The sequence below is a fragment of the Hydrogenophaga sp. IBVHS1 genome (assembly GCF_002127265.1).
Taxonomy (GTDB): Bacteria; Pseudomonadota; Gammaproteobacteria; order Burkholderiales; family Burkholderiaceae_C; genus Hydrogenophaga.
In genome coordinates this window covers 1,692,119-1,748,506 of the sequence record NZ_NFUU01000001.1, presented here as the reverse complement: position 1 = coordinate 1,748,506, position 56,388 = coordinate 1,692,119, and the positions used below count along the sequence as shown (strand labels likewise).

General features: G+C 63.4%; 53 protein-coding genes and 1 tRNA gene (2 of these 54 only partly in view). 32 read left to right on the top strand and 22 right to left on the bottom strand.

The annotated features are described in order from the left end of the window. A protein-coding gene (locus CAP37_RS08350; protein ID WP_373271063.1) for an IS3 family transposase occupies positions 1–883 on the top strand; the annotation gives its coding sequence in 2 pieces (ribosomal slippage) (positions 1–24 and positions 24–883; 1,110 coding nt in all) (it extends 226 nt beyond the left edge of the window). A 40-nt stretch (positions 884–923) separates the two neighbouring features. On the opposite strand, the gene CAP37_RS08345 is transcribed toward CAP37_RS08350, so the two are convergent. From CAP37_RS08345 to CAP37_RS08310, 7 genes are all read right to left on the bottom strand, one after another. Next, complete coding sequence (locus CAP37_RS08345; RefSeq protein ID WP_086123754.1) at positions 924–2,168, bottom strand: glycosyltransferase family 4 protein; 1,245 nt, start codon at positions 2,166–2,168, stop codon at positions 924–926. Between the two features lie 245 nt (positions 2,169–2,413). Then, positions 2,414–3,555 (bottom strand): IS3 family transposase gene (locus CAP37_RS08340; RefSeq protein ID WP_143435903.1). Its coding sequence is split into 2 segments (ribosomal slippage): positions 2,414–3,306 and positions 3,306–3,555, totalling 1,143 coding nucleotides; the frame shifts between segments, so codons are not numbered across the junction. A gap of 334 nt (positions 3,556–3,889) precedes the next feature. Beyond that, entirely contained in the window at positions 3,890–4,600 is a 711-nt protein-coding gene (locus CAP37_RS08330) for a DUF4145 domain-containing protein (protein ID WP_086123752.1), read from the bottom strand. Between the two features lie 76 nt (positions 4,601–4,676). Further along, positions 4,677–4,766: transfer RNA gene (locus tag CAP37_RS08325), tRNA-Ser, on the bottom strand. A 34-nt stretch (positions 4,767–4,800) separates the two neighbouring features. After that, complete coding sequence (locus tag CAP37_RS08320) at positions 4,801–5,193, bottom strand: DUF2237 family protein (protein ID WP_086123751.1); 393 nt, start codon at positions 5,191–5,193, stop codon at positions 4,801–4,803. Positions 5,194–5,215: 22 nt separating this feature from the next. Continuing rightward, positions 5,216–6,130: an SPFH domain-containing protein gene (locus tag CAP37_RS08315; protein ID WP_086123750.1), complete on the bottom strand. Its 915-nt coding sequence runs from the start codon at positions 6,128–6,130 to the stop codon at positions 5,216–5,218. Positions 6,131–6,197: 67 nt separating this feature from the next. Further along, positions 6,198–6,623, bottom strand: coding sequence for an NfeD family protein (locus CAP37_RS08310; protein ID WP_086123749.1), 426 nt, complete (start codon positions 6,621–6,623; stop codon positions 6,198–6,200). 235 nt (positions 6,624–6,858) lie between these two features. Between CAP37_RS08310 and CAP37_RS08305 the strand changes: the two genes are divergently transcribed. After that, positions 6,859–9,132 carry an arginine/lysine/ornithine decarboxylase gene (locus CAP37_RS08305; protein WP_086123748.1) on the top strand — a complete coding sequence of 758 codons (2,274 nt, stop codon included), beginning with the start codon at positions 6,859–6,861 and terminating at the stop codon, positions 9,130–9,132. Positions 9,133–9,153: 21 nt separating this feature from the next. Here the strand turns inward: CAP37_RS08305 and CAP37_RS08300 are convergent, their stop codons facing one another. After that, a complete protein-coding gene (locus tag CAP37_RS08300) occupies positions 9,154–10,020 on the bottom strand; it encodes a DNA ligase (RefSeq protein WP_086123747.1) in 867 nt (288 codons plus the stop codon). Positions 10,021–10,028: 8 nt separating this feature from the next. Continuing rightward, positions 10,029–10,826 (bottom strand): enoyl-ACP reductase FabI, encoded by a 798-nt coding sequence (gene fabI, locus CAP37_RS08295; RefSeq protein WP_086123746.1) that lies wholly within the window; start codon positions 10,824–10,826, stop codon positions 10,029–10,031. A gap of 39 nt (positions 10,827–10,865) precedes the next feature. Between fabI and CAP37_RS08290 the strand changes: the two genes are divergently transcribed. From CAP37_RS08290 to CAP37_RS08220, 15 genes are all read left to right on the top strand, one after another. Next, positions 10,866–12,731 (top strand): extracellular solute-binding protein, encoded by a 1,866-nt coding sequence (locus CAP37_RS08290; RefSeq protein ID WP_086123745.1) that lies wholly within the window; start codon positions 10,866–10,868, stop codon positions 12,729–12,731. Between the two features lie 5 nt (positions 12,732–12,736). Then, complete coding sequence (locus CAP37_RS08285) at positions 12,737–13,765, top strand: microcin C ABC transporter permease YejB (protein ID WP_086123744.1); 1,029 nt, start codon at positions 12,737–12,739, stop codon at positions 13,763–13,765. Continuing rightward, on the top strand, positions 13,758–14,801 hold the full coding sequence (locus CAP37_RS08280) for an ABC transporter permease (RefSeq protein ID WP_373271087.1): 1,044 nt from the start codon (positions 13,758–13,760) through the stop codon (positions 14,799–14,801). Before CAP37_RS08285 ends, CAP37_RS08280 begins: the two co-directional genes overlap by 8 nt. After that, positions 14,798–16,405, top strand: coding sequence for an ABC transporter ATP-binding protein (locus tag CAP37_RS08275; RefSeq protein ID WP_086123742.1), 1,608 nt, complete (start codon positions 14,798–14,800; stop codon positions 16,403–16,405). Before CAP37_RS08280 ends, CAP37_RS08275 begins: the two co-directional genes overlap by 4 nt. A 63-nt stretch (positions 16,406–16,468) precedes the next feature. Beyond that, positions 16,469–17,224, top strand: a complete 756-nt coding sequence (locus CAP37_RS08270; RefSeq protein ID WP_086123741.1) for a DUF2189 domain-containing protein — start codon at positions 16,469–16,471, stop codon at positions 17,222–17,224. Between the two features lie 3 nt (positions 17,225–17,227). Further along, positions 17,228–17,449 (top strand): DUF2788 domain-containing protein, encoded by a 222-nt coding sequence (locus CAP37_RS08265; protein WP_086123740.1) that lies wholly within the window; start codon positions 17,228–17,230, stop codon positions 17,447–17,449. A 153-nt stretch (positions 17,450–17,602) separates the two neighbouring features. Then, positions 17,603–18,208 carry a ribosome maturation factor RimP gene (gene rimP / locus CAP37_RS08260; RefSeq protein ID WP_086123739.1) on the top strand — a complete coding sequence of 202 codons (606 nt, stop codon included), beginning with the start codon at positions 17,603–17,605 and terminating at the stop codon, positions 18,206–18,208. Between the two features lie 50 nt (positions 18,209–18,258). Continuing rightward, a complete protein-coding gene (gene nusA, locus CAP37_RS08255) occupies positions 18,259–19,758 on the top strand; it encodes a transcription termination factor NusA (RefSeq protein ID WP_086123738.1) in 1,500 nt (499 codons plus the stop codon). 31 nt (positions 19,759–19,789) lie between these two features. Continuing rightward, positions 19,790–22,654, top strand: coding sequence for a translation initiation factor IF-2 (gene infB / locus CAP37_RS08250; RefSeq protein WP_086123737.1), 2,865 nt, complete (start codon positions 19,790–19,792; stop codon positions 22,652–22,654). A gap of 3 nt (positions 22,655–22,657) precedes the next feature. Beyond that, entirely contained in the window at positions 22,658–23,029 is a 372-nt protein-coding gene (gene rbfA, locus CAP37_RS08245) for a 30S ribosome-binding factor RbfA (RefSeq protein WP_086123736.1), read from the top strand. A gap of 2 nt (positions 23,030–23,031) precedes the next feature. Beyond that, positions 23,032–24,003 (top strand): tRNA pseudouridine(55) synthase TruB, encoded by a 972-nt coding sequence (gene truB / locus CAP37_RS08240; RefSeq protein WP_086124883.1) that lies wholly within the window; start codon positions 23,032–23,034, stop codon positions 24,001–24,003. Beyond that, the gene (typA, locus tag CAP37_RS08235; RefSeq protein WP_086123735.1) at positions 24,000–25,826 is read left to right on the top strand and encodes a translational GTPase TypA; all 1,827 of its coding nucleotides are present in this window, start codon (positions 24,000–24,002) and stop codon (positions 25,824–25,826) included. The genes truB and typA overlap by 4 nt, the downstream gene beginning before the upstream one ends. Before the next feature lie 40 nt (positions 25,827–25,866). Next, on the top strand, positions 25,867–26,874 hold the full coding sequence (locus CAP37_RS08230) for a DMT family transporter (RefSeq protein WP_086123734.1): 1,008 nt from the start codon (positions 25,867–25,869) through the stop codon (positions 26,872–26,874). 30 nt (positions 26,875–26,904) lie between these two features. Then, positions 26,905–28,005, top strand: a complete 1,101-nt coding sequence (locus CAP37_RS08225) for an enoyl-CoA hydratase/isomerase family protein (protein ID WP_086123733.1) — start codon at positions 26,905–26,907, stop codon at positions 28,003–28,005. Between the two features lie 196 nt (positions 28,006–28,201). Beyond that, the gene (locus CAP37_RS08220) at positions 28,202–29,194 is read left to right on the top strand and encodes an alpha/beta hydrolase fold domain-containing protein (protein ID WP_086123732.1); all 993 of its coding nucleotides are present in this window, start codon (positions 28,202–28,204) and stop codon (positions 29,192–29,194) included. A gap of 45 nt (positions 29,195–29,239) precedes the next feature. Here CAP37_RS08220 and smpB read toward each other — a convergent pair whose 3' ends face one another. Continuing rightward, a complete protein-coding gene (gene smpB / locus CAP37_RS08215; RefSeq protein ID WP_086123731.1) occupies positions 29,240–29,737 on the bottom strand; it encodes an SsrA-binding protein SmpB in 498 nt (165 codons plus the stop codon). Positions 29,738–29,785: 48 nt separating this feature from the next. Between smpB and CAP37_RS08210 the strand changes: the two genes are divergently transcribed. Both CAP37_RS08210 and CAP37_RS08205 read left to right on the top strand, forming a co-directional pair. Further along, entirely contained in the window at positions 29,786–30,232 is a 447-nt protein-coding gene (locus CAP37_RS08210; RefSeq protein ID WP_086123730.1) for a type II toxin-antitoxin system RatA family toxin, read from the top strand. Position 30,233: 1 nt separating this feature from the next. Next, complete coding sequence (locus CAP37_RS08205) at positions 30,234–30,563, top strand: RnfH family protein (protein WP_086123729.1); 330 nt, start codon at positions 30,234–30,236, stop codon at positions 30,561–30,563. On the opposite strand, the gene CAP37_RS08200 is transcribed toward CAP37_RS08205, so the two are convergent. After that, positions 30,557–31,120, bottom strand: coding sequence for a DUF4124 domain-containing protein (locus CAP37_RS08200; RefSeq protein WP_256926913.1), 564 nt, complete (start codon positions 31,118–31,120; stop codon positions 30,557–30,559). The genes CAP37_RS08205 and CAP37_RS08200 overlap by 7 nt on opposite strands. Positions 31,121–31,292: 172 nt before the next feature. On the opposite strand from CAP37_RS08200, the gene guaB reads away from it, so the two are divergent. From guaB to CAP37_RS08185, 3 genes are all read left to right on the top strand, one after another. Beyond that, positions 31,293–32,762, top strand: coding sequence for an IMP dehydrogenase (gene guaB / locus CAP37_RS08195; protein ID WP_086123727.1), 1,470 nt, complete (start codon positions 31,293–31,295; stop codon positions 32,760–32,762). A gap of 70 nt (positions 32,763–32,832) precedes the next feature. Continuing rightward, positions 32,833–34,452 carry a glutamine-hydrolyzing GMP synthase gene (gene guaA, locus CAP37_RS08190; protein ID WP_086123726.1) on the top strand — a complete coding sequence of 540 codons (1,620 nt, stop codon included), beginning with the start codon at positions 32,833–32,835 and terminating at the stop codon, positions 34,450–34,452. A gap of 269 nt (positions 34,453–34,721) precedes the next feature. Next, on the top strand, positions 34,722–35,747 hold the full coding sequence (locus CAP37_RS08185) for a glycosyltransferase family 2 protein (protein ID WP_086123725.1): 1,026 nt from the start codon (positions 34,722–34,724) through the stop codon (positions 35,745–35,747). A gap of 32 nt (positions 35,748–35,779) precedes the next feature. Here the strand turns inward: CAP37_RS08185 and CAP37_RS08180 are convergent, their stop codons facing one another. The 4 genes from CAP37_RS08180 to CAP37_RS08165 all read right to left on the bottom strand — a co-directional run bounded on the left by CAP37_RS08180 (position 35,780) and on the right by CAP37_RS08165 (position 39,714). Further along, entirely contained in the window at positions 35,780–36,487 is a 708-nt protein-coding gene (locus CAP37_RS08180; RefSeq protein ID WP_086123724.1) for a polysaccharide deacetylase family protein, read from the bottom strand. 129 nt (positions 36,488–36,616) lie between these two features. After that, a complete protein-coding gene (locus CAP37_RS08175; RefSeq protein WP_086123723.1) occupies positions 36,617–38,335 on the bottom strand; it encodes a hypothetical protein in 1,719 nt (572 codons plus the stop codon). Continuing rightward, positions 38,332–38,931 carry a YceI family protein gene (locus tag CAP37_RS08170; protein WP_086123722.1) on the bottom strand — a complete coding sequence of 200 codons (600 nt, stop codon included), beginning with the start codon at positions 38,929–38,931 and terminating at the stop codon, positions 38,332–38,334. The genes CAP37_RS08175 and CAP37_RS08170 overlap by 4 nt, the downstream gene beginning before the upstream one ends. 3 nt (positions 38,932–38,934) lie before the next feature. Further along, the gene (locus CAP37_RS08165; protein WP_086123721.1) at positions 38,935–39,714 is read right to left on the bottom strand and encodes a CDP-alcohol phosphatidyltransferase family protein; all 780 of its coding nucleotides are present in this window, start codon (positions 39,712–39,714) and stop codon (positions 38,935–38,937) included. Between the two features lie 89 nt (positions 39,715–39,803). Between CAP37_RS08165 and CAP37_RS08160 the strand changes: the two genes are divergently transcribed. From CAP37_RS08160 to CAP37_RS08145, 4 genes are read left to right on the top strand one after another with little or no spacing between them, the layout of a single operon-like run. Continuing rightward, a complete protein-coding gene (locus CAP37_RS08160; RefSeq protein ID WP_086123720.1) occupies positions 39,804–40,805 on the top strand; it encodes a zinc-binding alcohol dehydrogenase in 1,002 nt (333 codons plus the stop codon). Between the two features lie 16 nt (positions 40,806–40,821). After that, on the top strand, positions 40,822–41,253 hold the full coding sequence (locus CAP37_RS08155) for a 6-carboxytetrahydropterin synthase (RefSeq protein ID WP_086123719.1): 432 nt from the start codon (positions 40,822–40,824) through the stop codon (positions 41,251–41,253). Beyond that, entirely contained in the window at positions 41,250–42,296 is a 1,047-nt protein-coding gene (locus CAP37_RS08150) for a glycosyltransferase family 4 protein (RefSeq protein ID WP_086123718.1), read from the top strand. Before CAP37_RS08155 ends, CAP37_RS08150 begins: the two co-directional genes overlap by 4 nt. Then, positions 42,293–43,117 carry a hypothetical protein gene (locus CAP37_RS08145; RefSeq protein ID WP_086123717.1) on the top strand — a complete coding sequence of 275 codons (825 nt, stop codon included), beginning with the start codon at positions 42,293–42,295 and terminating at the stop codon, positions 43,115–43,117. The genes CAP37_RS08150 and CAP37_RS08145 overlap by 4 nt, the downstream gene beginning before the upstream one ends. On the opposite strand, the gene CAP37_RS08140 is transcribed toward CAP37_RS08145, so the two are convergent. Further along, positions 43,114–44,037 carry a RibD family protein gene (locus CAP37_RS08140; RefSeq protein WP_086123716.1) on the bottom strand — a complete coding sequence of 308 codons (924 nt, stop codon included), beginning with the start codon at positions 44,035–44,037 and terminating at the stop codon, positions 43,114–43,116. The two genes, CAP37_RS08145 and CAP37_RS08140, sit on opposite strands and share 4 nt — an antisense overlap. Positions 44,038–44,115: 78 nt before the next feature. Continuing rightward, positions 44,116–44,676, bottom strand: coding sequence for a hypothetical protein (locus CAP37_RS08135; RefSeq protein ID WP_143435902.1), 561 nt, complete (start codon positions 44,674–44,676; stop codon positions 44,116–44,118). A gap of 92 nt (positions 44,677–44,768) precedes the next feature. Between CAP37_RS08135 and CAP37_RS08130 the strand changes: the two genes are divergently transcribed. After that, positions 44,769–45,398: an FMN-binding negative transcriptional regulator gene (locus CAP37_RS08130; RefSeq protein WP_086123714.1), complete on the top strand. Its 630-nt coding sequence runs from the start codon at positions 44,769–44,771 to the stop codon at positions 45,396–45,398. A 61-nt stretch (positions 45,399–45,459) separates the two neighbouring features. Beyond that, the gene (locus CAP37_RS08125) at positions 45,460–46,182 is read left to right on the top strand and encodes an SGNH/GDSL hydrolase family protein (RefSeq protein ID WP_086123713.1); all 723 of its coding nucleotides are present in this window, start codon (positions 45,460–45,462) and stop codon (positions 46,180–46,182) included. On the opposite strand, the gene opgC (CAP37_RS08120) is transcribed toward CAP37_RS08125, so the two are convergent. Next, the gene (gene opgC, locus CAP37_RS08120) at positions 46,124–47,335 is read right to left on the bottom strand and encodes an OpgC domain-containing protein (RefSeq protein WP_086123712.1); all 1,212 of its coding nucleotides are present in this window, start codon (positions 47,333–47,335) and stop codon (positions 46,124–46,126) included. The two genes, CAP37_RS08125 and opgC (CAP37_RS08120), sit on opposite strands and share 59 nt — an antisense overlap. A gap of 21 nt (positions 47,336–47,356) precedes the next feature. After that, positions 47,357–48,505, bottom strand: a complete 1,149-nt coding sequence (gene opgC, locus CAP37_RS08115) for an OpgC domain-containing protein (protein WP_086123711.1) — start codon at positions 48,503–48,505, stop codon at positions 47,357–47,359. Between the two features lie 84 nt (positions 48,506–48,589). On the opposite strand from opgC (CAP37_RS08115), the gene tadA reads away from it, so the two are divergent. Together tadA and CAP37_RS08105 are read left to right on the top strand one after the other, a co-directional pair. Beyond that, positions 48,590–49,969, top strand: a complete 1,380-nt coding sequence (gene tadA / locus CAP37_RS08110; RefSeq protein ID WP_179190164.1) for a tRNA adenosine(34) deaminase TadA — start codon at positions 48,590–48,592, stop codon at positions 49,967–49,969. 24 nt (positions 49,970–49,993) lie between these two features. Further along, positions 49,994–50,902, top strand: coding sequence for an LD-carboxypeptidase (locus CAP37_RS08105; RefSeq protein WP_086123710.1), 909 nt, complete (start codon positions 49,994–49,996; stop codon positions 50,900–50,902). Between the two features lie 39 nt (positions 50,903–50,941). On the opposite strand, the gene CAP37_RS08100 is transcribed toward CAP37_RS08105, so the two are convergent. Next, positions 50,942–51,277, bottom strand: a complete 336-nt coding sequence (locus tag CAP37_RS08100; protein ID WP_086123709.1) for a hypothetical protein — start codon at positions 51,275–51,277, stop codon at positions 50,942–50,944. A gap of 327 nt (positions 51,278–51,604) precedes the next feature. Between CAP37_RS08100 and CAP37_RS08095 the strand changes: the two genes are divergently transcribed. Further along, the gene (locus CAP37_RS08095) at positions 51,605–52,549 is read left to right on the top strand and encodes an adenylate/guanylate cyclase domain-containing protein (protein WP_086123708.1); all 945 of its coding nucleotides are present in this window, start codon (positions 51,605–51,607) and stop codon (positions 52,547–52,549) included. 69 nt (positions 52,550–52,618) lie between these two features. After that, a complete protein-coding gene (locus tag CAP37_RS08090; RefSeq protein ID WP_086123707.1) occupies positions 52,619–55,123 on the top strand; it encodes a penicillin acylase family protein in 2,505 nt (834 codons plus the stop codon). 3 nt (positions 55,124–55,126) lie between these two features. Here the strand turns inward: CAP37_RS08090 and CAP37_RS08085 are convergent, their stop codons facing one another. Both CAP37_RS08085 and CAP37_RS08080 read right to left on the bottom strand, forming a co-directional pair. Next, the gene (locus CAP37_RS08085) at positions 55,127–55,927 is read right to left on the bottom strand and encodes an ABC transporter ATP-binding protein (protein WP_086123706.1); all 801 of its coding nucleotides are present in this window, start codon (positions 55,925–55,927) and stop codon (positions 55,127–55,129) included. A gap of 25 nt (positions 55,928–55,952) precedes the next feature. Next, positions 55,953–56,388: the final stretch of a succinylglutamate desuccinylase/aspartoacylase family protein gene (locus tag CAP37_RS08080; protein WP_256926912.1), read on the bottom strand. The gene runs 647 nt beyond the window's last position; the window shows 436 of its 1,083 coding nt (coding positions 648–1,083); the start codon falls outside the window, past its right edge; it ends in the stop codon at positions 55,953–55,955.

Below are 56,388 nucleotides of genomic sequence, written 5' to 3'. Positions count from 1 at the left end.
TCGAGGTCCTCAAGGAGATCAACGCAAAAAAGTGGTGAGCCCGCAGGCCCGACGCGAACAGGTCGAGCTCGCTTGCGAGCGGGGCCTGTCAGAGCGGCGGGCCTGCGGGCTCATCGGCCTGGCCCGCTCCAGCCTGAGCTACACGCTGCGCCTGCCAGTCAAGGACGCTCCTGTCATTGCTGCGATGAAATTGCTGTCTGCGCAGTACCCGCGCTACGGCTACCGGCGCATCCGCATCTTCCTGCGCCGCCAGGGCCTGGAGCTGAGCTGGTCGCGCACGCACCGCATCTGGCGCCAGGCTGGCCTGCTTTTGCCCAAGAAGCGCCCACGAAGACGCATCGCCAGCAACCGGCCCAGGGCCTACACACCCTTCAAGGCCAACGCCGTGTGGGCGTACGACTTCGTGTTCGACACCACCGCCGAAGGCCAGCAGATCAAGTGCCTGACTGTCATCGACGAATACACGCGCGAGTGCCTGGCAATCGACGTGGCCGGCTCCATCCGCTCACGCCGCGTGGTGGAGGTGCTCGCACGGTTGGTCAGCATCCACGGCGCTCCGCTGTTCATGCGCTCGGACAACGGACCGGAGTTCGTCAGCCACGCCATCCTCGAATGGATCTCCCAGGCTGGCATCGCAACCGCCCTGAGCGATCCTGGCAAGCCTTGGCAGAACGGGGCCGACGAAAGCTTCAATGGCAAGCTGCGCGACGAGTGTCTGTCGCTGGAGTGGTTCAGGTCCCGAAAGGAGGCCGCAGTGGTTATTGAAGCCTGGCGGCACCACTACAACACGGTGCGTCCCCACAGTAGCCTGGACTACCTCACACCCCACGAATTCAAGCAGCACAATCAACCTATTCCCAACCGGGCCGTCTTACAGGAATGAATGGCTCGAAAAAGCCGGGCAGGTCAGACTGTCGGATCGCTCAGGCGAGAAGTGCCCTATATAGTTGCGTTCCCCAAGATAGTGATCGATCTAAGAACTGCGAACGTTGCGCGAGCGCAGCATCCGAAAGGGCGCGCAGCGAATCATTATTACTTGCGAGGGCCCTTAGAACTTCCGTCAAAGCGGCTACGTCATTGGCAGGAAAAACTTCACAAGCACCATTTAGAAGATCTTTGGCCGGTACGATTGATGACACTACGGAGGGTACGCCGTGTACGCCAGCCTCGATTACTACGAGCGCCAGCCCCTCGCCTGACTCCAATCGCGTTGGACAAATCAGCAAATCGCTCGTGTCCAGCAGAGCATGTACTGCGTTAGCATCCAAAAGCCCGTGAAAACGGATCCGATTTGGGGCGTGCGCTCGGGATATCGCGGCACGCACTTGTTCATTCGCCGAACCAGTTCCCGCAATGTCAAGACTAAGACCCGGAAAAATATCGGCAATAGCGCTGAAAGCTTCAATCAGGTCAAGGACACCTTTGTTCGCTTCTATCCGTCCCAAATAAAGAAGCCTGTTGCAGTGGCTGCGTGGCAACGCTTGTGGGAAGAATCCGGGCAAGATCTGCGGTGTCTCGACAAACATTCGGCTATGTTCACACCCCAAGGCAACGATCTGATTCGCGCACTCCTGCGAGGTGCAGACAGCCGAGCGAACACGTCGCAACGCGCGCGCAAGTCGCCACAGTCTCGCCCGCTTAACGAGGCCGGAGGGCCGTGTACCCATCGGCCAATAGACATTGTGAGCGGTCAGAATAATCCGCGATGCGCGGGGTAATTGCGAGATCAGTGCGGCCGGCGCATCGGTCCCCACAACGATAGCGTCGGCTGGCCAAGCTGACAACGCTTCTAGGACATTGCGAGTAAATGTTGCCTCATCAAGATGGTAAGCCAGACCTCCTCGACCGCGCGGGTGAGGCGTGTAAACGAAACGAAATCGTGCTTCTTTGTCGATTTCAGGTTGACGACTCTGTTCAACCAGCATCAATGCCTCTGCGTCGAGCGCCTCGATCAACGAGTAAAACATGGCCGAGTAGGCAATTACGGGGGTGCGCGGGTCGTGTCTTCCTTGGGCCCAGTGTTCGAAAGTTCCGACAGCATCACCGGGGCCGCAAATATACGCTATCCGAACTCGGGTGTGGCTCTGCAATCCAAGTGCTACTCTTGCGATTGTTGGCGCGTTGTCAGGTAACACAACGCAATCCTTGACGAGGGCTTCATTTGACATTGGCGATTCCTACATTCAGCGAGTCGGGGCTGTGCGATGCGCCTTTCGAAACGCTTCGAACGCATGAGAAGTTAGTCAGATAACGATTGAGACGCTCAATCGCGCGTGTTAAGTATCGTACTGGAGTTTGATTGCTACCTGAACCGCCCCGGGTCTGAACTGACCCCCAGAAGTTCGACGGTCGCGATCCCGCCAATCAGGCAGTGTTTCTCAGCCGGTACTCCACCGGTGACCCTGTACCCGATTCAGTACCGCTCGAAAGTAGAGATTTCCGGCTCCTTTGATATCGCCGTTGCTGGCTGCAGCCAGCAACGGCGGGCGAATTCGGCGGGGGTGGCCCAGTCTAGCGCGGAGTGGGGTCGGCTCTCGTTGTAGTACCGCCGCCATGCCTCGATCTTGCCCCGCGCGTCGTCCAATGACATGAACCAAGTGGCGTTGAGACACTCCTGCCGCAGGCGCCCGTTGAAGCTCTCGACGTTGGCGTTGTCGGTTGGCTTGCCCGGGCGGCTGAAGTCGAGTTCGACACCGCGCTCGTAGGCCCACTTGTCCATCACCTTGGAGATGAACTCGCTGCCGTTGTCTGACTTGATCGTGCACGGCAGTCCTCTCGCCTCTGTGATGGCAGTGAGCACACGCGCTACGTCCTCCCCCTTGAGGCTTTGCCCGACATCGATGGCCAGGCACTCGCGCGTGAACAGATCGACCACCGTGAGCATGCGCAGCTTGCGGCCATCGAACAAGGCATCGGCCACGAAGTCCATGCTCCAGATCTGATTGATCGCGTGCGCGAGCTGCTTGGGCTGCCTGCGCTGCACGGCCTTGTTGCGCCTGGGGCGTTTCAGGCGCAACGATAGGCCCTCCTCGCGATAGAGGCGGTAGACGCGTTTGACGTTATCCATGTGGCCCTCCCGGCGCAGCATCACGTGCACCCGGCGGTAGCCGTAGTGCACTCGCGTGTCGGTGATCTCCTTGATGCGCGACTTCAGCAATCCCTCGTCCTTGCGCTGAGAGACGTACAGGTAGGTCGAGGCTGACATGCGCACCACCCGCAGCGCCTGGCGCTGGCTGCAGCCAAAGCGCTGCATCAACTCGGGCACCAACTCGCGTCGCTGGGAGGGCCTCAGGCCTTTTTTGCGACTACCGCCTGCAGCATCGCCTTGTCCAGGCTCAGATCGGCCACGATCTGCTTGAGCTTGCGGTTCTCCTCCTCGAGCTGGCGCAACCGGCGCAGCTCGGACGGGCCGACGCCGCCATAGCGCTTCTTCCAGACATAGAAGGTCGCATCGCTGATGCCCATCTTGCGACAGACATCTTCAACACGCGTACCCAGCTCGGCTTGTTTGAGGGCAAAGGCAATTTGCTCCTCGGTGAACTTGCTTTTCTTCACGACATGCTCCTGCCCACTTGGGGCGTTCATCATGCCGGGCCTCTCTGTAACAGAACGGTTCGAAATCCTGGGACAGGGTCACATATGAAAACGCCACCGCTTTGCAGAACCATGTAAGCGACCTTGAGGATCGGCTGTCGCATTCCTTGCGGTCGGAAAAGGACGCACGGCACGAGCAAGTAGAGGAAGTCAAGAGGCTGATGAAGGCGGCAACCGTTGGCTCGCCGATGGTCGCGCTGCTAGGTCTGTACTGGATCGGCCCGGGGTTGGTCATGGCCACCGTTCCGCAGGAATTGCTCTGCTGGTGCATGAATCCGTAGAGGCCGACCAGGCGTCAATCTTTCTTGGCGTCGTCGCGACGCTTTTCCCGGCGCTGCTTGGCCGCAACGAGTCGCGCTGGCTCGGAGTACAAGCGATCCAATAGCTCGAAGCAGAAGTCCTGCAGATCTTGGGCGTCCTGCTTGGTGACGTTGCCACGATGTGCGCCATCGTTGCCATCCTCACGTACGCAATCCGAAAGCTCGCGAAGCTCTCTCGGGAGGTGGCCGCCATCGAACATCCATCCCAACCTCAACCCAAGGTCACGCCGTACGCGCTGCGGCGGCGAGTCCGGGGATTCTGCGGGTGGAAGTCGTGGAACGGTAGCTAGATCGAGCGCAAGTCGAAACATCGCGGCCGCAGCGTTGTTGCAGCCCGTCGCCACACACTTGGCGGCCTCTTCGAAAGCAATGCGAACCTGATCTGGCAGATCCGCGGGAGGAGGGGTGGCCAGACGGTCCTTTTGAGAGATGAAACCATCTACCTTGAACGCGTGGTTGAGAGAAATGCTGCGCTGCCAAAATCCGGCGACCTCAATCTCTTTTCGGAAGTTGTAGTCGTCCAGAGACAGGATGAAGATCGTCGCCTTTAAGCAGGCCCGACACACACAGAACACCTCATGGATCGTTTGCCAGTTGTAACGCTCTTCTATGAAGTTTTGAGCCCGGAAGTCGAAGGTGATATTTTGGGCGTTGCACCTCGGGCAGTTCGTCACTAGCTCAGACATAGCGCACTCCACTTTGTGGGTCGAAATGTGGGTAGACAAGAAAAACGGGCCAGAAGGCCCGTGTTTTCTACTGTCGTGGCGGAGAGGGCGGGATTCGAACCCGCGGTGGGGATTAGCCCACACACGCTTTCCAGGCGTGCGACTTAAACCACTCATCCACCTCTCCGCGAAGCCTGCGATTGTATCAGGCGCAACCGGCCTTATGCGGCGCGCTTGCCATCCGCCGCTTTGTGCCAGGCATGCTTCTCGAGCACTTCCAGCGACACGTATTCAAGCGTGGCGGCGTTGGTGCATTCGAGCACCACGGGCGGCGCAGCTTCGGCGGCCAGGGCTTCGAGCCAGCGCTGAACGCAGAGGCACCAGCGATCCCCTGGCTTGAGTCCGGCAAAACGGAATTCAGGTCTCGGTGTGCTGAGATCGTTCCCGCGCTCGCGCGAGAAGTCGAGAAATGCCGCGGTGACGCGCGCGCAGACGACGTGGGTTCCCTGATCGTCCGGGCCTGTCTCGCAGCAGCCGTCCCGATAGAAACCGGTGAGCGGGTCGTAGGAACAGGGCAGCAGCTTGCCACCCAACACGTTTCGCGAGGTGGTCATGTCCGACTCAGGCAGGGGCGGTTCAAACCGACTTGCCGGTACCGACCATCTTCATGGCGGAGGCAATGAGCGCCGACACTTCCGTCATGTTGCTCGGAACGATCAGCGTGGTCGTGGCGTCTGCGGCTACCTTGCTGTAGGCATCCACAGCCTTCTCTGCCACCTTGAGCTGCACGGCTTCCTGGCCACCGGGTTGGCGAATGGCTTCGGCCACTTTGCGGATGGCTTCTGCGGTGGCTTCGGCCACGGCCAGGATGGCCGAGGCTTCACCCTGGGCGTTGTTGATCTCGGCCTGCTTCTCACCTTCAGAGCGAGCAATGAAAGCCTCGCGCTCACCAGTGGCAATGTTGATCTGCTCCTGGCGCCGGCCTTCAGACGCTGCGATCAACGCGCGCTTTTCGCGTTCGGCAGTGATCTGCGCCTGCATGGCAAGCAGGATTTCCTTGGGCGGCGTGAGGTCCTTGATTTCGTAGCGCAGCACCTTCACGCCCCAGTTGAGCGCCGCCTCGTCGATGGCATGGACCACCTGCGCATTGATGATGTCGCGTTCTTCAAATGTCTTGTCGAGTTCCAGTTTGCCGATGACGGAACGCAGCGAGGTCTGGGCGAGCTGGGTGACGGCGACGATGTAGTTGGACGAGCCGTAGCTCGCGCGCATGGGGTCGGTCACCTGGAAGTAGAGGATGCCGTCGACCTGCAACTGGGTGTTGTCGCGCGTGATGCAGACCTGACTCGGCACGTCGAGCGGGATTTCCTTCAGGCTGTGCTTGTAGGCCACCTTGTCGATGAAGGGGACGAGAAAATTCAGACCCGGGGCGAGCGAAGAGTGGTACTTGCCCAGCCGCTCGACCACCCACGCGTTCTGCTGAGGCACCACCTTGACGGATCTGGCGATGAAGATGGCGGCAATGATGACAAGAAGAATGGCAATTTCCATGATGGCGCGGTTCTATTGAGAGGTTTCAGGGTTCGGATCAATGTGATGCGATGAGATGCGGAGGGGGCTAGACCTTGTCCACGAGCAGGCGGTTGCCCACGAGTTCGGCCACGCGGTAAGTGCCGGGGGTTGGGGCATTTCCAGGGCGCTGGATGACCGTCCATTGTGCGCCCCGATACTTGACGCTCGCGGTGCCGTCGCTGTTCCACTCATCGATCTGAAGCGTTTCGCCCACGTCCAGATTGACGCTGCGCATGGATCGAACCGATGGGTCGCCATCGCCGCGCTTCTTGACGAAGTACCAGCCCACCACGGCAGCCGAACCAACCACCGCCGCAACGATCAGCTGCACGGTGGTGCCAGCACCTGCGTGGGCCGCGAGCGCTGCCGCCACCATGCCCAAGGCGAGCATGAGCAGGTAAAACGTGCCGGTGAAGAGTTCGAGCGCCACGGCAGACCCCGCCAGCAGCCACCACAAGGTTGATTCCGCCATTCAGGCACCTTTCTTTTGTTGTCTTCGATTGAGGAGCCGGGCCTTCCGTCAGCGGTCCGCCCTCCACGGCGGGTGCTATTGTCTGGCCAGCGCCACATTCTGCGACAAAAAGACGGGCGTCCAACGCTTGGCGCCACACGTTTTCCGTACACTTCGCGCCTGTTTTGCCGTCATCGGGTTTCCACCCCTTGGTTTCTTTCTTTCCGGTGGCCGTGGGTTGCGGCTGGAGATCTGCATGAAATTCCGTTTTCCCATCGTCATCATCGACGAGGACTTCCGCTCCGAGAACACCTCGGGCCTCGGCATCCGTGCACTCGCGCAGGCCATCGAGACAGAAGGGTTCGAAATTGTCGGCGTGACGAGTTACGGAGACATGAGTCAGTTCGCGCAGCAGCAAAGTCGTGCCAGTGCCTTCATTCTCTCCATTGACGACGAAGAGTTCAGCCACGGCGAAGACACCGATCCCGTGGTGCTCAACCTGCGCAACTTCATTGATGAGGTGCGTCGCAAGAACGCCGACGTGCCGATCTATATCTACGGCGAGACCAAGACCAGCCGTCACTTGCCGAACGACATCCTGCGCGAGCTGCACGGGTTCATTCACATGTTCGAGGACACGCCCGAGTTCGTGGCGCGCCACATCATCCGTGAGGCCAAGAGTTATCTCGAAGGCATCCAGCCGCCGTTCTTCAAGGCCTTGCTGGACTACGCCGAAGATGGGTCCTATTCGTGGCACTGCCCGGGGCACTCGGGCGGTGTGGCCTTTCTCAAGAGCCCGGTGGGGCAGATGTTTCACCAGTTCTTCGGTGAGAACATGCTGCGTGCCGACGTGTGCAATGCGGTCGAAGAACTCGGGCAATTGCTGGATCACAACGGTGCCATCGGGGCCAGTGAGCGAAATGCGGCGCGCATCTTCAACGCCGACCACTGCTTCTTCGTCACCAATGGCACGAGCACCAGCAACAAGATGGTGTGGCACCACACGGTGGCACCAGGCGACGTGGTGGTGGTCGACCGCAACTGCCACAAGTCCATCCTGCACAGCATCATCATGACGGGCGCCATCCCCGTCTTCCTGAAGCCCACGCGCAATCACTACGGCATCATCGGCCCCATTCCCCAGAGCGAGTTCGAGATCGAGGCCATTCAGTCCAAGATTCGGGCCAACCCGTTGCTGGCCGGGGTGGACGCCAAGGCGGTGAAGCCTCGCGTGCTCACCCTCACGCAGTCCACCTACGACGGTGTGCTCTACAACACCGAGGCCATCAAGCAGATGCTCGACGGCTTTGTGGCCAATCTGCACTTCGACGAAGCCTGGCTGCCGCACGCGGCCTTCCATCCGTTTTATGGCAACTTCCACGCCATGGGCAAGAAGCGCGCGCGGCCGTTGGAATCGGTGGTGTATTCAACTCAGTCCATCCACAAACTGCTCGCCGGCATCAGCCAGGCCAGCCATGTGCTGGTGCAGGATTCGCAGAACGTCAAGCTCGATCGCCACCTCTTCAATGAGGCTTACTTGATGCACACCAGCACCAGCCCGCAGTACGCCATCATCGCCAGCTGCGATGTTGCTGCGGCCATGATGGAGCCGCCCGGTGGTCGCGCGCTGGTGGAAGAGAGCATCTTCGAGGCGCTCGATTTCCGCCGCGCCATGCGCAAGATAGATGCCGAGTTTGGCGACGACGACTGGTGGTTCAAGGTGTGGGGGCCAGAAGATCTGGCCGAGGAGGGCATGGGGAGCACCAGCGACTGGATGCTCAACCCGCCGGAAGCCTCTGATGGCAAGGACTGGCACGGCTTTGGTGACATGGCCCCAGGCTTCAACATGCTGGATCCGATCAAGGCAACCATCGTCACACCGGGCCTGAATCTGGATGGTCGCTTTGAGCCAGAGGGCATCCCGGCTTCCATCGTCACCAAATTCCTGGCTGAGCACGGTGTGGTGGTGGAGAAAACCGGGCTCTACAGCTTCTTCATCATGTTCACCATCGGCATCACCAAGGGCCGCTGGAACACCCTGCTCACCGCGCTGCAGCAGTTCAAGGACGACTACGCCAAGAACCAGCCGATGTGGCGCATCTTGCCCGAGTTCTGCCAGAAGCACCCACGCTATGAACAGATGGGTCTGCGCGATCTGTGCCAGCACGTGCACGCGCTTTACGCCCGCTACGACATTGCGCGCCTGACCACCGAGATGTACCTGAGTGATCTCACGCCGGCGATGAAGCCGAGCGATGCGTTCGCGCACATTGCGCAGCGCACCACCGAGCGCGTGCCGATCGATGCGCTCGAAGGTCGCATCACCACCAGCCTGGTCACACCGTATCCACCCGGCATTCCGCTTCTGATTCCTGGCGAGGTGTTCAACAAGAAGATCGTGGACTACCTCAAGTTCGCGCGCGAATTTAACGTGCAATGCCCGGGCTTCGAGACCGATATCCACGGCCTGGTGGAGGTGGTGGACGTGGACGGGCGCAAGACCTACTTCGCCGACTGCGTGAGGGCTTGACGGCCTGAGGGCGGGGGTTGCTCAGCGAGCGGGTGCGTCCGGTCGAACGCGCATGAAGCTGGCAAATCGCGGGACCCCGTTCCCGCTCACACCTCGAAAACGGTAGGTCACCCACTCGCCCACAGTGGGCGGGTGCTCGCGTTGGGCATCGTTGAAGCCCGTGCCCAGGCGGAACCGGATGCCGGCTGGCGTCTCCACCAGCAGCGCGCCCATGCGGCCTTGATGGCGACCCTTTCCGGGCAGGTGCCCGATCACACGCGCTTCGGCGTCCTCATGCGTCTTCACCTTGAGCAACGTGTCGTCGCGCACCGCACGGTACAGCGCGTCTCCGCGATGGAGCATCAGTCCCTCGCCGCCATCCTTCACCATGCGGTCCAGCCGCGCCATGAGCGCCCCATGGCTGGCCACGCGTTCCTGCTTCACCGCCTGCACCCACGCTTGGTCTATCTGCTGCACCACGCCGTGGTAGGCAGCGATTCGCTCGGTGAAGGGGCCGGGATGCCCCGGCAGGTCGAACACCATGAACCGGAGGCGACGCCAGGCTGCCTCGTCAGGTGTCTGCCGTCGAACGGTCGAGAGTGCTTCCTCGAACCGGCCTCGCCCCGCCCAGAGTTCGCCATCCAGGGGCACAGCGGGCCAGCCTGCCGTGAACCAGGCAGGCGCCGCAATGGTCTCGCCGCTGCGCGTGACGAGTCGTTGCCCGTCCCATCGCGCGCGCAAACCATCGTATTTTTCGCTGAGCCAGTAGGCATCGAGCGCCACGCCCGGCCGGTAGACACCCGCGAGCAGCAATGCCGGAGCAGGTCCGGCCAGCGAGGCGAAGGGCAGGGAGGCCGCGACCAAGGCGGCTCCCAGCTGCAGCAGCAGCTCGCGTCTTTGAGGGCGCATCCCCCGTGTCAGAGCATGGGCTGGCTGTCTCGGCTCACGCCTGTGGTCTGGGCGTAGCCACCATCCACGTAGGTGATTTCAGCGGTGACCCCGGAAGCCAGGTCGGACAGCAGAAAGGCGGCCACGTTGCCCACTTCATCGATCGTCACATTGCGCCGGATCGGCGCTGCGCTCGCCACTAGATTGAGCAGCTTGCCGAAGTCCTTGATGCCGCTGGCGGCGAGGGTTTTGATGGGTCCGGCGCTGATGCCGTTGACGCGCATGCCCATGGGCCCCACCGATTCCGCGAGGTAACGCACCGAGGCTTCCAGGCTGGCCTTGGCCAGACCCATGGTGTTGTAGTTGGGCACAACACGGATGGCGCCCATGTAGCTCAGCGTGAGCAGAGAGGCCTTTTCATTGAGGTAGGGCAGGGCGGCCTTGGCCATGCCCGGAAAACTGTAGGCGCTGATGTCGTGCGCGATGCGGAAGGCTTCGCGCGAGAGACCTTCGAGGAAGTCGCCGGTGATGGCCTCACGAGGGGCAAAACCAATGCTGTGCACGAAGCCGTCGAACTTGGGCCAGGTCTGCGCAAGGTTGGTGAACATTTTTTCGATCTGCGCGTCGTCGCCCACGTCGCAATCGAAGATGAGTTTGGAGTCGAAGTCGGCGGCGAACTCCGTGATGCGGTCCTTGAAGCGTTCGCCCACGTAGCTGAACGCCAGCTCGGCGCCTTGCTGATGGCAGGCCCTGGCGATGCCGTAGGCGATGGAACGGTTGGACAGCACGCCCGTAATCAGCAGCTTCTTGCCAGCGAGAAAACCCATGATTGAAAACTCCGGTGAAAAATCCAGCAGAATTGTCGCATGCGCTTTTCCTTTCCTCGCCCCAGCAGCCGCCTTTCAGCGCTGCTCGTGGCCGCGCTGCTGGCGCTGTGCAGCCCGCCCACCTGGGCAGCCCACGGGTATGCGCTGTGGGGTCAGCTCAAATACCCCGATGGATTCACGCATTTCGACTACGTGAACCCCACCGCGCCCAAGGGCGGCGAAATCAGGCTGGTCAGCAACCTGCGAACCTCCACATTTGACAAGTACAACCCGTTCACCATGCGTGGCAGCGCGCCCGCGTACCTGTCCAACCTGATGTTCGATTCGCTGCTGGCAGGCGCGCTCGATGAAAACGGGGCGGGCTACGGCCTGCTGGCCGAAGACGTGAGCGCAGCCCCCGATGGACTGTCGATCACCTTCAAACTGCGCGACACCGCGCGGTTTCACAACGGCGACCCGGTGCTGGCGGCCGACGTGAAGCACAGCTTCGACACCCTGATGGGCCCGTACACGTCCCCGGCTTACAAAACCGTGCTGCAGGACGTGGCCGGGCTGGACGTGATCAACGAGCGCACCGTGCGCTACCGCTTCAAGCTGCCCAATCGCGAGCTGCCGCTGGTGGTGGGTGGTTTGCCGGTGTTCAGTCGGACCTGGGGCAATGCCACTGACCCCAAGACCGGGCTGCGCAAGACCTTCGATCAGGTGGTGATGGACGTCCCCATCGGCAGCGGGCCTTACAAGATTGGTCCGGTCCAGTTCGGCAAGGACATCACCTATGTGCGCGATCCCGCTTACTGGGCGCGCGACCTGCCGGTGCGCAGAGGCACTGCCAACTTCGATCGCATCACCGTCAAGATCTACAAGGACAACACCGCGCGGCTGGAAGCGCTGAAGGCGGGCGAGTTCGATCTGATGCGCTTCTTTTCGGCGGGTGACTGGGCGCGCCGCGTCAATGGCAAGCGGTTCGACACCGGCGAGCTCGTCAAGGGCGAATTCACGCACCGCCTGCCGATGGGCTTTCAAAGCTATGTGCTCAATTCCCGCCGACCACCGTTGGACGACATGCGTGTGCGCGAAGCGCTGGGCCTGGCCATGGACTACGAGTGGATGAACCGGCAGATGTTCTACAACGCGTACCAGCGCGTGCAGGGCTTGTTTGGCAACACCGATTGCGCGCCGCAAGGTGCCCCGGCAACGGAAGAGCTGGCATTGCTGGAGCCCTGGCGAAAGCAATTGCCCCCCGCTGTGTTCGGACCCATGTACACCCCACCGCGCACCGATGGCGAGAATTCCTTGCGTGGCAACCTGCGGAAGGCTCAGGCCATGCTGCGAGAGGCGGGCTGGACGGTGCAGGGTGGCCAGCTGCGCAATGCGCAGGGCAAAGCCATGGTGCTGGAATACCTGGACAGCAATGAAACGGGCGCGCGTGTTGTCTCACCCTGGATCCGGAACCTGAAGAAGCTTGGCGTGGAACTGCGCTTCCGTCCGGTGGACTTCGCGCTCTACCAACAGCGCTTGCGCACCTTTGATTTCGACATCATCTCCATCAACTACCAGGGCACCAACAACCCGGGCTCCGAGTACGCCGACCTGTTCGGCAGCCAGGCGGCGAAGACGGAGGATTCCGGCAATTTCGCTGGTGTGGCCCATCCAGCCGTGGACGGGCTCATTGCTCGCATGACGTCGGCCAGCACCCAGCCCGCCTTTCTGGCCGCCTGCCGTGCTCTCGATCGCGTCATCAGCCACAGCCACTACCTTATTCCGCAGTGGACCGCGACCACGCACCGCATGGCCTACAACGCGTGGCGGTTGGGCCGACCCAAGGAAATGCCCCCCTACGCGTCGGGTGAAACCTGGGCCATCGACACCTGGTGGTCCCATAACACCGCCACCGCGAAGCACTGAACACCATGTGGGTCTACATCCTCAAGCGCCTGCTGCTCATGATCCCGACCTTGTTCGGTGTGCTGCTCCTCACATTTGTGGTGATCCAGTTCGTGCCGGGAGGGCCGGTGGACCAATATCTGGCCGAGGCTCGGGCGGGCGCTGGCACCGCCGGCGCTGAGGGTGGTTCGGTCTACCGCGGCGCGCAAGGCGTGGACCCCCAGCGCATCGAGCAGATCAAGGCGCTCTATGGTTTTGACAAGCCCGCACACGAGCGCTTTTTCCAGATGGTCGGCCAGTTCGCGCGCTTCGACCTCGGCACCAGTTTTTTCCAGAACAAGGCTGTGTCCGAACTGATCATGGAGAAACTGCCGGTCTCCATCACGCTCGGTTTGTGGACCTTCCTCATCAGCTACGGCGTGGCGGTGCCGCTGGGTGTGGCCAAGGCGGTGCGCGCGGGTTCGCGCTTCGATCTGGTCACCACCTTGCTCGTGCTCATTGGTTACGCCATACCGGGCTTTGTGCTCGGCGTGGCTTTGCTCGTTATCTTTGGTGGGCAACTGCAGTGGTTCCCGCTGCGCGGGCTCACGTCTGCCAACTGGGAGGAACTGAGCTGGGGAGCGCGCATCGTGGATTACCTCTGGCACATCACCCTTCCGGTGACCGCCATGGTGCTGGGCAGTTTTGCAGTCACGGCCATGCTCACCAAGAATGCGTTTCTTGAAGAGATCCGCAAGCAATACGTGATGACCGCCCGCGCCAAGGGGTTGTCAGAGCGGCAGGTGCTGTGGAAGCACATCTTCCGCAATGCCCTTATTCCTATCGTCACAGGGTTTCCCTCCGCCTTCATTGGCGCCTTTTTTGCTGGCTCGCTGCTGATCGAAACGCTGTTTTCTCTCGATGGTCTGGGCTTGTTGAGCTACGAGAGCGTGATCCGGCGCGACTATCCCGTGGTGCTGGGGACGCTGTTCTTCTTCACGTTGATTGGCCTCGTGACCAAGCTGATCTCCGATCTCTGTTACGTCTGGGTGGACCCGCGTGTCAAATTTGACTGAAGCGACCCCACCTTCCTTGTCGCCCAGCGCGCGCGCCTGGCGGCGCTTCAGGCGCAACCGCCTGGGTTACTGGAGCCTCATCGTCTTTTGTGTGCTGGTTGTGGGCAGCCTGCTCGCGGAGGTGATTTCAAACGATCGACCCTTGATCGTGCGTTACGAGGGAACGACCTACTTTCCCATGGTGAAGGACTACGCAGAAACGGTGTTCGGTGGTGACTTCGACACGCCCACCGATTATCTGGACCCGTTCATCCGCGAGCAGCTTTCCAAGGGCGACAACTGGGCGATTCGTGCACCCAATCCCTACGGCCCGCAGACGCTGAACTACTTCGCCAGATTGCCGAACCCCTCGCCACCGACGCGCGCCAACCTGTTGGGCACCGACGATCGCGGTCGGGACCTGCTGGCCCAGCTCCTCTACGGCTTTCGCGTCAGCGTGCTGTTCGCGCTCGCGCTCACCTTCATTGGCGTGGTGCTGGGCGTGATCACGGGCGCCATTCAGGGCTTCTTCGGCGGCAAGACCGATCTGGCCTTCCAGCGTTTCATTGAAATCTGGGGCTCCATGCCGGAGCTCTACCTGCTCATCATCTTCTCCGCTGTGTTCGCGCCCAGCATCAGCCTGCTGCTGATCCTGCTGAGCCTGTTCGGCTGGATGGGCCTGTCGGATTACGTGCGTGCCGAGTTCCTGCGCAATCGACAGCTCGACTACGTGCGCGCGGCGCGTGCGCTGGGCTTGTCCAACTGGCAGATCATCTGGCGCCATGTGCTGCCCAACAGCCTCACTCCCGTGGTGACCTTTCTGCCGTTCCGCATGAGCGCGGCCATTCTGGCGTTGACTTCACTGGATTTCCTGGGCCTGGGCGTACCTCCTGGCACGCCGTCTCTGGGCGAGCTGCTCAGTCAGGGCAAGAACAACATCGATGCCTGGTGGATATCGCTGTCCACCTTCGCGGTGCTGGTGATGACGCTGCTGCTGCTCACCTTCATGGGAGACGCACTGCGCGATGCGCTCGATCCCCGGAAAGCAGATCAATGACACCGCCGCCATTGCTCGAAGTCAAAGACTTGCGTGTGTCGTTTGGCGGCCAGGAGGTTGTGCACGGCATTGACTTCACCATCAACGCGGGTGAGAAGCTGGCATTGGTGGGTGAGTCCGGTTCCGGCAAAACCGTTTCGGCGCTCTCGCTGCTGCGCCTCGTGCAAGGCGCCGAGGTGTCCGGACAAGCCATGTTGAACGGGCGCGACCTGTTGGCCATGACCGAACACCAGCTTCGCGGCGTGCGCGGCGATGAGGTGGCCATCGTCTTCCAGGAACCCATGAGCGCGCTCAACCCGCTTTACAGCGTGGGTGACCAGATCGGCGAAGTGCTTCAACTGAAGAAGGGACTCACGCCACGGCAGGCGCTGGCGGCCACCGTCGAGTTGCTGGCATCCACCGGCATTCCGGAACCCGCGCGCCGAGCCACCGCCTTCCCCCACCAGCTCAGCGGTGGCCAGCGCCAGCGCGCCATGATCGCCATGGCCTTGGCCAGTGCGCCCAAGCTCTTGCTGGCCGACGAGCCCACCACCGCGCTCGACGTGAGCCTGCGCGGACAGATTCTGGACTTGCTGGCCGACCTGCAACGCCAGCATGGCATGGCGGTGCTGCTCATTACGCACGACCTCAACCTGGTGCGCCGCTTTGCGGACCGCGTGGCCGTGATGGAGCAAGGCCACCTGGTGGAGCAGGGCGTGGTGGCCGAGGTGTTCCATGCACCCCAGCACCGCTACACCCGCATGCTGCTGGCCAGCAAGCCCGAGCGCAACGTGGTTGAAGCGCCTTCGGCGCCAGCCGCCGATACGCTGCTCCGCGCCCGAGCCCTGCGCGTGAGCTACCCCGTGCCCCTGCCGGGATTGCGAGGCTGGTTCAAAACGGGGGAGTTCGTGGCGGTGCAGGGCGCCGATCTGGACATTGCCCCCGGGCAGACGCTGGGTGTGATCGGAGAGTCGGGCTCGGGCAAGTCCACCCTTGCCTTGGCCACCCTTGGTTTGTTGCCCTACCAGGGCAGCCTGAGCGTGACCGGCACCGATTGGCATCTCGCGAAGCAGCGGGGGCATTCGCGCGCGCTGCGGCAGCGCATCCAGGTCGTCTTTCAGGACCCGTTTTCCTCCTTGTCCCCGCGCATGACCATCGAGCAGATCGTGGGCGAAGGCCTTCTGGTGCACCAGCCCGGGCTGTCCGTGGCCGAGCGGCGTGAACGCGTGGTGGGCGCGTTGGCGGATGTGGGCCTGGTCGACGATCCGGCCCGGGGTGGCGATTGGCTCCAGCGTTACCCGCATGAGTTCTCCGGTGGGCAGCGCCAGCGCCTGGCCATTGCCCGCGCGCTCATCGTCGAACCCAGCCTGCTGGTGCTCGACGAACCGACCAGCGCACTGGACGTCACGGTGCAGAAGCAGGTGCTGGCGCTGCTGCAGCGCCTACAGCGCGAGCGGGGTCTGAGCTACTTGCTGATCACACACGATGTGGACGTGATCAGCGCCATGGCTCACGCGGTGGTGGTGATGAAGGACGGCGCGGTGGTCGAGAGCGGCAACGTCCAGCAAGTGCTGCAGAACCCGGTGCATCCATACACTCGCATCCTGGTTCAAGCCTCGGCCTGAGTCGCTCCTGCCCTTGATCTGTGTCAGTCGCCTGACTCGGGCGCAGCGTTATAAGAACGCTCCATGGTTCCGACTCAGCCCGTCACCCTTCAATCCCCGCTGCGCTGGCTCGCCCTGGGGTGGGCCGATCTGCGACGAAACCCGGTGCCCGGGCTGGCGCATGGCCTGCTGCTGGCGGCCTTTGGGGGCTTGTTGCTGTTGGCCGCGCGCGACCGGTTCTGGCTGCTGGCCGGGGCGTTTTCGGGCTTTCTGATCGTTGCGCCTGTTCTTGCCACCGGCCTGTACACCGTGAGTCGTGCGCACCAGAGCGGCCGCCGTGTCGGTCTGGCCGAAGTGCTGGCGCTCTGGCGCTCCGGCGACGGGCGGCTGGTCCGCTTCGGCCTGCTGCTGGGGCTGGCTGGCACTGGCTGGGTGCTCACCTCGGCCGGGCTCATTACGCTGTGGTCGCCCGTGCCCATTCAAAAACCCCTGGATTTCCTGCACCACGTGGTGCTGGAGCCCCGGCTCGGCTTGTTTGAGGCATGGCTTCTGCTCGGCGGGCTGCTGGCTGCGCCGGTGTATGCCTCCACGGTGGTGGCGCTGCCACTTCTTGTGGACACGCCGATGCCCGTCGGCCAGGCGGTGGCGCAAAGCTGGCGAGCCGTGGCCAGCTCGCCTGGGCCGGCAGCCCTGTGGGCGGTGATGATCGTGATGCTGATCGTCCTGGGCATGCTCATGGCGCTCCTCGGGCTGGTGGTTGCCATACCGCTCGTCGGACACGCCAGTTGGCACGCCTACCGCGATCTGCAAGCGGGCGCGGGGCGGCGGGTGGACAGCTGAGCGATGGATAGCACCGTTCTCGGCTTCACCGAAGGCCAGATTGCCCAATTCGGTCTCACCTTCGGCGTCGGCGCGTTCATTCTCTACATGCTGTTCATCGTGTTGAATCTCGCCCGCGAGTCGAAGGCTGGAAAGTTCGGTACCTTCGTGCTCTTTCTGGTCCTGTCCTTTGGCATGCTCGGATTTCTGGCCAAGAGTCTCATCCAGTGGATCCTTGGCATGTGAAATACGCCGACTCCAGCGGTTGCAAGAGGGGTGTATCGGCGTTACAATGCGAGCTTCACGACCAAATGGGCGGGTAACTACCGGCCCATTTTTTTTGGCCGAACGCTTTTCCAACGAGATTGGACCGAGAGTTTTAGGACGCAAACCACCACGATGGCCTGGCAAGAAACCGTAGAGCAAACCGTCACCGGACTGGGATTGGATCTGGTGGAGCTCGAACGCTCCGCCGGTGGTTTGCTGCGGGTCACCATCGATTACCCGTGGCAGCAGCCCCTGGAGGGCAGTCCCATTCCTGCGGAGCGTTTCGTCACGGTCGAGGATTGCGAGAAGGTCACGCGACAGTTGCATTACCTGCTCGAAGTCGAAGGGCTTGAATACCGGCGCCTGGAGGTGGGTTCTCCCGGCATCGATCGCCCGCTCAAGCGCGAGATCGACTACGTGCGGTTCGAGGGCCATGTGGTGGACCTCGCTCTGAAGGCGCCCATTGGCGCTACCGGGACCGAGGTGTCGGCCAATCGCAAGAAATTTCGCGGCACGCTGGAGCGAGCCGCTGACGGCGTGCAATGGCAACTGGTCTGGAGCGATGCTCCAGAGCCGAAGCCGGGACAGCGGGTGAGCAAGAAGCGCGCGCCCGTGCCCATGCAGGCCATGTGTTTTTCGCTGGACGACGTCCAGCAGGTGCGACTCGCGCCGATCGTGGATTTCAAGGGGCGAAGGCCCCTGGGAGCGGCGTCGCCGCAGACAGATGCAAATGATTGAACCAAGCGTCCTGGACCAGGACAAGCTATCCGGAAAGGTGGGCGAGTGAAATGAACCGCGAAATGTTGATGCTGATCGATGCCATCTCGCGCGAGAAAAACGTCGAGCGCGACGTGGTGCTCGGCGCAGTGGAACTGGCGCTGGCCTCGGCCACCAAGAAGCTGTACAAGGGCGACGTAGACATCCGTGTGGCCATGGATCCAGATACCGGCGCCTACGAAACTTTCCGTCGCTGGCTGGTCGTGCCCGACGAGGCCGGCCTGCAGAATCCGGATGCTGAAGAATTGCTGACCGATGCGCGCGATGAACTGGCCGACATCGAAGAGGGCGACTTCATCGAGAAGCCGGTCGAGAGCGTGCCCATCGGCCGCATCGGCGCCATGGCGGCCAAGCAGGTCATCCTGCAAAAGATCCGCGATGCCGAGCGCGAAATGCTGCTCAACGATTTCATGTCTCGCGGTGACAAGATTTTTGTCGGTACCGTCAAGCGCATGGACAAGGGCGACCTGATCATCGAGAGCGGGCGCGTCGAAGGCCGTTTAAAGCGCAGCGAGATGATCCCGAAGGAAAACTTCCGCACCGGTGACCGCGTTCGCGCCATGATCATGGATGTGGACCTCACGCTGCGCGGCGCACCGATCCTGCTGTCGCGCTCCGCTCCGTCCTTCATGATCGAACTCTTCCGCCAGGAAGTGCCAGAGATCGAACAGGGCCTGCTGGAGATCAAGACCTGTGCCCGCGACCCTGGCTCGCGCGCCAAGATCGCCGTGTTCAGCAACGACCGTCGCATCGACCCCATCGGCACCTGTGTCGGCGTGCGGGGCTCGCGCGTCAACGGCGTTACCAATGAGCTGGCTGGCGAACGCGTTGACATCGTGCTGTGGTCTGAAGACCCGGCGCAATTCGTAATTGGTGCGCTGGCTCCGGCCAACGTGGTTTCCATCGTGGTGGACGAGGAACGCCACGCCATGGACGTGGTGGTGGACGAAGAAAACCTCGCCATTGCCATTGGCCGTGGTGGCCAGAACGTGCGCCTGGCGTCCGAGCTGACTGGCTGGCGCATCAACATCATGACCGCCGACGAGTCGGCGCAGAAGCAGGCCGAAGAGGCCGACGGCATCCGCAAGGTCTTCATGGCCAAGCTGGATGTGGACCAGGAGATTGCCGACATCCTGATCGAAGAAGGTTTCACCAGTCTCGAAGAAGTGGCCTATGTGCCGCTGCAGGAAATGCTGGAGATCGAGTCCTTCGACGAAGACACGGTGAACGAACTGCGCACCCGCGCCAAGGATGCCTTGCTCACCATGGAAATCGCCCGCGAAGAAAGCGTGGAAGAAGTCTCGCAAGATTTGCGCGACCTCGAAGGCGTGACCCAGGAGCTGATCGCCAAGCTGGCCGATGCAGGCATACACACCCGCGACGAGCTGGCCGACCTGGCCACCGACGAGCTCACCGACATCACCGCAATGACGCCTGAAGAGGCCACGGCGCTGATCATGCTGGCACGCGCGCACTGGTTTACCGGTGACGAAGCGCAATCCACGACCTGACCAGCGGAGGCCCCAGCGGAGAAAAGAACCCATGACCAGTACCACCGTCGCCGAATTCGCCGCCGAGCTGAACAAGCCCACTTCCGTCCTGCTGGAGCAACTCTCAGCGGCCGGAGTGCCCAAGAACACCGGAACCGATGCGCTCACGGAGTCCGACAAGCAATCGTTGCTCGGCCACCTCAAGGCCAGCCACGGAACGGCGGGCGGCGAGCGCAAGAAAATCACCCTCGTCAAGAAGTCGACCTCTGAGATCAAGCAGGCCGATGCGACAGGGCGCGCTCGCACCATCCAGGTTGAAGTGCGCAAGAAGCGCACCTTCATCAAGCGCGACGACGAAGTGGCGGTGCCTGAATCGGTGGCAGCCGAACCCGTGGCCGCCGCGCCTGTGGTGGACAAGGAAGAGCTGGCCCGACGCGAAGCGCAAGCCCAGCAGCAGGCTGAGCTCTTGCGCCTTCAGGAAGAAGAATTCAATCAGAAACGCCAGGCCCGTGAGGCCCAGGAAGCCCGAGAAGCGCAGGCCCAGGCCGACCAGGAACGGGCCGCCGCAGAAGCGGCCGAGACCGCCGTGCGCGAGGCAGCCAAGGCTGTTCCGGCCGAAAGCGCCTCGGAAGCCATTGCCGAACGCATCAGCAAAGATGCCAAAGCCAAGACGGACTCTCTCGAGCGCGAGTCTGCTGCCCGTGTGATCTCCGACCGTCAGGCCGAGACCAAGCGCGCTGACGACCTGCGCGCCCAGGATTTCGAGGCGCGCCGCCGCAAGGCCGAGTCGGAGGCGGCCAACATCCGCGCCATGATGTCAGCGCCGGCTCGCACCCTTGTGGCCAAGAAGGCAGAGCCCACCCCAGATCCCAAGGCTGGTATCAAGGGCACGCTCCACAAGCCTGCTGGCACGCCGGTGAAGGCGCCCGGCACCGCGACCGCCGCAACCACTGCAGCCGGCGCGGCCGGCAAGAAGGAAGTCAAGTCCGAAAACCTGTCGTCCACCTGGAAAGACGACGCGGCCAAGAAGAAGGAAATCAAGACCCGTGGCGACACCAGCGCCGGGCGTTCCAATTGGCGCGGTGGCCCGCGTGGTCGCCGCAACGACCGCGATTCGCGCGACAGTGGCCAAAGCAATTTCGTGGCGCCGACCGAGTTCAAGGCGATCGAGGTGCACGTGCCCGAGACCATTACGGTGGCTGAACTGGCACACAAGATGAGTCTGAAGTCGTCCGAGGTCATCAAGCAACTGATGAAGCTCGGCCAGATGGTGACCATCAACCAGCCGCTCGATCAGGACACCGCGATGATCGTGGTGGAAGAGCTGGGTCACAAGGCCATTGTGGCCGCGCTGGACGATCCGGAAGCCTTCACCGACGAAGATGCAGAACAGCACCAGGTCGAATCGCTGCCTCGTGCCCCGGTGGTCACCGTCATGGGCCACGTGGACCACGGCAAGACCTCTCTGCTGGACTACATCCGCCGCGCCAAGGTTGCAGCGGGTGAGGCTGGCGGCATCACGCAGCACATCGGTGCCTACCACGTCGAAACCGAGCGGGGCATGATCTCGTTCCTTGATACCCCGGGACACGAGGCGTTCACCGCCATGCGCGCCCGTGGTGCCCAGGCAACCGACATCGTCATCCTGGTCTGCGCGGCTGACGACGGTGTCATGCCCCAGACCAAGGAAGCCATCAAACACGCCAAGGCCGCCGGTGTGCCCATCGTCGTGGCCCTGACCAAGATCGACAAGCCCGGCATCAACCTGGAGCGAGTGCGTTCCGAACTGGTTGCCGAAGAAGTCGTGCCCGAAGAGTTCGGCGGCGACACGCCTTTCGTGGGCGTTTCGGCCAAGACCGGCGAGGGCGTGGATGCGCTGCTCGAACAGGTGCTGTTGCAGGCCGAAGTGCTGGAACTCAAGGCGCCTGTTGACGCCATGGCCAAGGGTCTTGTGATCGAAGCGCGCCTCGACAAGGGTCGCGGCGCCGTGGCCACCGTGCTGGTGCAGAGCGGTACGCTCAAGACGGGTGATGTGGTTCTTGTGGGCCAGACTTCTGGTCGCGTGCGAGCCATGCTCGACGAGAACGGCAAGCCGATCAAGGCCGCCGGGCCGTCGATTCCAGTGGAAATCCAGGGTCTGTCGGAAGTGCCGCAGGCCGGCGACGACTTCATGGTGATGACAGACGAGCGCCGTGCGCGCGAAATCGCCACCTACCGTGCAGGCAAGTTCCGCAATACCAAGCTGGCGCGCCAGCAGGCCGCCAAGCTGGAGAACATGTTCTCCGACATGAGCGCCGGCGAAGTCAAGGTGCTGCCCATCATCGTCAAATCCGACGTGCAGGGCTCCCAGGAAGCGCTGTCCAGCTCGCTGCTCAAGCTCTCGACCGAAGAGGTCAAGGTGCAACTCGTTTTTGCCGGCGTGGGTGGTATCAGCGAATCCGACGTGAACCTGGCAATTGCTTCCAAGGCGGTCATCATCGGTTTCAACGTACGGGCCGATGTGGGCGCGCGCAAGCTGGCCGAGGGCAACGATGTTGATCTGCGCTACTACAACATCATTTACGACGCGGTGGACGAGCTCAGGGCAGCCATGTCCGGCATGCTGGCGCCCGAGAAGCGCGAGGAAGTGATCGGCTCGGCAGAGATCCGCACGGTGTTCGTCGCTTCAAAAATCGGCACGGTCGCTGGCTGCATGGTTACTTCCGGCATGGTCACTCGCAGTGCGCATTTCCGGCTGTTGCGTGAAAACGTGGTGGTCTACACCGGCGAGATCGATACGCTCAAGCGCCTCAAGGACGACGTGCGCGAAGTCAAGGAAGGCTTCGAGTGCGGTATCAAGCTCAAGAACTACAACGACATCAAGGAAGGTGATCAGCTGGAGTTCTTCGAGGTCAAGGAAGTGGCGCGCACGCTGTAAGCCATGGCCCGCAAAGCGTCTTCCACCCCCAACCGCGGTTTTCGCGTGGCCGACCAGATCCAGCGCGATCTGGCCGAGTTGATCGCGCGCGAGCTCAAGGACCCGCGGGTGGGCATGGTGACGATCAACGCCGTGGAAGTTACGCCCGACTACGCACACGCCAAGGTCTTTTTCAGCTTGCTCACCGGCGATGCAGATGAGACCCTTCAAGGTCTAAACACAGCGGCGGGATTTCTGCGCAGCGGCCTTTTCAAGCGCCTGCACATCCACACGGTGCCTACACTGCACTTTGTGTTCGATCGCACCACCGAACGCGCTGCGGACATGAACGCCTTGATTTCCAAGGCCGTTTCCTCTCGTTCAAAGGAAGAATGAGCATGGACGCGCCACGCACCAGGGTGCAGCGGCGCCCTGTGCATGGGGTGCTTCTGCTCGACAAACCGCTGGGTCTCTCCAGCAACCAGGCTTTACAGAAAGCCAAATGGCTTCTGCGCGCCGAGAAGGCCGGGCACACCGGCACGCTCGACCCGCTGGCCAGCGGCGTGCTGCCGCTGTGTTTTGGCGCGGCCACCAAGTTCAGCCAGCTTCACCTGGATGCCGACAAGACCTACGAAACCACCGTCCGCCTGGGCCAGAAGACCACCACGGGTGATGCCGAGGGGGACGTGATCCAGACCCGAGACGTGACCTGCACGCCGGGCATGGTGGTGGAGGCACTGGACCGATTCATGGGTCCCATCAGCCAGGTGCCACCGATGCACAGCGCCCTCAAGAGGGATGGCAAGCCGCTCTACGAATACGCGCGCCAGGGCGAAACGGTGCAACGCGAGCCGCGTCAGGTTGTTATCCACGACCTGGATCTGCTGGACATGCGTCTGCTGGACGACGAGCCGCAGATCAGCCTGCGCGTGCGTTGCAGCAAGGGAACCTACATCCGCACGCTGGGCGAGGATATCGGCGAGGCGCTGGGCTGCGGCGGCCACCTCACGCGCCTGCGCCGCATCGCCACTGGCGACTTCGACGAGTCGCAATGCATCACGCTGGAAGTGCTGGAAGCGCTGAAAGAGGGCGACCGCATCGAGTTGCTGCGCCCTGTGCAAACGCTACTGGACGGCCACACCGTCGTCACGCTTGGCCCAGAAGATGCGGGGCGCTTTCTCAGTGGCCTTCGCCGCCGTGGCGATTGGCCCGATGGGGAGCAGGTCGCCGTCTTCGGCCCGTCAGCGGGCGAAACTCCAACGCTGCTCGGCACCGCCCACGTCCGCGCGGGCGAACTTATTCCGGGGCGCCTCTTGAGCCCCACCGACATTCGACAAATCCAGGAAACCTCACCGGAAACCGCAACATGAGCAAACAAATCCGCAACATCGCCATCATTGCCCACGTGGACCATGGCAAGACCACGATGGTCGATCAGCTTCTCCGCCAGTCCGGCACCTTTGCCGAGCACGAGAAGGTGGTCGACACCGTGATGGACAACAACGCTATCGAACGTGAGCGAGGCATCACCATCCTGGCCAAGAACTGCGCTGTGAGCTGGCAGGGTACCCACATCAACATCGTCGACACCCCCGGCCACGCGGACTTTGGTGGCGAAGTCGAACGCGCCTTGTCCATGGTGGACGGTGTGGTGCTGCTGATCGACGCGCAGGAAGGCCCGATGCCGCAGACGCGCTTCGTCACCAAGAAAGCGCTGGCACTGGGCCTGCGCCCCATTCTGGTGGTGAACAAGGTCGACAAGCCGGGTGCGCGCCCGCAGCACGTGGTGAATGCCGCGTTCGACCTGTTCGACAAACTGGGTGCCACTGACGAGCAGCTCGACTTTCCCGTGGTGTACGCCTCGGGCATCAACGGCTGGACGTCGCTGGATGAAGGTGCGCCTGGCGAGCAGTGGGGACCCGACATGTCGGCCCTGTTTGACACCGTGCTCAAACACGTGCCAGCGCAAAAAGGCGACCCAGCCGCGCCCCTGCAGCTTCAGATTTCCGCACTCGATTTCTCCACCTTCGTGGGTCGCATTGGTGTGGGCCGCATCAGTGCCGGCATCATCAAGCCAATGATGGATGTGGTTGTCATGGAAGGTCCGGACGGCAAGTCCGTCAAGGGGCGCGTCAACCAGGTGCTTACCTTCCGTGGTCTAGACCGCGTGCAGGTGACCGAAGCTGGTCCTGGCGACATCGTGCTGATCAATGGCATTGCCGACATCGGCATCGGCGTGACGGTGACCGATCCCCTTACACCGGCGCCGCTGCCGATGCTGAAAATCGACGAGCCCACGCTGACCATGAACTTCTGCGTGAACAACAGCCCGCTGGCTGGCCGCGAAGGCAAGTACGTGACCAGCCGCCAGATCTGGGACCGGTTGCAGAAAGAGCTGCAGGCCAACGTGGCGCTGCGCGTCAAGGAAACCAGCGAAGACGGCATCTTCGAAGTGATGGGCCGCGGTGAACTGCACTTGACCATCCTGCTGGAGAACATGCGCCGCGAAGGATACGAGTTGGCGGTGTCCAAGCCGCGCGTGGTGTTCCGCGAGATTGACGGCGTGCGCCATGAGCCTATCGAAATGGTGACGGCCGACATCGAAGAACAGCACCAGGGCGGCGTGATGCAGGCGCTGGGCGAACGCAAGGGCGAGTTGGTCAACATGGAGCCCGATGGCCGTGGCCGCGTGCGCCTCGAATACCGCATTCCGGCGCGTGGCCTGATCGGCTTCACGAACGAGTTCCTGAACCTGACGCGTGGCTCGGGCCTGATCGCCAACATCTTCGACGGCTACGAGCCGCACAAGGGCGAGATCGCCAGCCGCAAGAACGGCGTGCTGATCTCCATGGACGATGGTGAAATCTTCACCTACGCGCTGGGCAAGCTCGACGACCGCGGTCGTATGTTCGTGCGCGCCAACGATCCGGTGTACGAAGGCATGATCGTTGGCATCCACAACCGCGACAACGATCTGGTGGTGAACGCCACGCGCACCAAACAGCTCACGAACTTCCGCGTCAGCGGCAAGGAAGATGCGATCAAGATCACGCCACCGATTGAGTGCACGCTGGAATACGGTGTGGAATTCATCGAGGACGACGAACTGGTGGAGATCACGCCCAAGAGCATTCGCCTGCGCAAGCGCTATTTGAAGGAACACGACCGCAAGCGCGCTTCACGCGACGCCTGAAATCCTGCCGTTCTCTCAGAGCGGCACCGCCGTCTTTGCCATGCCATTCCGCTCGCTCAGCCGCCTGAACCACACCCAGGCGGTGTTCCTGATGGTCGGGGTCACCCTGATGTGGTCGATCGCCGGGGTGGTCTCGCGCCAGCTCGAGTCGGCGGCGCGCTTTGAAGTCACATTCTGGCGAAGTGCTTTCACCGCGCTTTCGCTGTTGGTCATCCTGCCGTGGTGGCGGTCTGCAGACCGCGCGGCTGGTTTCACTCCCGACGACCCCAGCCAGGGAATGCTGGAGCGTCACTGGGGGGTGTTGGCACGCTCCAGAGCGTTCTGGATCTCCGGCGTCTGCTGGAGCGTGATGTTCACCGCCTTCATGCTGGCGCTGACCTTCACGACCGTGGCCAATGTACTCATCATCATGTCGGTCGGCCCCTTGTTCACGGCTCTGCTGGCGCGGGTGGCCATTGGTCAGCGCCTGGCCCTGCGCACCTGGATGGCCATCGTGGCGGCGGGCGCGGGCATCGTCTACATGTACGGTAGCCAGTTTCTGCAGGCCTTCGGCGATCCCACTGTGCAGACCGGTGGGCTGGTGGCGGGTTCTCTGTTTGCCCTTTGCGTGCCGGTGGCAGCTGCCATCAACTGGACCGTGGTTCAACGCGGCCAGACCCACGGCGAAAAGATTGACCTCGTACCTTCGGTGCTTCTAGGCGGGGTGCTTTCATCGCTGCTGACCCTGCCTTTTGCCGTGCCTTTCGCCGCCACCGGCTCTGATGTGGCCTGGCTTGGTCTGCTGGGCCTCGTGCAGCTCGCCATTCCATGCGCGCTGGCCGTGGTGTGCGCACGTTCGCTCAAGGCGCCCGAAGTGTCGTTGCTCGCGTTGCTTGAAGTCATCTTCGGCATCCTGCTGGCCTGGGTCGGTGCCGGCGAGGCGCCGGGCAGAGAGGTTCTGACCGGGGGTACGCTGGTGATCGGCGCCCTGGTGCTCAACGAACTGCTGGGTTGGCGCTCTCGAGGTGGCACGCCGCGTATCCAGACAGTGGACAAACAGCCACAATGACCTGATCGACGATCGAACCGGAACCACCAGATGACTTCCCCTGCCACTGAAAACTATGTCGTCGCAGAAATCAGGGGCCGCGTCGGTTGCATCACGCTCAACCGACCCCGGGCCCTCAACGCCTTGTCGCTGGAGATGATCCGCAGCTTCACGCAGACCCTCAAGGCTTGGCGAGACGACCCGGTGGTGCTGGCCATCGCTGTCCGTGGCGTCAGCAAGGAGGGCCCTTTCGGCGCCTTCTGCGCCGGTGGCGACATCCGCTTCTTCCACCAGGCCGCACTCAGTGGCGACAGTGCGCTCGAAGATTTTTTCACCGAAGAGTACGCGCTCAACCACCTCGTCCACACCTACCCCAAGCCCTACATCGCGTTCATGGATGGCGTCGTCATGGGTGGCGGCATGGGCATCAGCCAGGGAGCGAGCCTGCGCATCGTCACCGAGCGCAGCAAGCTGGCCATGCCCGAGACCCACATTGGTTTGTTTCCTGACGTGGGCGGTGGGTATTTTCTTAGCCGGTGTGCCGGTCGGCTGGGCGAGTACCTGGCGCTGACCGGGTTGGTGCTGAACGGGAAAGAATCCATCACCGCAGGATGGGCCGATGGTTACATCGACTCCGGTCGCCTGCCAGGCCTGTGGGCATCTTTTGCGCAAACCCCGTTTGAAAATGGTGCCTCGGTGGAGCGCTGGTGCGCCAGCCACCTCAGCACCACGGTGCTGCCAGCGACTTGGCCGGTGAAAGAGGTTGACCGCGTTTTCGGGCTGCCCGATATGGTGCAGATCATTCAGTCGCTCGAAGCGACCGATACCGATTGGGCACGAACCACGGCGGCCACCTTGCGACAGCGCTCGCCACTGATGCTGCATGTGGTGCTGGAACAGATTCGCCGCGCGCGAGGCATGGGCCTGGCCGACGACCTGCGCATGGAGCGCGACATGGTGCATCACTGCTTTCATTTGCGTCCTGGCGCTGACAGCGAAACGGTGGAGGGCATCCGCGCTCTGGCAGTGGACAAGGACCACGCGCCCCGCTGGAACCCAGCGCGCATCGAGGATGTGACGCCCGCGCAAGTCGCCGCGTTCTTCGAAAGCCCCTGGCCAGCTGAAAATCATCCGCTGCATAAGCTGGGCTGATGCCCACCTGGCCTGCAGTTGATGCCACTCAGATGGCATCTCGATCCCCATATCCGCACCTGGATCGCGCCGGTTGAAAAGTGAGTTCAAAAGAGTTCGGTCTTCTGCAAATTTGCATGGACATGATTTAACTTTTGTACTAAAACTCCGATCCCAAAAGACCGCCATCTAGGCGACCTGGATCAGGAGGAAAAACATGGCCACGGAGAAGGAATGCGCCGCAATGTCGGCGATTGTTTGCAACCCAAAAAAGGGCGAGGGCGCAGGCCCTCGAAAACTACCGCCTCCAGCAGGCTGGTCTGCGCTGACGGATGTCGAATCGCGCACCGACCAAGAGGGCTTTCGGGTACGGGCCTACGTCAACGCCCATGACGACGCGGTGCTTGCCTTTGACGGCCCCGATTTCATCGAAGAAGCGCTCGCCGCTTCGAACGAAGCCGACGAATTCATGATCAACGTGGCCCTCGACATGGGCCTGGCCTGCTACACCGGTGCGCTGCAGAGAGCCACGCACGCCTACGGACTGCTCCGCCAGCGCGCTGCTCAAAAAGGCCTCGATCCGGGCCGAATTGCTTTTACCGGTCACGGCGTTGGTGGAGGCATCGCGTCGGTCATGGCGGTGTGGTTCGATCAGCCTTGCACCGTCTTTGCCCAGGCGCCACTTCGCGCAGTGGTGCTCACGCCGGGAGACTTCGCCCGAGCCCTGTACACCATTGAAGCGTTGCTGGGCGGCGCAGACGGCGCGGTGAAGGCGTTGCAAAGCTTCATCCGGCACCCAAAGGAGGTACTGGCCCAGCGTGAACAATTGCGTGTGACGCACTGGCACTTGAGAGGCGAGGTCTACGCCCCGCTCAGGACTTCCGCTACCGCCATTCAGGGCGCCGAGCACGCCATCGACATCGGCATTCATCCACCCACACTCAAAACAGCCTTGGCCTTGCACGACATGACGCTGCATGCCGCCATGCTTTTCGACCCCCGGTTGCCGTTGATGTGCCAGGCTTCACCCGAGCTGCTTTCATTGCTGATCGACCGCGAGGACGGCAGCGACTTGATCGACACGCTCATCAGTGACCAGCATGGGGTCGGGGTAGAGGCGGAAAGTGCGTTGCAGCGCTTTGTCACCGGGCTGGAATGGCGCGGCGAGGGTCGGGCGGACGGCGTGCTGATCGATGCGGCGGCGAGGTAGACGCCCCGACGCAAGCCTACGCTCGGTGCAGTCGAGCGCCAGCGGTCAGCGGTTGCGTGACTTCATCGCCCGCTCCACCTCACGCCGGCCTTCGCGGTCCTTGATGGTGTCTCGCTTGTCGTGCTCCGCCTTGCCTTTGGCCAGGGCGAGCTCGCATTTGATCTTGCCGCTCTTCCAGTGCAGGTTCAGCGGCACGAGGGTGTAGCCCTTCTGCTCGATCTTGCCAATCAGACGGCGGATCTGTTCCTTGTGCAGCAGGAGCTTCTTGGTTCGCACCGAGTCAGGGCTCACGTGGCTCGATGCGGTGTGCAAGGGATTGACCTGGCAACCGATGAGGAACATCTCGCCCTCACGGATGACCACATAGCCGTCGGTGAGCTGCACTTTCCCTTCGCGCAATGCTTTCACCTCCCAACCTTCAAGCACCACACCCGCCTCGAAGCGTTCTTCGATCGCGTAGTTGTAGAACGCTTTTCGGTTTTCGGCGATGCGGCTTTCGGTGCTCTTGGCGGCGGAGGAGTCGTTGCTGTTTTTGGTGGCCATGAAGCGCGAGGTGCGGCCGTTTCAGGCCAATACAATGAGCCCGATTGTATGAAAACGATTAACAAGTCCGTCCTGCTGTGGCACAGCGCCGAAGAAATGTTTGCGCTGGTGACCGACATCGAGCACTACCCACAGTTCCTTCCCTGGTGCGATCACGGGGAAGTGATCGAGCAGACCGAAGACGGCATGGTGGCCCGCGTGGGCATGGCCATCAGTGGCCTGCGCCAGAGTTTCACCACCCGAAACACCCACGAGACCGACCGCAAGGTTCTGATGGAACTGGTCGATGGTCCATTTTCCAGGCTCGATGGCATCTGGGAATTCACGCCACTCGGTGACGCAGGCCAACGCGCTTGCAAGGTGGAGTTTCAGTTGAGCTACGGCTTTGCCAGCAACACCCTGGCTGCGCTGGTGGGACCGGTGTTCGACAAGATCGCCGGTAACCTGGTGGATGCCTTCGTCAAGCGCGCCGACCAGGTCTATGGCGCCGATTGAGATGCAGATCACCCTGATGTACGCCAGCGCGCCCCATAAGGTGCACGAGGTGGAGGTTGACGTGGGAGTTGACTGCACGCTCGGAACGGCGCTGGCTCAGGCTGGCTGGCTGGTCCAGTTCCCGGAGATTGATGCGGAACCGCTCACCACCAGCGTATGGGGAAGGAAGGCTGCGCGCGACCACACTTTGCGCGAAGGCGACCGGGTGGAGGTGGTGAGGTCCTTGCGGGTAGACCCGAAGGTGGCACGGCGCGAGCGTTTTGTGGGGCAGGGCGCCCGCGCTACTGGACTGTTTGCCAGGCGCAGGCCTGGCTCCAAAGCGGGTTATTGAGCGGCAGCGGTCTTGGGCATGGGGCCGCAGTCGGACCGGATGATGTCGTCCATGCGGCGGGTCTCTGCTGCGCGCGCCTTGTCATCCATGATCTCGCGTTCGCCCTTGGCATTGGTGGTGGCAAGGCGAGTGCCCGACTCCATGACACCTTTGGCCTTGCGCGCGCGCTCGCAGCTTTCGGCGCGGCCCTTGGCCACGCGTTGCTCATCTGCTTTGCGGCGCGCCTGTTCAGCTTCGTCGGCTTGCTTCTTCCGGGCTTCAAGTTCCTCATCTCGCGCGGGCAACTGCGGCGTTGCGCCCGGCTGCGACGCGGTGGCGGCGGGTGCGGATGCGGCCGCCGCGGCCACTGCGGCGGGAAGGGGAGCGCGCGTGCTGGCGGGGCTCTTGACGATGTTCTTTTCCGGGATTCCGGAAGGTGGGGCGGTATCGCTGAACACCTTGCGCCCCGTGCCGTCAATCCACTGCCATTGGGCCATCGCCCATGGGCCGGAAGCGAGCAGAACGGCTGTCAGGCAGGCGGCGCGCCAGCGCCGAACGAGGGGTGAGTAGTGAGGCATGGCGCAAGTTTAGCCTTGGCCCGTGTGCATGCGCTGAGCGTGAACGGGCAAGCGCGCGACGAGCCGTAGGAGCGGTCGGTTTTCGCACCTGAGCGGTAGACCGCGCGCAACCCGGTGTGCGGGTTTGCACGGAGGAGGGGCGGCTACAATCGACGCTTTTGGAGCTTTACCCATGCGCCTCCTCGGCAAAGCGCTCACCTTCGACGATGTGTTGCTGGTGCCAGCGTACTCCCAGGTCCTGCCCAAGGACACTTCGCTTGCCACCCAGTTCTCCCGCAACATCAAGCTCAATCTGCCCCTGGTCTCTGCTGCCATGGACACAGTAACCGAGGCCCGCCTGGCAATCGCCATTGCCCAGGAAGGCGGCATCGGCATCATCCACAAGAACCTCACACCGCAAGAGCAGGCCGCTCAGGTTGCCAAGGTCAAGCGTTACGAATCCGGCGTTCTGCGCGACCCGGTGGTCATCACCCCCCAGACCACAATCCGGCAGGTGATGAAGCTGTCCGACGAGCTTGGCATCTCAGGCTTTCCGGTGGTGGAAGCTGGCAAGGTGGTCGGTATCGTGACGGGTCGCGATCTGCGCTTCGAGACCCGCTACGACCTTCCCGTGAGCGAGATCATGACGCCCCGCGAGCGCCTGATCACCATGCCCGACGGCACCACGCCGGCCGAAGCCAAAACCTTGCTGAACAAGCACAAGCTGGAACGGCTGTTGCTGGTCAACGATGCCTTTGAACTGAAGGGCTTGATCACGGTGAAAGACATCACCAAGCAGCTCAACTTCCCCAATGCGGCCCGCGACGCCGCGGGTCGTTTGCGCGTGGGCGCGGCGGTGGGTGTGGGCGAGGGCACCGAGGAACGCGTGGAAGCTCTGGTGAAAGCCGGGGTCGACGCAATCGTCGTGGACACCGCGCATGGTCACAGCAAGGGTGTGATCGAGCGCGTGCGGTGGGTGAAGCAGCAGTACCCGCAGATCGACGTGATTGGCGGCAACATCGCCACCGGCGGCGCGGCCATGGCGCTGGTGGAAGCCGGCGCCGATGCCGTCAAGGTCGGCATCGGCCCGGGTTCCATCTGCACCACTCGCATCGTGGCCGGCGTGGGCGTGCCGCAGATCATGGCCATCGACAACGTGGCCAGCGCCCTGCAGGGCACCGGCGTGCCCATGATCGCTGACGGTGGCATCCGCTACAGCGGCGACATCGCCAAGGCCATCGCGGCCGGCGCCAACACCGTGATGATGGGCGGCATGTTTGCCGGCACCGAGGAAGCGCCCGGCGAGATCGTGCTCTACCAGGGACGCAGCTACAAGAGCTACCGCGGAATGGGCTCCATCGGCGCCATGCAGCAGGGCAGCGCAGACCGCTACTTTCAGGAAAGCAGCACGGGCAACCCCAACGCCGACAAACTGGTGCCCGAAGGCATCGAAGGGCGTGTGCCTTACAAGGGCTCGGTGGTCTCGATCATTTTCCAGATGGCCGGCGGCCTGCGCGCGGCCATGGGCTACTGCGGCTGCCCCAGCATCGAGCACATGCGCCACAAGGCGGAGTTCGTCGAGATCACCTCGGCCGGCATCCGCGAAAGCCATGTGCACGATGTGCAGATCACCAAGGAAGCTCCCAACTACCGGGCGGAGTGATCCCCGCTGCCCAGCAGGCCGTCCTGAGCGACGGCCTTTTTCATTTTTCTCGCCGCAACCACCACACGCCATGCAGCACCAGAAAATCCTTATCCTCGATTTCGGTTCACAGGTCACCCAGCTGATTGCCCGGCGCGTGCGCGAGGCACATGTGTACTGCGAGGTCCATCCCTGCGACGTGAGCGACGACTGGGTGCGCGAATTTGCCGCCGATGGCCAGCTCAAGGGCGTGATCCTCTCGGGCAGCCATGCCAGCACCTACGAGGAGCACGACCTGCGTGCGCCGCAGGCGGTATGGGACCTGGGCGTGCCGGTGCTTGGCATCTGCTATGGCATGTTCACGATGGCGGTGCAGCAGGGTGGCCAGGTCGAGGCCAGCACGCACCGCGAGTTCGGTTACGCCGAGGTGCGGGCCCATGGCCACACTGAATTGCTCAAGGACATCGCAGACTTCACAACGCCCGAAGGCCACGGCATGCTCAAGGTCTGGATGAGCCACGGCGACAAGGTCACCGAGCTGCCCCCAGGCTTCAAGCTCATGGCCAGCACGCCGAGCTGCCCCATTGCCGGCATGGCCGACGAGGCGCGCGGCTACTACGCAGTGCAGTTTCATCCCGAGGTCACCCACACCCTGCAGGGCCGGGCGCTTCTGGAGCGCTTCGTGCTCGGTATCTGCGGCACACGGCCCGACTGGGTGATGCGGGATCACATCGCCGAGGCTGTGGAAAAAATTCGCCAGCAGGTGGGCGACGAGGAAGTCATCCTGGGCCTTTCAGGCGGCGTCGATTCATCCGTGGCTGCGGCGCTCATCCACCGCGCCATCGGCGAACAGCTCACCTGCGTCTTCGTCGACCATGGGCTTTTGCGCCTGAACGAGGGTGACATGGTGATGGACATGTTCGTCGGCAAGCTGCACGCCAAGGTGATCCGCGTGGACGCTGCCGACCAGTTCCTCGGCCACCTGGCTGGCGTGAGCGATCCCGAGGCCAAGCGCAAGATCATTGGCCGCGAATTCGTTGAAGTTTTCAAGGCCGAAGCCGCCAGATTGATTTCAAGTGGTACTTCAACAAAAGGCGCCAAGTGGTTGGCACAAGGGACAATTTATCCAGACGTTATTGAGTCTGGGGGCGCCAAGAGCAAGAAGGCCGTCACCATCAAGAGCCACCACAACGTGGGTGGCCTGCCCGAGCAGTTGGGCCTGAAACTTCTGGAACCGTTGCGAGACCTGTTCAAGGACGAGGTGCGGGAACTCGGCGTGGCGCTGGGTCTGCCGCACGACATGGTCTACCGCCACCCATTTCCCGGCCCCGGCCTGGGCGTGCGCATTCTGGGAGAGGTGAAGAAGGAATACGCGGATTTGCTGCGCCGGGCCGACGCCATCTTCATCGAGGAATTGCGCGCCACCATCGATGCAAGCAGTGGCAAATCCTGGTACGACCTGACCAGCCAGGCATTCACCGTGTTTCTGCCGGTGAAAAGCGTGGGTGTGATGGGCGACGGCCGAACCTACGACTACGTGGTGGCCTTGCGCGCAGTGCAGACCAGCGATTTCATGACCGCCGATTGGGCCGAGCTGCCGTACGCGCTGCTCAAGAAGGTCAGCAGCCGCATCATCAACGAGGTGCGTGGCATCAACAGGGTGACTTACGACGTGAGCTCAAAACCGCCAGCGACGATTGAGTGGGAGTAACTCAGGACCTTTCAGGATCTGTAGCGACAGCTTGATTGATCACTCCGTGTGAGCACTGCCTCCCAAGGCCGATCTACAAGTTCGCTATCACGACCAGCAGAGGTTGGCGCTCTGGTGCCTCATGTGACATTCGTCGGAAGCTGCGCGGTTGCTTGCCGTTTTGCTGTTGAGATAAACCTGACGTTGACGACCTGTAGAGGAACTCACCAGTATGATGAGAAACATCTCTCATCAGGCAAGTGCAAATAATATTCGGACGAGGAGACACGGTGACTCGCGTTGACATTGGGGTATTTGCGCACAACGAGGCCGGAGGCATCGTCAAAATGCTCGGGGGGCTGATGCAACAGGACACCACTGGTCTGGATGTCAGGGTATTGCTGTTGGCCAATGGCTGTACGGACGATACCGTCATTCGGGCGCGGTCTTTTGTTGGTCTCGAAGAGAATCAACACCCCAACCTGCGAATCGAAGTGTTCGAGTTAATCCAAGCTGGAAAATCCAGAACTTGGAACACATACGTACATGAGTTAAGCCGTCCCGATCTGGATGTCTTGATTTTCTCGGATGCGGATATTGAATTGCCAGAACCCGATAGTTTGTTGCGCATGATCCGCGGGTTGTCCTCCAATCCTAATCTCCACGCTTTTAATTCTCATCCCATCAAAGATATTGTTTATCGGCCAAAGAATCTGAGTCTGATAGACAAAGCCCTGGCTTCAGGCAGTGAAACGCTGAACGAATGGAAAACAGCCATTTGCGGCTCTTTGTATGCCATGCCTGCGGTAAAGGCAAGACTGCTGCATATGCCAATAGGTCTTGCCGTCGAAGATGGTTTTCTACGAGCGATGATTCTTACGGACGCGATGTCGATGGAGGAGGATCTTTCGCGAATCAATGGGGATGACGTTTTCCACATTTTTGCAGCGGAGCGATCAATCCGAGCGCTTATACGTCATCAGACCCGCATTGTCATTGGCTCAGCCATCAATGCTGCTGTATTTGACGAACTGCGGTCGCTACCAGTCCACCAAAGACGATCTGCGTTGCAAGATGCTGCCCGTCAGGAAACTTGGCTCGCCGATGTAATCAGATCCCACTTGCCAAAATGGCCATTCGGGTGGATTCCTTTTCACTTCGTCACGAAGCGTAGTCTGTTCATCAGTCGAAGACGCCGAAATCTATTGCGACCCCGGCGACTTCTTTTTCTCTTGCTGGGGTTTGGATTCGATCTTGTTGTGTATGTCAATGCACAGATCAAAATGGCCAAGGGCACGGGAGCGGGGTACTGGTAGCGCTCTGCAGAATCACCCGATCGAGCCTGAAGTCAGAATGATCTGGTGAGTATCCGCCTGGCCATGACCAGCGTCGGCCGATAACCAGGCAGCAGTTTGACTTTCAATCTCGACAAACTGTCTTTGCTCGATATGCCAATGCGCGGCAAGCCAAACTTGCCGCCACAAACATCGGTGCATCCGAAGCCTGCGTCGAACCCAGCCTGCTTGGCCACATCCATTACCGTCTTGTCGTGCAATCCATGCGGATAAGCCAGATATCGGATTCGCCGATCCACAACATCTTCGAGAATCTGTCTGGATAGCGTCAGGTCGGCAAGCAAATCCGACTTCGGGCGCTCAACCATCGACTGGTGCAGGTGCGCATGAGATCCAATTTCAATCAAGGGGCTGGCCGCCAACAACCTCAACTGCGATTTGGACATCATTTTTCGCTTCAAACCGTTGTCAACCCAAACGGTATCAAGGAGCGAACTCGATACAAAAACCGTCGCCGGAACCTGGTATTTTTCCAGGATCGGTAACGCGGTTTCAAACGTATCTGCGTCTCCATCATCAAATGTGACGACGATTCCTTTTGCGCGGTCATCCATACAGGCTTCTGTACGGGCGAGGGCGCGACCGCTTTTTGCCAGAAATTCCATGTGCTCCTGGAATCGAGCAACAGGCAATGCAGCCCCCCCGGCCACCAAATCGGCTCGGTCGTTGATGGAGTGGTAAAGAAGCACGCTGGCGGTCATGCAAACCTCGTTGCTTGAAAGTATCTGGCAACCTCATTCTGCCAGCGCCGGACCGCATCACTCACGCCAGTCGAGATGCTTTGATCTTTTAATCAAAGGCTTCGGGCAATTCAGCACAAAGTCAGCGCGTCACGTACCCGATGTGCTTCTCGCGTGGGCGTTGGACGGCGGTGACGCCAAGTGTTCTGCATGGGGAGAATTGCCGGCCGGCACCGCGTCAAACACCTCCAGCATCGCCTTGGTCAGCCATGTCATCGGCCCCAAAGAGGCGTTGGCGGGCGCGAGGCCGGGCACGAAGCCGCGCGCCATCAGGCGGTGCAGCAGTGCCGGATCGTCGCTGATCACATGCACCGGCACATCCCACGAGGCGCCCGCGCCAGACGCGAGGGCAGGCGCCTGATGGTCGCCCACGACCACCATCACCAGAGACCTTGGGGCGTGGTGACGCAGGTAGTCGGCCATCCAGCTGTTCTGGTAGCGCAGACTCTCCAGATACCGCAACTTGGTCTGCGTCACACTGACAGGCGCAGCCAGCGCAGTGCGGGCCATATCCGCGCTGTAGGCTTGGGGCCCGGTCAGGGTCGACCAGTCATTCACCAGGGGTGCCAGCGGGTGAAACGGCGCATGGGTGCTGGTGGTGGGAAACACGGCAAACCTTGGGCGCTGGTCGTGCTCGGGTGCCCTGCGGTCCAGTTCCTGCGTGTGCAGCAGAGCCATGGCGGCCTGATCCGGAATGCGCCAGAAACCAAAATCCGGCCCCCGGTAGCCCAGGCGCGGGTCGTCGGCCAGGCGCTCGAAGCCATAGAACGAGCCCTCGGGCCAAGGGCGCTTCAAACCCGGCATCCAGCCAACCGTGCGGTAACCATGCCGCGTGAAATGGCTCACTAGGGTAGGCCGCTGGCTGGTGAGCAGCAAGTCGTGGTCTGCCGGGTCGGTGGTGTCCACGCCCGAGAGCAAGGCTGCGTGCGACAGCCATGATGCGCCGCCGAAGGTGGGCGCCACCACGCGTGCCGAGACCACGGCACGGCCGCTTGCTTGAATGGCATCCGCCATCTGGTCGCGTGAAGGCCGCAGCGCGAGCGCCTGGCCAGGTTGATCGAAGGTGCTGGCGCCATAGGACTCGGCGAAGACCAGCAGCACATCAGCCGGCCCCTGCGCGCCCACCAGTCCGGAGAGGTCGCCCGCAAAGGCCGGGCTCTCGCTCAAAGCGGCATGGCGCTGGCCCGGCAGCCATGCCCGAGCCAGCAACGCACCTTGCTGCACGAGCGTGGGCGTGATGGGCAACGAAAAGAACCAGCGCGTATCGCGCGAATCCGGCACATAGGCGGCAAAGCTGACGGTGAGTGCGCCAGTTGCGGCCAGCAGCCCGGGGCGCGCGCGCGGCCAGGAAACGCACGCTGCAAGCGACAGGAAGGATGCACGCACCAACCACCACAACGCCGGCAAACCGACCATCAGCGCCAGCAGTGCCGTAACGACCTGCCATACGGGCAGCACATGGCCGGCCGCGCTCAGCAGTTCGAGGGTGTGGCGGCCATCCCAGTACAGGTTGACCGGCCGCCCCAGCACGGCGGGCGCGGTCACATTCGCGTAGCGCACGAAGACAAGCACCAGGAAGGCCACGGCAAGCGCACCGGCACTGCGGCGGCTGATGTCACCTCGCCAGCCTACCCAGGCCATGAGCGCCACCACCATCAGGCACAGCTCGAACGAGAGGCGCGGCATGTAGAGCACGCCAAAACCCGGCCAGCGGTTCTCGAACGTCAGCAGCGTGTTGAGCAACGCAAGGGCGAGCCCAAAGCGCAGGCCCCAGGCGATGGCGGAGCGCGGTGCCTGCGCCGCACTCACTTGCGAATGGCCTCGAATTCGATGATCAGCGGCACTTCGTCACCCACCCAGCCATTGGCCACGGCGTAGTTCATGCCGAAGGTGCTGCGCTTGAAGCTGCCTCGCGCCGAAACCCCCATCACATACGGCTTGCCACCGGGCCCCCCCAAGGGCGATTCCGCACTCTTGTTCCAGGTGGCCTGCAGCGTGAGCGGCTGCTTCTTGCCCAGCAGTTCGAGCTCACCGGTGATGTCGAAGGTGCGCTCGCTGGTGCGCCTGGCCGCAGCGGCGGTGAACACCATGCGGGGGAATTCGCCACTGTTCAGAAAATCGGGGCCTTTGAGGTGGTCATCCCGCTTTCGCTGGTTGCTGAACACGCTGGCGGTTTCCACCTCGATGCGCACCTCGGAGAGCGTGGCCGTGGCTTCGTCGAACCGGTAGCTGCCACGCGCCGAGCGGAACATGCCGAGCACTTTGGCGTAGCCAATGTGGTCGACCAGAAAGGCGACCGTGAGGTGATCGGGATCGATCTCGTAGCGGGCGGCCTGGGCCTGCGCGGGCGCGGTGGCCAGCAGGGCGGCACAGAGGGTGAGGGCGGGCAGCAGGAAACGTCGCATGGTTCAGATCTCCTTGGATTGAGCGCGGTGCAGGAACCGGATGTCGATGGCGAAGGACAGCGTGAGGAGCGCCAGGCCGATGGCCGCCAGCGCCGACGCGAACAGCGGCGGCACGATGGGTCCAAGGCAGACGATCAGCGTGGTGATCTGCACCACACACACCGTCTGCCGACGCCGGTTCGGCGGCAGCGCGCCGTTCAGCCAGGGCCACACCTTTGCCAGCGCGACGAAGGCGTATCGCATGAGGCCGCTGGCCAGTACCCAGACGCCAGCCTGGCCGGCCTGCCAAACCAGCGCGCACAGCACCAGTGTGAAGAAGGCGTCGGTTTCCATGTCGAAGCGCGCGCCGAAGTCGCTGGCGAGGCCGCTGCGTCGGGCCAGCGGGCCGTCCACCGCATCGAGCAGCGCGGTGGCGCTGGCCAGCACCACCACCGCCCACCAGGCCAGGGAGGGCAACTGCTCGCCGAGCAACGCGGCAAGCAGCGCACACACCCCCAGCCGCAGCAGGGTGACGCGGTTGGCACTGCCGAAGCGGCCATGCGGGTGGCGCGCTTGCCCGGGGCCAAAAAGGCTGTGCCACACCAGCCAGAGGAGCACGCCGAAAAGCATCAAGGTCTTGAGTGAAAAATCTGTTCCCAACCCACCGGCGGCGCCCAACGCCACGGCAGCCACAGCCGAGAGCGCCAGGGCGGCGCCCAGGGACCTTGCGGCGTCCGCTCTCAGCGCAGACCGCTCCGCGCCAGCGAGCGTGACAGCGTGGTTGGGGGTTATTGGCTGCGACATAAGATGCAGGCGTCAGAAGCAGGTGGACGGAGGGCTGGCGGGATCATGGCACGCACAGCCCGTCGGATTCACCATTCCCCATTTCGTTCATGTCCTTCCAATCTGATCAACCATTGGTGGCCGCGCAGGCCTGCTGGGTCGTCTCACCCGGCCAGGCCGAGATCCGCCACGAAACCCTGCCGCCACTGGCACAAGGCGATGTCCGGGTGCGCACGCTGCACACGGCGGTGAGCCGGGGTACCGAAGGGCTGGTGTTTCGCGGCGAGGTGCCTCCGAGCGAATGGCAGCGCATGCGGGCTCCCTTTCAGGCAGGCGATTTTCCCGGCCCCGTCAAGTACGGTTATGTGAACGTCGGCGTGGTCGAAGCTGGCCCGGCAGACCTGCTTGGCCGCACCGTGTTCTGCCTTTACCCGCACCAGACGCGCTACCAGGTAAACGCGGACGCCGTCGTTACGCTGCCCGAGGGTGTACCGGCCGCGCGTGCTGTGCTCGCTGCACAGATGGAAACCGCGCTCAACGCGCTCTGGGATGCTGCACCGGGCCTGGGCGATCGGATCGCCGTGGTGGGAGGTGGCACCGTGGGCCTGCTTGTGGCCTGGCTGGCCGCGCGCCTGCCTGGCTGCGAGGTGCAGGTGATCGACACCGAGCCCTCACGCGCAGCGCTGGCGCAGGCGTTGGGCGCCAGCTTCAGCCTTCCCGGCGACGCTCGCACCGGGGTTGAATGGTTGTTTCACACCAGTGGTCAGGCTGCGGGGCTCGCCACTGCGCTGCGCCTGGCGGCCTTTGAGGCCACGGTGCTGGAACTCAGCTGGTACGGCAGCCGCGCAGTGAGCGTGCCGTTGGGCGAAGCCTTCCATTCGCAACGCCTCACGCTCAAGAGCTCGCAAGTGGGCCATGTGGCACCGGCACAGCGGGGGCGCTGGAGCCACCGCAGGCGGCTCGCGCTGGCGCTTTCCCTGCTCACCGATCCCGTGCTGGATCGCCTGATCACTGACAGCGCGCCGTTCAATCAATTGCCCGAGGTGCTGGCCCGGCTGGCCGGTCCCACCGCCCCACAAACGCTGTGTCACCGCATTGATTTCCCAGACTGAGAAAGAGAGAACAACGATGTACGCCGTCAACGTCAGAGACCATTTCATGATCGCCCACAGCTTCCAGGGCGCGGTTTTCGGGCCCGCGCAGCGCATGCACGGCGCCACCTATGTGGTGGACCTCGAAATGCGCCGCGAGGCGCTGGATGCCGACGGCATCGTGGTCGACATCGGGCTTGCTACGCAGGTGCTGCGTGAGGAGCTGGCGGCACTCAACTTCCGCAACCTCGACGAAGCGCCCGAGTTCAAAGGGCGCAACACCACCACCGAGTTTCTGGCGCGCGTCATATTCGACCGCGTCGCTGCGCGCATTGCCACCGGCGCCATGGGCGCGCAGGCGCTGCCCACCGCGCAAGGGCCAGGGCTGGGGCAGATGCGCGTGACGCTGCACGAATCGCACGTGGCCTGGGCGGCGTACGAGGGGAAGCTGCCTGCGCACCCGGCATGAAATCCTTCGTCTTTCTCGTTCCGGGCGACTGGAACGTGCGCACCGGTGGCTACGGTTACGACCGCCGGCTCTCGAGCGAGCTGCGCCAGACGGGGTGGTCTGTGGATGTGCGTCAGCTGGCCGGCAACTGGCCCGAGCCCGACGGCGCTGCGCGCGAGGCAGCCGCCGCGGTTTTTTCCGCGCTGGCCGACGACACGCTGGTGCTGGCCGACGGCCTGGCCTACGCGGTGCTGGCTGATGAGATCCGGCCACACGCCGCGCGCCTGCGCTGGGTGGCGCTCGTGCATCACCCGCTGTACAGAGAAACCGGGCTGGACGATGCTGCCCGAACACGCCTGAGGCTGGCCGAAATCGATGCCTTGCAGTTGGCGCGAATGGTGGTGGCGTCGGGCCGCGTCACCGTGGACGACCTCATGTCGATGGGTGTAGAGGCGCGGCGCATCGCCGTGGTGGAGCCCGGCACCGATCCCGTGCCACCGCGCCCACCACAAACGCGGTCGCCTGGCCCGGTGCGACTTCTCTGCGTTGCCACGCTGACCCCGCGCAAGGGGCACAAGGTGTTGCTGCAAGCGCTAGCCGGCCTTTGCGATGCGCCATGGGAACTGCACAACGTGGGCAGCCCCGAGCGCGACCCCGAAACCGCAGCGGCACTGATGGCCCAGGCGCAGCCACTCGGTGCGCGCGTGCACTGGCACGGCGAACTCGATGACGCCGCCCTGCAGGCACGGTACGCCGAGGCCGATGTGTTCGTGTTGCCTTCACTGCATGAGGGATACGGCATGGTGGTGGCCGAGGCGCTGGCCCACGGGCTGCCTGTGGTGGCCACGAACGCAGGCGCGCTGGCGCACACGCTGCCAGCGCAAGCGGGGCTGCATGTGAATGCGGGCGACGCCGCTGCCTTGCGCACTGCGCTGGGCCGTGTCATCACCGACGGCGCCCTGCGCGAACGGCTCGCGGCCGGTGCCCGCGCGGCGGCGCAGGATTTGCCGGACTGGCCCCGGCAAGCTTCAGCTTTTGCCCGCGTGCTGGAGCAACTGACATGAGCACTGAGACCTTCAGCGCCGACTGGCTGAGCCTGCGCGAACCCTTCGACGCCGCCGCCCGGGCAGAAGCGGCGGTCCGCCTGCGACTCGGCGCCCGGCTGGACGCGCTGCGTCCTCCAGCGGGCACCCCGTGGCGTGTGATCGACCTCGCCTGTGGCACAGGTGCCAACCAGCGCTGGTTGTCACCGCACCTGCAAGGTCCGCAGGAATGGCTGATGGTGGATCACGACGATTCCTTGCTTCGCCGCGTGCCCGATCCGGCAAGCGGCGTCGCCATCCTTCGTCAGCGGCTCGACCTCATGGCCTCGCTCGAAACACTGCCCTGGCACGCCGCCCACCTTGTAACCGCCTCGGCGCTGCTCGACCTCGTGGGCACCGCGTGGCTGCAACGCCTCGTGGCCGCCTGCGCCTCGGCGCGCGTGCCGCTGCTGCTCGCGCTCAGTGTCGACGGGCGCCACCTTTGGCAACCCCGCGACCCGCTGGATGAGGAGGTGGCCGCGCTGTTCGCGGGGCACCAGCGGCGCGACAAGGGTTTGGGCTCTGCGCTGGGTGCCCAAGCCGCGAACACACTGCTGCCGGCCCTGCGCAAGGCAGGCTACAGCGTTGTGCAAGCGCGCAGCGACTGGCGGGTGAATGGCCTTCGGGATGCCGCCGGCCCGTACTTGCTGAAGAGCCTGATCGATGGCATGGCCGACGCCGCCGTGGAGCAGGACGCGGGCCAGGCCGCTGCTGTGCGCGGCTGGCAGGCGCGTCGACGGGACCTGGCAACGACGACCCGGCTGCGCGTGGGCCATGTCGACGTGCTGGCCTGGCCGCGTTAGCTGCGCAAATCCAGGTCCCAGAGCATGTCGTCGCCCAGGCGCAGCGTGCGTGCCGGTGGGCGAGGGCATTCCACCATCACGTCGCGGGCGGGCACCTGCAGACCGCGACGGCCATTGCCAATCAGCACCGGCGCCACCACCAGGTGCAGCCGATCAAGGGCGCGAGCGCCAAAGAAGCGCGACACAGTGACACCTCCGCCCTCCACGAACAGCACCCGCTGACCGTGATGGCTGAGGGCCTCCACGGCGCGCTCGGCGCGGTAGCAGGCGGTGGGGTTGCGCGGGTCCAGCAGCCCATCCACCGCCAGCACCTGCGCCGAGGCCGGGGCGTCCTGCAGGCGTTCGCGTGCTGTGTCCGCGTAGCGGGTGTCGCACACCCACAGGCTGGGCGACTGGTCGTCGCGAAACACGCGAGAGCGACCATCGAGCCGAGCGTGAGGATCCATCACCACGCGCATCGGCTGTGGCCCTGGCACACGACGCGTCGTGAGTTGCGGGTTGTCGGTGGCCACCGTGCCCGCACCCACCACCACCGCATCGCAGAGTGCGCGCAATCGGTGCAGGTGCAGCAGGCCGTGGGCCCCGTTCACATAGTAGGAATCGCCGGTGGCCGTGGCCACGAAACCGTCCAGGCTCTGCCCGAGCTGGGCCACCACCCAGGGACTCGCCTCCTGGTGCTGGCGCCGCCGCTCGCGGGCATCGAGCAACGGTTTGTAAATTCTGAACAAGGCCTCGGCGCGCGCACTGCAATCGCCCTTCATTGACCAGCCGCCTTCCACGGAGTGGCGCAGGCGCGGCGTCGCGATTCCATCGCGCGCCTGCAGCAATTGCTGCCAGATCAGCGGCCAGTCGGCCGGGATGTCTGTGACCCGGTCGTTGGCGGCCTCGGGTGGGGAGGAGTGCAGCGCGAGTGTCGGCATGGGCGCATCATCTCATCGCACTTCGGGTGCCAGCCAAATGCCCGGAAAGGCCCCAGAAATCGCTCGGGGCTCGGGGATTCATTTCCACTTCGGGGTGTAGTAGGGGTCGTCCCGGTCGGCTCCGCCTTCCGGGCTAGCGGGTGCCTGCGAGCCCTGCGCAAAGGCAATGGTCAGCCCGGCCAGCACCAGCGGCAGCAGCGCGACAGGGACAACGGACGCGGAGCGCCAAGCCCACAGGCAGGCCACGCCGGCCACGCTGGCCACCATGAGCGCAAGCTGCGCCAGCAGCAACGAGCCTCCGAGCCCGGCCCACACCGCCAGCGCGATCGCCAGCACGGTAACAAGCGCCATGGTCAGCAGGCCGCTTCCGCGACGCAGTGGCTTTGTACCAGGTGCGTTCAGGCCCACTGCAAGCGCTGCAGCGAGCAGCCCCGCCAACACCACCCAGGGAATGGTTTGTGCGCGAGAGCTGGCGGGCCAGTCGAAGCCAGGCCACACCGCCAGGGCGAGCAGCAGGCCCAACGCGGCGCCCAGTGACGACCAGCGTTCACCGAGCAGCCGAAGCAGCGCGATGGCTGCCAGTGCAAGCAGAACGGGCAGCACGAGGCTCTGGAAAGCGGGGTGTTGAAGGAAGGTCATGGCGAGGCCTTTTTCGGGTCGCACATCATCGCACCAGCGGTGGAAAAAGGGGCCGGCATACACTGCGATTCTCCTGACTCCGAGCCGCCGTCATGTACCTGCCGCCCCAGTTCGTTGCCAAAGACATCGCCATCGCTCGTGAACTCATGCGTGCCCACCCGTTTGCCAGTCTCGTCTCCACCGACGACGAAGGCTTGCCGTTTGTGACGCACCTGCCGCTGCATCTGGTGGAAGAGGGCGACGCACTGGTGCTGCTGGGCCACGTGGCGCGCCCCAATCCGCATGCGAAATATCTGCTCGAGCGGCCCAGGGCCGTGGTTACTTTCATGGGACCCCACGCTTACATGACACCGCGTGTCTACCCCGATCTGGCGCGTGTGCCGACCTGGAATTACCTGGCGGTGCATTGCACCGTGCAGGCCAGCGCCGTGGATCGGTTCGAGGACAAGGACCGCCTGCTCAAGCACCTCATTCACGAACACGATCCGGCGTATGCGGACCAGTGGCGCGGCCTGGACGAGGAGTTTCAGCAGAAGCTGATGCGGGGCATCGTGGCCTTCGAGCTGCGCGTGACCGAACTGCAGTGCAAGCTGAAGATCAATCAGCACCGGCCCGAATCCCACGCGGCGCTTCACGCGGCCTATGCAACCGGCAGCCCCGACGAACAGGCGCTGGCCGGCTGGATGCGCCGCCTGGGGCCGGGTACACTGCAACAAGGGTGAACTTTCGGCGAACCGGGCGCTCCACCCCCGGTCCTTGCCGCTCTTGAATTGCCTGCCGACCATGCCCATGCTCTCTTTGCGTTCCGTCCTGTATCTGCCCTTGGCAGTCGCTGGCCTCGTGGTCATCGGCTTTCTGGCGCCGACGCACGCTCAGGACGCCAGACCGCCGGAGCTTGCGACCGCCGCTGTGGATGCCCGCTGGCACGCCAGTCTGGAGGCCTTTGCGGCGGCCGACCTGCGCCAGGCTCCCCTGCCGGGCGGGGTGCTGTTCGTGGGAAGTTCATCGATCCGGCTCTGGAACGATCTGGAAACCAGCTTCGCCGACCAGCCGGTGGTGATCAAGCGCGGCTTTGGCGGCTCGCAGCTGCTCGACTGCGTGAAGCTGGTGAACCGCCTGGTGTTGCCCTACAAGCCGCGAATGGTGGTGGTGTACGCGGGCGAGAACGATATTGCTGAAGGTGCCTCGCCCCAGGAGGTGCTGGAACGTTTCACCGCCTTCGTGCAGACGGTCAAGGCCGATCTGCCCAACAGCCGCATCGCCTTTGTCTCCATCAAGCCCAGCCCATCGCGGGCGGGCCTGCTGCCTCTGGTGCGAGAGGCCAACGAGCTGATCCGCGCCTACAGCCAGACCGAGCCGCAACTGGAGTTCATCGACGTGTATTCGCTCATGCTCGATGCCAATGGGCAGCCGCGGGGGGAGTTGTTCTCCAGCGACCGCCTGCACCTCAACGCCGAAGGCTATGCCCTGTGGCAACGGGTGATTGCAGCGCACCTGAAAGTCTGAGCCTGGTTTTTTGAGCTGCCCGCAGGGCACGCGCACGGCGAGCCGCCAGCCGGCGGTCGCGCGCCATAGACAGCCTGGCCACCACCCACAGGCCGTAGAAGCCCACGAACAGAATCAGCAGGTCCACTGACCAGGGCCGTTCCGGTCGTGCGGCACCGAAAACGGCCAGACCCAGCAGCGCCAGCACGAGGTGGGCACAGAACACCGGCAGGGCCGCCTTGCCCAGTGTTTCCAGCACCGGCACGCGCGGCAACCACCTCTTGAGCGTGGGCGCGAAGTGCATCGCCAGCAGCAGCAGGGCCAGCACGTTGATCAGGCGCAGCGGGCCAAGCTGCCACTTGTCGAACAGCAGGTTGATGCCCGGGTTGCCGGGCAGGGGCGTCTGGCCCACTGCGTGGCGCCAGAGAAACGCGGTGAGCGCGCCGGCAAGCGCCACCATCACCATCCAGCGCGGGAATCGCGTGGGTGAATGGTCGGGCTGGCTGTGCATCGCGCCCATCCACAAGCCCAGCACCCAGAGAAACTGCCACGCCAGGATCTCGAAGGCGCCCAGATCCTGGTAGCGCAGCGGCATGCTGAACCAGCCGGTGGCCCAATGGAAAAGCGCTGGCCCGAGACCAAACTGCGCGCCCAGCCACACCAGGAGACTCAACAGCAGCACGCCGCGCCAACCATGCTCCATGCCGTGCAGGAGGATGACCGGGCTGATCAGCATGAAAACGATGTAGATCGGCAGGATGTCGAGCAGGGCCGGGTTGTAGAGCAACAGGCTGGCGCTCACCACGGCCACCATGGGCTTCTCAAGAAAGAAACCCAGCAGGCCGGTGACCGAATCTTCGCGGGTGACGAGGCCAATGCCGGCAATGACGGTGAAAGCGAACAAGAGCAGCGCCAGCTGGCAGGCGTAGAGCTTGAGAGCGCGGTTGAAGAAGGCCGACTTCATGGCGGCCTCGCCCTGTCGGTAGGCCTTCTCGCTGTACACCATGCCCGCCATGTAGGCCGACAGCAGCACGAAGCCCTCTGCCGCCGACACGAAGCCCAGCGGTTGTCCCGCTGGGTCCGACACTTGGGTGGGCAGGTGGGTCAGCGTCATCAGCACGAGCATGAGGCCCCGCAAGGCATCGAGCTCCCACCGACGCTCGTCCTGGCTCATGGGCGATGCTCCGAGGTGAAATCAGGTGATCGTGCCCACGCGGGGCTTGAAGTTCCCATCCCTCGACTTTGATCGAAACCCGCCCTGACGATCGTGCGCTTGCACACCGAGGGCCACCAGAAACAGGCCGGCGAAGGCGCCCGCCAGCAGCACAACGTCGGTGCTCCAGGGCCGCACCACCTGGGTGGAGCCGAAGAAGGCCAGCGTGAGCAACGCAATGACGATGTGGGCGCAAAAGACCGAGAGGGAATGCCGCCCGAGCAATTCGAGCGGCAACGGGCGCGGCAGCACCGTCCGCAGCCAGGGACCGGCAGACACCAGCAGCACGAACACACTGGCGAAGTTGAGCACACGCAGGGGCCCGAGCGACCATTTGTCGAGCAGCAGGCCCACTGCCGACACGCCAGGCATCGGGTCCTGCCCGGCCACGTGGCGCCACAGCAGCATGACCAGCGCGTAGAGTGCGGCCGGCGCCAGCACCCAGTGCGGGAACCGCGGCAAGGGGTGTTGCCGCGCACCCAGCCACAGACCCACCACCCAGAGCGCCTGCCAGGCCAGCCAGTGGAAGGCACCCGTTTCGCGGTAGGGAATCGGCAAGCCGGTGAGCGCTGCGATCAGTTCGTAGACGGCCTGGCCCAGGCCCCATTGCTCGCCCAGCCACAACAGCGCACTGGCCGCGAGCACACCGCGCCAGCCCTGCCGCAAGCCCAGGCGCAGCAGCCAGGGACTGAACAGCATGAGCGCGATGTAGAGCGGCAGGATGTCCAGCAGCGGTGGGTTGTGAATCAGCAAGGCTGCACCCACCACGGCAGCGCGTGGATCGATGAAGAAATACTCCAGCAGGCCGGTCACACCTCCCTGCTGGTTGCGCACACCCAGCCAGGCGATGAGCGTGAAGGCCAGCACCAGCAAACCGAGCTGGCACAGGTAGAGCCGCAGCGCGCGTTCTTGAAACGCGGTCTGCATGGCAGGTACGCCGTCGCGCCGCGCGCGGGCGCCATATACCTTGCCGGCCATGAAAGCCGAGAGGAACACGAAACCCTCGGCCGCAGAAACGAACCCGAAAGGCTGGCCCGATGGCAACGAATACATCGTTGGCATGTGGGTCAGTGTCATCAGGACGAGCATGAGACCGCGCAGGGCATCAAGCTCCCAGCGGCGTTGCGGCATGGGGAAAAATCAGGGTAAACCAGAAGAACCCGCGATCATGCCAGAGGCCCAGTGCGCCCGGAGGCCTCGCCTACACTGGCGGGCATGTCTTTTTTCATGCCCGACGACGAGGCTTTCATGCGCCTGGCCATCGCAGAGGCCCGCGCCGCGGCTGAAGCCGGCGAAGTGCCGGTGGGTGCGGTGGTGGTCAAAGACGGGCGGGTCATTGCCTCCGGGCGCAATGCCCCCATCGCGAGCCACGACCCCACGGCTCATGCCGAGATGGTTGCCTTGCGCGCCGCCGCCCTGGCGCTGGGCAATTACCGGCTCGATGGCTGCACCCTGTTTGTGACCCTGGAGCCCTGTCCCATGTGCAGCGGAGCGCTGCTGCATGCGCGGCTGGCCCGCGTGGTGTTCGGCGCAACCGACCCCAAGACCGGAGCGGCCGGTTCGGTGCTGGACCTTTTTGCCCAGCCCCAGCTGAACCACCAGACTCAGGTGCAGGGCGGTGTGCTGGCGGCGGAATGCGCTGCGCCGCTGCGCGAATTTTTCAAGGAGCGCCGTGTGAATCTCCATCCTTTGCGGGAAGACGCCTTGCGTGCACCCGACCAGCGCTTCGAGGCGCTGCCCGGTTACCCATGGTCGCCACACTACCTGAGCGATCTCCCCTCGCTTGCGGGCCTGCGTCTGCACTACCTCGATGAAGGCGATTCAAACGCGCCGCGGACCTGGCTCTGCCTTCACGGCAACCCAGCGTGGAGTTACCTCTACCGGAAGATGATCCCGACCTTCCTGGCCAACGGTGACCGTGTGGTGGCGCCCGACCTCATTGGTTTCGGTCGCAGTGACAAGCCCAAGAAGGAGGGCGCGCACAGCTTCATGTGGCACCGGCAGGTGCTGCTTGAGTTCATCGAGCGGCTGGACCTCCGGCGCGTGGTGCTGGTGGTTCAGGACTGGGGCGGCTTGCTGGGCCTGACGCTGCCCATGGACGCGCCTTCGCGATACCAGGCGCTGCTGGTGATGAACACCACGCTGGCCACCGGCGAAGCTCCGCTCTCGCCCGGTTTTCTGGCGTGGCGCGCCATGTGCGCCCAGAACCCAGATTTCAACGTGTCGCGGCTGTTCGCGCGCGGCAACCCGCAGATGAGCGCCACCGAGTGCGATGCCTATGAGGCACCGTTCCCGGACCGGGGCCACCGCGCCGCATTGCGGGCGTTTCCGGCATTGGTGCCCGAGCATCTTGACGACGACGGCGCGGCCGCCTCGCGCCGGGCGCGCGATTTCTGGCAGCACGAATGGCAAGGACGCAGCCTCATGGCTATTGGCCAGCAGGATCCCGTGCTGGGTGAGCCGGTGATGCGCCACCTTCAGGCGCAGATCCGGGGCTGCCCGGAGCCGATGCTCCTGCCGCAGGCGGGCCACTTCGTTCAGGAGCACGGCGAGGCCATCGCGCAAGCCGCGGTCCGCCATTTCACCGCCGGATAATCGGGACCTTTTGCACTGCACGACATGAGCCACATTTACGTTTACTCCCCCTCCAGCGCCGTGCGCGACAAGGCCGCATTCAGGCGCGGCGTGGCCCGGTTGAAGAAGCTCGGGCACGAGGTGGAGCTCGACGAGGCGGCGCTCAAGAGCCACATGCGCTTTGCCGGCGACGACGAGACGCGCCTGGCCGCCATCGGCCGCGCGGCGGCCAGCGGAGCCGACGTGGCGCTGATCTCGCGAGGCGGCTATGGGCTCACGCGCATCCTCGGTGCCCTGCCAGTCAAGCAGATCACCAAATCCATCGAGCGCGGTACGCAGTTTGTGGGCCTGAGCGACTTCACTGCGTTGCAGATGGCTTTGCTCGCCAAAACCGGCGGCGTGACCTGGGCTGGCCCCGCACTGGGCGAAGACTTTGGCGCCGAGGCACCGGACGACATCATGGAGGCCTGCTTCGACGACCTGCTGGTGGGACACGGCGAGGGCGCGGGCTGGACGCTGCCGGCGGGCGACGCACTGAAAGAGTCGGTGCTGCGCGTGCGCGGCGCCACGCTTTGGGGTGGCAATCTCAACGTCATCTGCTCGCTGGTGGGGACGCCCTATCTGCCAAAGATCAAGGGCGGCATCCTGTTTCTGGAAGACACCAACGAACACCCGTACCGCGTGGAGCGCCAGCTCACGCAACTCTTGAACGCCGGCGTGCTGGGCGGGCAAAAGGCGGTGTTGCTGGGTTCGTTCAACCGGTTCAAGCTGGTGCCTGGCTACGACCGGGGATTCAACATGAAGAGCGTGGTGGCGTGGCTGCGCACGCAAACAAAAACGCCGGTGTTCACCGGCTTGCCGTTCGGGCACGTGCAGACCAAGGTGCTGCTGCCGGTGGGACGCAAAGTCGACTTGATGGTCGAAGGGCGCGACGCCCTCATTTACTGGGGCTGACTGGAGGGGAGTTTTTCCAGAAATGCCGCGGGGGTGGGCTTATCGAACCCTCATGCGGCAGGAGTCCATGAGACTCTTGGGCACCAGGCCCTGAAACACGGGCGAGAGGCTCTGAACACGGTGCACCGCCAGCGCCTCACCGTGCATCTGGCTCAGCACCGCCACCATCTCTGCGCGAGCGAACCACAGGGCGTGTGCATCGTGCAGGTATTTGAGCTTGCGGGTGAGCTGAGGATTGGCCTTGATGCCTTCTTCCCCCAGGGCGGCCAGCATCGCTTCTCGAACCGGCTCCAGAGCTTCGGTCGAGTCTTTTCGCAATTCGGGGCTCAGTAGCGCCGAGATGCTGTTGCGGATACCGGGTTTGAACCAGCGCATGGAGTGGCCTCAACGACTTTGTACTAATTGGATACAGGATACGTCCCGTTTCCTGTGTCTTGCAATGACATATTTTGCACCAAAGTCGAAAAACAACAGATAAATCAAACGTTTACAGGGGTTTATTCAGACTGAGGCTGAAGTGTGTAATACCTTTTCATGCGTCCAAGGTTGCAGGTGGGCACAAGAGGCGCGGCGTGTCGAATGGTTTTCGGGGCACAAAAGGGAGGCCTGTCAAGCCGCCAGGCGGGGTATGGATCGGGGTCGCGCTCGCTCTCAGAATACCGGGGGTGGTGTGTTGTAATCCAGCGCATATTCCTCCGTCCTATGGCCGAACTGACTATTGCTTTTGTCGACTTGACCGGCAGCGTCTCCGTGTTTGAAACACTGGGTAACGACCGCGCCACGAAGGCCGTGACCAAACTGACGCAATGGATCGGCACGATTGGTGTCGAAAGCGGCGGCAAGGTGGTGAAGATGCTGGGCGACGGGGTGCTGCTTTCGTTTTCCAACAACCGCAGCGCGGTGGAAAGCATGGTGCAGATCCAGCAGGAGCACGCCAAGCGCGTGGCCCAGTGGCCCAACCGACTCAAGCTGCAGATGCAGATCGGCATGGCACGAGGGCAGGTGGTGGTGGTCGACGGCGATTGTTTCGGCGATGCCGTGAACGTGGCTTCCCGGCTGAGCGATCTGGCCGGACCCGAGCAGATCATGGCCACCGACACCGTCATCCGCAAGCTCGGCCCTCGAAACGGTGTGCGCAGCCGCAGCCTGGGTCCCATGCGCATCAAGGGCAGGGTGGAGCCCTGTGAAGTGTTCCGCGTGGAATGGCAGCCCGAGATGCTCTCCGAATTCCTGACCTTGCCGGCCGACCTGCATGCGCTGAACAATTCCACCGAGTCGATGTTCGGCGGTATCGAACTCGCCTGGCTGGATTCCACCCACGCGTTCAACATCACCGATCTGCCGCTGAAGATAGGGCGTGTGCCCGAGGCCGATTTCATCGTCAGCGATCCGCGCGTCTCGCGCCTGCACGCGGCGATCGACATCCGCTCGGGCAACTACGTGCTCGAAGACATCAGCAGCTATGGCACCTGGGTGCGTTTCGCAGGCGGCGATAACGCCATTTCACTGCGCCGCCAGGAATGCCTGCTGCACAGCGATGGCGAGATCGCCATGGGCGCGCCCTTCAGCGATTTCAGCGCGCCCACCGTGAGCTTCAAGCTGGTGGACGGCACCTTTTCCCTTGGTCACGGCCTGGTCCGCAAGTAGACCCGGCAGACACCACAACAAACGCTTCGGACCGGTGCGCCGGACTCGGGGCGACGCAGGAGACAACCCGTGCGCTGGATTAGACGATTGGCGGCCCTGCTGGGCTTCGTGCTGGTGCTGCTGATAGCGCTGGCGGCGTTTTACGTGCAGCGCAGCTTGCCCCAGATGTCGGGAACACTGGCTTTGCCGGGGCTCTCTGCGCCGGTCAAGGTGCAGCGCGATGCCAGCGACGTGACCCACATTCTGGCCAGCCGCCCCACCGACGCCTGGATGGCCATGGGCTACGTGCACGCGCAGGAGCGTGGCTGGCAACTGGAGTTCAACCGCCGCGTGATGCGAGGCCAGCTCTCGGAAGTGCTGGGCCCGGCCACGCTGGAGACCGACCGGCTCATGCGCACGCTGGGCATCCGCGAGGCGGCGCGTGCCCAATTCGACGGTTTGCCGCCCGAAGCGAAGGAAGCCGCGAAAGCCTACAGCGCGGGCATCAACGCGTTTTTTGCTCAGGAGAACCAGGCCCTGACGCCTGAGTTTCTGTTGCTGGGCATCGACCCTTCCGAAGAGGCGAAAGCGGGCACCTGGTGGGACCCTCTGGACAGCGTGGGCTGGTCGATCATGATGGCACTCGACCTCGGGGGTAACTGGGGCAACGAATTCGCGCGACTCTCTGCGCTCAAGGTGGTCGACACCAAGGCGCTCTGGGAGCTGTTCCCGCCCTATCCAGGTGAGCAGCCGGCTGCATCGGCGGATCTCGCGGCTCTGTACAAGGGTATGGGCGTGTACCGCTCGGCACCCGTGACCACCAGCGCCGCGCCCACGGCACAGCCGGCTGAAGGCCTGCGTGAAACTTTGTTGGCCCGCATCGGCGCAGACATGCAGCGCTGGACGGAAGGGCTGGGCGACGTGGAGGGCAAGGGCTCGAACAACTGGGTGGTGGCGGGCTCGCGCAGTGCCACCGGCAAGCCCCTGCTGGCAAACGACCCGCACCTGGGCCTGAGCGCGCCCGCCATCTGGTACTTTGCGCGGCTGCAGGCACCGGCGGTTGAAGGCATGCCAGGCATGGACGTGATCGGTGCCACCTTGCCGGGTACGCCCTTCGTGGTGCTGGGCCGCACGGCCGAAGTGGCCTGGGGCTTCACCAACACCGGCCCCGATGTGCAGGACCTCTACCTGGAGCAGATCAACCCCGCCAATCCATCGCAATACCGCGTGCCTGGCAGCGGCAGCGAAATGGCGTGGGCAGCCTTCAACACGCGCACGGAAACCATTCGCGTCAAGGGTCAGATGGACGTGATCCACACGGTGCGCAGCACGCGCCACGGCCCGGTGCTGAGTGACGCCCAGGCGCACCACGCGCAGGTGCTCGACACCACCCGTTTCGTGCTGTCGCTGCGCTGGACGGCGCTGGACGCGGACAACCGCAACGTGGTGGCCACCATGAAGTCCAACCAGGCGCGCTCGGTGGCCGAACTGGTCGACGCCATGCGTGAGTTCCATGCGCCGATGCAGAACGTGGTGATGGCCGATCGCAGCGGTCGTATCCAGTACAAGGCGGTGGGCAAGATCCCGCTGCGCTCGCCGGCCAACGACATCCGGGGCGTGGCGCCCGCGCCTGGCTGGGACGCACGTTACGACTGGCAAGGCTGGCTGCCGTTTGAAGACACGCCACAGGACGATGGCGCGCGCGGCTGGATTGCCACCGCCAACCAGCGAATTCACGGTCCGGACTACCCGCACTTTCTGACCCAGGACTGGGCGGCACCCTACCGCCAGGAACGCATCGAAGCGCTGCTCGAAAAAACACCGAGCCACACCGTCGAGTCTTTCCAGGCCATGCATGCAGACCAGTTCTCGCAAGCCACGCTGCGCCTGCTTCACTTCCTGCAGAAGACCACGTCCGACCACCCGCTGGCCACCGCCGCGCAGGCTGCATTGAAGGACTTCGATGGCGTGATGAGCGCCGACCGCGCGGCGCCGCTGATCTACTCGGCCTGGGCCGACTCATTCACTCGCCGGGTGGTTGGCGGGCGCCTCGGCAAGGAACGCTTCGAGGCCATGTACGGCAAGCGGTTGTTCCGCAACACCATCGAGGGCGTCCTGGAGCGCGACGACTCAAGCTGGTGCGGCGCGGCAGGTTGCGCTTCGGCCAGCAGCGCAGCATTGGCCGATGCGCTGGACCGTTTGCAGAAAGTGCATGGCGCTGACGTGTCGGCCTGGCGCTGGGGCGATGCACACCCTGCGATCTCGATCCACCGTCCGCTGAGCAATGTGAAGCCACTCGCCCACTTCTTCGAGGTGCGTAGGCCCACGGGCGGCGATCCGTTCACCGTGAACGTGGGCCAGTACCACCTGGACAAGCTCGACGCACCGTACGCCAACCGACACGCCGCCAGCCTGCGCGCCATCTACGACCTGGCCAACCTGGACAACTCGCGCTTCATTTACCAGACGGGGCAGAGCGGCAACGTGTTTTCAAGCCGCTACCGCGACATGAGCGAAGCCTGGGGAGGAGTTCAGTACCGGGCCCTGAGCATGAACCCGGTTGAGTGGAAGTCGGCGCTCGAACTCAAACCCTGAAGTTCATTTCAGGTTGCCCGAAAGGAACTGGGCAAGACGCTCGCTCTTGGGGCGGGTCAGCACCTCGGCCGGCACGCCTTGTTCCTCAATGCAACCCTTGTGCAGGAAGATGAGGTGCGAGGACACCTCGCGGGCAAAGCCCATCTCGTGCGTGACCACCACCATGGTTCGGCCTTCTTCGGCCAGCAGCTTCATCACGCGCAACACCTCGCCCACCAGTTCGGGATCGAGCGCGCTGGTGGGTTCGTCGAACAGCATCACGTCGGGCTCAACCGACAGCGCGCGTGCGATCGCCACACGCTGCTGCTGGCCTCCACTCATGTGGGAGGGGTAGCGGTCTTCCACGCCGCGCAGTCCCACGCGTTCCAGGTAGCGGCGGGCGGTTTCCACGGCCTTGTCTTTGGGAATGCCCAGCACGTGCACCGGCGCCTCGATGATGTTCTGCAGCACCGTCATGTGGGCCCAGAGGTTGAAATGCTGGAACACCATGGCGAGCTTGGTGCGCAGGCGTTGCAGCTGTGCGGCGTTCACGGCGCGCAGTTCACCGTGGCGGTCGGCCTTGAGCTGCAGTTCTTCGCCGCCGAGCACAATGCGCCCGCTGTTCGGGTTCTCCAGCAGGTTGATGCAGCGCAGCAGCGTACTCTTGCCCGAACCCGAGCTGCCAATCAGGCTGATCACATCGCCCGCGCGCGCCTGCAGCGAAACACCCTTGAGCACTTCGTTGTCGCCAAACCGTTTGTGGATGTCGTGCACCTCCAGCAGGGGACGAGCGTCGGGGCGTGGGGTGGGGGTTTCGGTGGTCATGCGGATGGCCAGTTTGGAATCGGATTCAGGCGCCGAGCAGGTTGCCCGAACGGAACGGGGTGGCGCCGGCGATCTTGCCCACCTCGCCCCCAGCGACCACGTAGCGTTCGCGCACCGTGGCGTACAACACCCCGGCCACTTCGGCGCGCACCGGGTGCACCCGCGCCTGCTCAGGCGCGGTAGGGTCGATCACCTCGGCCACCACATCGCCCACGGCCAGCCGGGCGCCGGGTGCGGCCAGAAACACCAGCACGCCGGGCACCGGTGAATGCAGCGTTTGTGAGCCCGAAAGCGGCGTGGGCGTGCAGGGCAGGGCCGGCAGTGCGGGCAGCGTTGCGGTGGCGATCACGCCACTGTGTTCCAGGAAAGAGAGCAGAGCCTGGGCATCCTGCCGTGCGAGTGCGTGAGAAACGTTGGCCTCGCCGCGCAGCTCCACGGTGGTGCTGGCGCACCCCTGCGGC

Bases quoted from the DNA above. Each gene is read 5' to 3' on its own strand.
- CAP37_RS08345 (WP_086123754.1), bottom strand. From the start codon at position 2,168: ATGTCAAATGAAGCCCTCGTCAAGGATTGCGTTGTGTTACCTGACAAC.
- CAP37_RS08330 (WP_086123752.1), bottom strand. From the start codon at position 4,600: ATGTCTGAGCTAGTGACGAACTGCCCGAGGTGCAACGCCCAAAATATC.
- CAP37_RS08320 (WP_086123751.1), bottom strand. From the start codon at position 5,193: ATGACCACCTCGCGAAACGTGTTGGGTGGCAAGCTGCTGCCCTGTTCC.
- CAP37_RS08315 (WP_086123750.1), bottom strand. From the start codon at position 6,130: ATGGAAATTGCCATTCTTCTTGTCATCATTGCCGCCATCTTCATCGCC.
- CAP37_RS08310 (WP_086123749.1), bottom strand. From the start codon at position 6,623: ATGGCGGAATCAACCTTGTGGTGGCTGCTGGCGGGGTCTGCCGTGGCG.
- CAP37_RS08305 (WP_086123748.1), top strand. From the start codon at position 6,859: ATGAAATTCCGTTTTCCCATCGTCATCATCGACGAGGACTTCCGCTCC.
- CAP37_RS08300 (WP_086123747.1), bottom strand. From the start codon at position 10,020: ATGCGCCCTCAAAGACGCGAGCTGCTGCTGCAGCTGGGAGCCGCCTTG.
- fabI (WP_086123746.1), bottom strand. From the start codon at position 10,826: ATGGGTTTTCTCGCTGGCAAGAAGCTGCTGATTACGGGCGTGCTGTCC.
- CAP37_RS08290 (WP_086123745.1), top strand. From the start codon at position 10,866: ATGCGCTTTTCCTTTCCTCGCCCCAGCAGCCGCCTTTCAGCGCTGCTC.
- CAP37_RS08285 (WP_086123744.1), top strand. From the start codon at position 12,737: ATGTGGGTCTACATCCTCAAGCGCCTGCTGCTCATGATCCCGACCTTG.
- CAP37_RS08275 (WP_086123742.1), top strand. From the start codon at position 14,798: ATGACACCGCCGCCATTGCTCGAAGTCAAAGACTTGCGTGTGTCGTTT.
- CAP37_RS08270 (WP_086123741.1), top strand. From the start codon at position 16,469: ATGGTTCCGACTCAGCCCGTCACCCTTCAATCCCCGCTGCGCTGGCTC.
- CAP37_RS08265 (WP_086123740.1), top strand. From the start codon at position 17,228: ATGGATAGCACCGTTCTCGGCTTCACCGAAGGCCAGATTGCCCAATTC.
- rimP (WP_086123739.1), top strand. From the start codon at position 17,603: ATGGCCTGGCAAGAAACCGTAGAGCAAACCGTCACCGGACTGGGATTG.
- nusA (WP_086123738.1), top strand. From the start codon at position 18,259: ATGAACCGCGAAATGTTGATGCTGATCGATGCCATCTCGCGCGAGAAA.
- infB (WP_086123737.1), top strand. From the start codon at position 19,790: ATGACCAGTACCACCGTCGCCGAATTCGCCGCCGAGCTGAACAAGCCC.
- rbfA (WP_086123736.1), top strand. From the start codon at position 22,658: ATGGCCCGCAAAGCGTCTTCCACCCCCAACCGCGGTTTTCGCGTGGCC.
- truB (WP_086124883.1), top strand. From the start codon at position 23,032: ATGGACGCGCCACGCACCAGGGTGCAGCGGCGCCCTGTGCATGGGGTG.
- typA (WP_086123735.1), top strand. From the start codon at position 24,000: ATGAGCAAACAAATCCGCAACATCGCCATCATTGCCCACGTGGACCAT.
- CAP37_RS08230 (WP_086123734.1), top strand. From the start codon at position 25,867: ATGCCATTCCGCTCGCTCAGCCGCCTGAACCACACCCAGGCGGTGTTC.
- CAP37_RS08225 (WP_086123733.1), top strand. From the start codon at position 26,905: ATGACTTCCCCTGCCACTGAAAACTATGTCGTCGCAGAAATCAGGGGC.
- CAP37_RS08220 (WP_086123732.1), top strand. From the start codon at position 28,202: ATGGCCACGGAGAAGGAATGCGCCGCAATGTCGGCGATTGTTTGCAAC.
- smpB (WP_086123731.1), bottom strand. From the start codon at position 29,737: ATGGCCACCAAAAACAGCAACGACTCCTCCGCCGCCAAGAGCACCGAA.
- CAP37_RS08210 (WP_086123730.1), top strand. From the start codon at position 29,786: ATGAAAACGATTAACAAGTCCGTCCTGCTGTGGCACAGCGCCGAAGAA.
- CAP37_RS08205 (WP_086123729.1), top strand. From the start codon at position 30,234: ATGCAGATCACCCTGATGTACGCCAGCGCGCCCCATAAGGTGCACGAG.
- CAP37_RS08200 (WP_256926913.1), bottom strand. From the start codon at position 31,120: ATGCCTCACTACTCACCCCTCGTTCGGCGCTGGCGCGCCGCCTGCCTG.
- guaB (WP_086123727.1), top strand. From the start codon at position 31,293: ATGCGCCTCCTCGGCAAAGCGCTCACCTTCGACGATGTGTTGCTGGTG.
- guaA (WP_086123726.1), top strand. From the start codon at position 32,833: ATGCAGCACCAGAAAATCCTTATCCTCGATTTCGGTTCACAGGTCACC.
- CAP37_RS08180 (WP_086123724.1), bottom strand. From the start codon at position 36,487: ATGACCGCCAGCGTGCTTCTTTACCACTCCATCAACGACCGAGCCGAT.
- CAP37_RS08170 (WP_086123722.1), bottom strand. From the start codon at position 38,931: ATGCGACGTTTCCTGCTGCCCGCCCTCACCCTCTGTGCCGCCCTGCTG.
- CAP37_RS08165 (WP_086123721.1), bottom strand. From the start codon at position 39,714: ATGTCGCAGCCAATAACCCCCAACCACGCTGTCACGCTCGCTGGCGCG.
- CAP37_RS08160 (WP_086123720.1), top strand. From the start codon at position 39,804: ATGTCCTTCCAATCTGATCAACCATTGGTGGCCGCGCAGGCCTGCTGG.
- CAP37_RS08155 (WP_086123719.1), top strand. From the start codon at position 40,822: ATGTACGCCGTCAACGTCAGAGACCATTTCATGATCGCCCACAGCTTC.
- CAP37_RS08150 (WP_086123718.1), top strand. From the start codon at position 41,250: ATGAAATCCTTCGTCTTTCTCGTTCCGGGCGACTGGAACGTGCGCACC.
- CAP37_RS08145 (WP_086123717.1), top strand. From the start codon at position 42,293: ATGAGCACTGAGACCTTCAGCGCCGACTGGCTGAGCCTGCGCGAACCC.
- CAP37_RS08140 (WP_086123716.1), bottom strand. From the start codon at position 44,037: ATGCCGACACTCGCGCTGCACTCCTCCCCACCCGAGGCCGCCAACGAC.
- CAP37_RS08135 (WP_143435902.1), bottom strand. From the start codon at position 44,676: ATGACCTTCCTTCAACACCCCGCTTTCCAGAGCCTCGTGCTGCCCGTT.
- CAP37_RS08130 (WP_086123714.1), top strand. From the start codon at position 44,769: ATGTACCTGCCGCCCCAGTTCGTTGCCAAAGACATCGCCATCGCTCGT.
- CAP37_RS08125 (WP_086123713.1), top strand. From the start codon at position 45,460: ATGCCCATGCTCTCTTTGCGTTCCGTCCTGTATCTGCCCTTGGCAGTC.
- opgC (WP_086123712.1), bottom strand. From the start codon at position 47,335: ATGAGCCAGGACGAGCGTCGGTGGGAGCTCGATGCCTTGCGGGGCCTC.
- opgC (WP_086123711.1), bottom strand. From the start codon at position 48,505: ATGCCGCAACGCCGCTGGGAGCTTGATGCCCTGCGCGGTCTCATGCTC.
- tadA (WP_179190164.1), top strand. From the start codon at position 48,590: ATGTCTTTTTTCATGCCCGACGACGAGGCTTTCATGCGCCTGGCCATC.
- CAP37_RS08105 (WP_086123710.1), top strand. From the start codon at position 49,994: ATGAGCCACATTTACGTTTACTCCCCCTCCAGCGCCGTGCGCGACAAG.
- CAP37_RS08100 (WP_086123709.1), bottom strand. From the start codon at position 51,277: ATGCGCTGGTTCAAACCCGGTATCCGCAACAGCATCTCGGCGCTACTG.
- CAP37_RS08095 (WP_086123708.1), top strand. From the start codon at position 51,605: ATGGCCGAACTGACTATTGCTTTTGTCGACTTGACCGGCAGCGTCTCC.
- CAP37_RS08085 (WP_086123706.1), bottom strand. From the start codon at position 55,927: ATGACCACCGAAACCCCCACCCCACGCCCCGACGCTCGTCCCCTGCTG.